Annotated in this window: 30 protein-coding genes; 21 read left to right on the top strand and 9 right to left on the bottom strand. The window is 39.6% G+C overall.

What is annotated here, in order from left to right:
* Positions 1–304 precede the first annotated feature (304 nt).
* The 4 genes from mtnN (at position 305) to PVK62_RS14195 (ending at position 4,165) form a co-directional block, all read left to right on the top strand.
* The gene (gene mtnN, locus PVK62_RS14210) at positions 305–1,000 is read left to right on the top strand and encodes a 5'-methylthioadenosine/S-adenosylhomocysteine nucleosidase (RefSeq protein ID WP_274445465.1); all 696 of its coding nucleotides are present in this window, start codon (positions 305–307) and stop codon (positions 998–1,000) included.
* A gap of 65 nt (positions 1,001–1,065) precedes the next feature.
* Positions 1,066–2,019 carry a cobalamin biosynthesis family protein gene (locus PVK62_RS14205; RefSeq protein ID WP_274445466.1) on the top strand — a complete coding sequence of 318 codons (954 nt, stop codon included), beginning with the start codon at positions 1,066–1,068 and terminating at the stop codon, positions 2,017–2,019.
* A 43-nt stretch (positions 2,020–2,062) separates the two neighbouring features.
* Positions 2,063–2,674: a TRIC cation channel family protein gene (locus PVK62_RS14200; protein ID WP_274445467.1), complete on the top strand. Its 612-nt coding sequence runs from the start codon at positions 2,063–2,065 to the stop codon at positions 2,672–2,674.
* A 180-nt stretch (positions 2,675–2,854) separates the two neighbouring features.
* Positions 2,855–4,165, top strand: a complete 1,311-nt coding sequence (locus PVK62_RS14195; RefSeq protein WP_274445475.1) for a peptidoglycan DD-metalloendopeptidase family protein — start codon at positions 2,855–2,857, stop codon at positions 4,163–4,165.
* A gap of 342 nt (positions 4,166–4,507) precedes the next feature.
* Here the strand turns inward: PVK62_RS14195 and erpA are convergent, their stop codons facing one another.
* Positions 4,508–4,849: an iron-sulfur cluster insertion protein ErpA gene (erpA, locus tag PVK62_RS14190; RefSeq protein ID WP_274445468.1), complete on the bottom strand. Its 342-nt coding sequence runs from the start codon at positions 4,847–4,849 to the stop codon at positions 4,508–4,510.
* A 233-nt stretch (positions 4,850–5,082) separates the two neighbouring features.
* Between erpA and hemL the strand changes: the two genes are divergently transcribed.
* From hemL to PVK62_RS14120, 14 genes are all read left to right on the top strand, one after another.
* Positions 5,083–6,378 (top strand): glutamate-1-semialdehyde 2,1-aminomutase, encoded by a 1,296-nt coding sequence (gene hemL / locus PVK62_RS14185; protein WP_274445470.1) that lies wholly within the window; start codon positions 5,083–5,085, stop codon positions 6,376–6,378.
* 266 nt (positions 6,379–6,644) lie between these two features.
* Positions 6,645–7,730: an AI-2E family transporter gene (locus tag PVK62_RS14180; RefSeq protein WP_274445471.1), complete on the top strand. Its 1,086-nt coding sequence runs from the start codon at positions 6,645–6,647 to the stop codon at positions 7,728–7,730.
* Between the two features lie 125 nt (positions 7,731–7,855).
* On the top strand, positions 7,856–8,875 hold the full coding sequence (rsmC, locus tag PVK62_RS14175; protein WP_274445472.1) for a 16S rRNA (guanine(1207)-N(2))-methyltransferase RsmC: 1,020 nt from the start codon (positions 7,856–7,858) through the stop codon (positions 8,873–8,875).
* 163 nt (positions 8,876–9,038) lie between these two features.
* Positions 9,039–12,416, top strand: a complete 3,378-nt coding sequence (locus tag PVK62_RS14170) for a response regulator (protein WP_274445473.1) — start codon at positions 9,039–9,041, stop codon at positions 12,414–12,416.
* 614 nt (positions 12,417–13,030) lie between these two features.
* Complete coding sequence (locus PVK62_RS14165; protein ID WP_274449461.1) at positions 13,031–14,704, top strand: ABC transporter substrate-binding protein; 1,674 nt, start codon at positions 13,031–13,033, stop codon at positions 14,702–14,704.
* A 147-nt stretch (positions 14,705–14,851) separates the two neighbouring features.
* The gene (locus PVK62_RS14160; protein ID WP_274445324.1) at positions 14,852–15,838 is read left to right on the top strand and encodes an ABC transporter permease; all 987 of its coding nucleotides are present in this window, start codon (positions 14,852–14,854) and stop codon (positions 15,836–15,838) included.
* Positions 15,839–15,840: 2 nt separating this feature from the next.
* Positions 15,841–16,866: an ABC transporter permease gene (locus PVK62_RS14155; protein ID WP_274445322.1), complete on the top strand. Its 1,026-nt coding sequence runs from the start codon at positions 15,841–15,843 to the stop codon at positions 16,864–16,866.
* Between the two features lies 1 nt (position 16,867).
* Positions 16,868–17,851, top strand: a complete 984-nt coding sequence (locus PVK62_RS14150; RefSeq protein ID WP_130046211.1) for an ABC transporter ATP-binding protein — start codon at positions 16,868–16,870, stop codon at positions 17,849–17,851.
* Positions 17,852–17,873: 22 nt separating this feature from the next.
* Positions 17,874–18,869, top strand: coding sequence for an ABC transporter ATP-binding protein (locus PVK62_RS14145; protein WP_274445321.1), 996 nt, complete (start codon positions 17,874–17,876; stop codon positions 18,867–18,869).
* A 48-nt stretch (positions 18,870–18,917) separates the two neighbouring features.
* Positions 18,918–20,636, top strand: a complete 1,719-nt coding sequence (locus PVK62_RS14140; protein WP_274445320.1) for a glycoside hydrolase family 9 protein — start codon at positions 18,918–18,920, stop codon at positions 20,634–20,636.
* Between the two features lie 2 nt (positions 20,637–20,638).
* A complete protein-coding gene (locus PVK62_RS14135) occupies positions 20,639–21,514 on the top strand; it encodes an N-acetylglucosamine kinase (protein WP_274445319.1) in 876 nt (291 codons plus the stop codon).
* A gap of 20 nt (positions 21,515–21,534) precedes the next feature.
* Positions 21,535–23,436, top strand: coding sequence for a beta-N-acetylhexosaminidase (locus PVK62_RS14130; protein ID WP_274445318.1), 1,902 nt, complete (start codon positions 21,535–21,537; stop codon positions 23,434–23,436).
* A 38-nt stretch (positions 23,437–23,474) separates the two neighbouring features.
* Positions 23,475–25,880: a GH36-type glycosyl hydrolase domain-containing protein gene (locus PVK62_RS14125; protein ID WP_151656428.1), complete on the top strand. Its 2,406-nt coding sequence runs from the start codon at positions 23,475–23,477 to the stop codon at positions 25,878–25,880.
* A 79-nt stretch (positions 25,881–25,959) separates the two neighbouring features.
* Positions 25,960–27,372 (top strand): phosphoglucomutase/phosphomannomutase family protein, encoded by a 1,413-nt coding sequence (locus tag PVK62_RS14120; RefSeq protein WP_274445317.1) that lies wholly within the window; start codon positions 25,960–25,962, stop codon positions 27,370–27,372.
* A 91-nt stretch (positions 27,373–27,463) separates the two neighbouring features.
* Here the strand turns inward: PVK62_RS14120 and PVK62_RS14115 are convergent, their stop codons facing one another.
* The 6 genes from PVK62_RS14115 to PVK62_RS14090 form a co-directional block, all read right to left on the bottom strand.
* Positions 27,464–28,504, bottom strand: coding sequence for an ABC transporter ATP-binding protein (locus PVK62_RS14115; protein WP_274445316.1), 1,041 nt, complete (start codon positions 28,502–28,504; stop codon positions 27,464–27,466).
* The gene (locus PVK62_RS14110) at positions 28,504–30,135 is read right to left on the bottom strand and encodes an ABC transporter permease (RefSeq protein WP_274445315.1); all 1,632 of its coding nucleotides are present in this window, start codon (positions 30,133–30,135) and stop codon (positions 28,504–28,506) included. The genes PVK62_RS14115 and PVK62_RS14110 overlap by 1 nt, the downstream gene beginning before the upstream one ends.
* A gap of 67 nt (positions 30,136–30,202) precedes the next feature.
* A complete protein-coding gene (locus PVK62_RS14105; protein WP_274445314.1) occupies positions 30,203–31,216 on the bottom strand; it encodes a Fe(3+) ABC transporter substrate-binding protein in 1,014 nt (337 codons plus the stop codon).
* 173 nt (positions 31,217–31,389) lie between these two features.
* Positions 31,390–32,619: an ammonium transporter gene (locus tag PVK62_RS14100; RefSeq protein WP_274445313.1), complete on the bottom strand. Its 1,230-nt coding sequence runs from the start codon at positions 32,617–32,619 to the stop codon at positions 31,390–31,392.
* A gap of 17 nt (positions 32,620–32,636) precedes the next feature.
* On the bottom strand, positions 32,637–32,975 hold the full coding sequence (gene glnK / locus PVK62_RS14095; protein WP_060994159.1) for a P-II family nitrogen regulator: 339 nt from the start codon (positions 32,973–32,975) through the stop codon (positions 32,637–32,639).
* A 169-nt stretch (positions 32,976–33,144) separates the two neighbouring features.
* Positions 33,145–33,513, bottom strand: coding sequence for a YacL family protein (locus tag PVK62_RS14090; RefSeq protein ID WP_274445312.1), 369 nt, complete (start codon positions 33,511–33,513; stop codon positions 33,145–33,147).
* Positions 33,514–33,648: 135 nt separating this feature from the next.
* Between PVK62_RS14090 and PVK62_RS14085 the strand changes: the two genes are divergently transcribed.
* The 3 genes from PVK62_RS14085 (at position 33,649) to PVK62_RS14075 (ending at position 37,339) form a co-directional block, all read left to right on the top strand.
* Positions 33,649–34,794, top strand: coding sequence for a sugar diacid recognition domain-containing protein (locus PVK62_RS14085; RefSeq protein WP_274445311.1), 1,146 nt, complete (start codon positions 33,649–33,651; stop codon positions 34,792–34,794).
* Between the two features lie 127 nt (positions 34,795–34,921).
* Entirely contained in the window at positions 34,922–36,187 is a 1,266-nt protein-coding gene (locus tag PVK62_RS14080) for a GntP family permease (protein WP_045101232.1), read from the top strand.
* 12 nt (positions 36,188–36,199) lie between these two features.
* Positions 36,200–37,339 (top strand): glycerate kinase, encoded by a 1,140-nt coding sequence (locus PVK62_RS14075; protein ID WP_274445309.1) that lies wholly within the window; start codon positions 36,200–36,202, stop codon positions 37,337–37,339.
* Positions 37,340–37,431: 92 nt separating this feature from the next.
* Here the strand turns inward: PVK62_RS14075 and acnB are convergent, their stop codons facing one another.
* Both acnB and PVK62_RS14065 read right to left on the bottom strand, forming a co-directional pair.
* Positions 37,432–40,020: a bifunctional aconitate hydratase 2/2-methylisocitrate dehydratase gene (gene acnB / locus PVK62_RS14070; protein ID WP_274445308.1), complete on the bottom strand. Its 2,589-nt coding sequence runs from the start codon at positions 40,018–40,020 to the stop codon at positions 37,432–37,434.
* A gap of 220 nt (positions 40,021–40,240) precedes the next feature.
* A complete protein-coding gene (locus PVK62_RS14065) occupies positions 40,241–42,508 on the bottom strand; it encodes a patatin-like phospholipase family protein (protein ID WP_274445307.1) in 2,268 nt (755 codons plus the stop codon).
* Positions 42,509–42,617: the final 109 nt, after the last annotated feature.

The following is a 42,617-nucleotide window of genomic DNA, read 5'->3' as shown; positions in this document are numbered from 1 at the left end:
TTATCAACTCACAAGTGCCCACACAGATTAATAGGTTTCAAATTTTTAAAGAGCAAACTAACAAGAAATACTGTGATTTGAATCACTCGCTCCGTGTCAGTGGATGCGCAGTATAGGCAATTCAGATTTTCGTGCAAGGCTTTTTATTAAAAAAAATACCGTTCGAACAACAATCAAACAATGCGAACAAATATCAACCTAAAAAGACCGTTTTATGCGTGATTAACCTCATTACTCTTAGCTCCTCACTCTTTAATAGCTATGTTACAATTATCATCTATTCAAACTTTATTGAGATATACACATGAAAATCGGCATTATTGGTGCAATGGAACAAGAAGTTGCCATTCTAAAAGAACAGATTGAAGGCTTAACGACAACAACAAAAGCAGGATGTACTTTTCATACAGGTACATTATCTGGTGCTGATGTTGTATTGCTACAATCTGGTATTGGTAAAGTTGCTGCTGCAGTAGGTACAACATTACTTATTTCAGATCATAATGTAGATCTTGTGCTAAACACAGGTTCAGCTGGTGGATTTGATTCATCACTAAATCTTGGTGATGTCGTTATTTCAACAGAAGTACGCCACCATGATGCAGACGTAACTGCTTTTGGTTACGAAATGGGTCAAATGGCACAGCAACCAGCCGCTTTCAAAGCCGACGAGAAATTAATGTCTGTGGCAGAGCAAGCATTAACACAAATGGAAAATAAACACGCTGTACGTGGCTTAATCTGTACTGGTGATGCTTTTGTATGCACTCCAGAGCGTCAAGCATTCATCCGCACTCACTTCCCATCAGTTATCGCTGTTGAAATGGAAGCATCTGCAATTGCTCAAACTTGCCACCAGTTTGAAATTCCATTTGTTGTTGTTCGTGCAATTTCAGATGTCGCTGATAAAGAATCACCAATGAGCTTTGAGGAGTTTTTGCCTCTTGCTGCGCAAAGCTCATCAGAAATGGTGACTAAAATTGTCGCATTGCTAAAATAATTGCAACCTAATTGAGCTGGCAAAATTCGTTAGCTCAATTCTTTCCCTCTATACAGTAAACATATATGTCTGAAAAACTATCTCTACTCATTGCTGATTACTCTCTATTGGTTTTATGGGGAGCATTATTATTTCATCTACTTCTTCCTATTCCCGTACATGCACACCCAATGACTATCTGGCGAAAATTCGCAGAGTTACTCTCCACAAAGGTAAATACTACTCGCTCTTATCAACAACGTTTAATTTCTGGTTCGCTTGCTTGGGCGTTAATGATTACCCCTGTCATTATTGTGTATATTGCTGCATTACCTCTCATCTGGAATCTACCATTATTTAATCTAGGGTTACTTTTAATTTCCTTGGAATGGCGAGGTGTTGAAAAACTTTGTAAAAATACGATAAAAGCAATCAACCAAGAAGATAAAAAAGAAGCAAAAACAATTTTAATGCCTTGGTTAAATAGAGATATTGAACCACTTTCCCTTTTAGGCTTAGGTAAAGCAAGTGCAGAGACAATGGTTTTAGGTTATGCACGAACCGTCATTGGCGTGCTGTTCTGGTATGGTATTGCAGGAGGGATCGGAGCTTTTATTTATCGTTTATCTTTAGAATTAGCTCGTGCCTGGTCACCTTCAAGAGATACATTTAGACCATTTGGTATTCCAGCATTAACCATTCAAACTATTCTAGATTTTATTCCTTTAAAGATGTTTAGCCTTTTATGCCTTATAGGAAAACATTTTCAAATTGTTCTTCATGTACTTAAACAACAGAAAAAAAGCTGGCCAAATAAAAATAATGCATGGTTACTTATCATTATTGGCAAAAAATTTGAGCTTTCTATGGGCGGTCCTGTTATTTATCAGGGCAAGAAAATCAGTAGACCAAAACTTGGAGGAAAAATCGCACCTTCTGCGATTCATTTAGCACAAATACATCGTTTTTTAAGTTGGAGAATAGCTATCTGGCTAATCCTTCAAAGCACTCTAATGGTTATAATCAAACATGGATTATAACTGTACTCTCAACAACATCATGCTGTAAGTCATAGAGGACAAGATGTTAATCTATATAATTGATATGTTCGGTACTGCCATCTTTGCTATTTCGGGAGTGTTATTAGCCGGACGGTTAAAAATGGACCCTTTTGGCGTCACAGTACTTGCGAGTGTTACCGCTATCGGTGGTGGTACGATTCGAGATATGGCACTTGGTGCTACCCCTGTTTTCTGGATTACTGATACAAACTATTTATTAGTCATTTTTGTTACCTGCATTTTAACCATGTTAATCATCAGAAAACCCAAACGCCTTCCTTGGTATGTTTTACCAGTATCCGATGCTATTGGATTAGCCGTTTTCGTCGGGATCGGTGTTGAAAAAGCACTAAAATACAATGCCGACCCTATGGTGGCAGTCATTATGGGGGTTATTACAGGTTGTGGCGGTGGAATAATCCGAGATGTACTTGCTCGTGAAATTCCTATGGTATTAAGAAGTGAAGTTTATGCTACGGCTTGTATTTTAGGAGGTATTGTTCACACCTTTGCTCTCGAATTTAATATTCAGAGTTCAACCGCTATGCTAATGGGGGTAGCTACCACATTAGCAATTAGACTTGCGGCTATTCGCTGGCACTTGTCCTTACCTACTTTCGCTCTTAATAAATAAAACGTTAAGCCAACTCTTTTCCATTATGGGTTGGCTTTTTCTTGTTTATTTTAAATTTACTGAACTTTTTTTTATTAAAAGGTGACAAAACGATAACCTCATTACATAGCAGTTAGTCTAAAAACAGGCTAAACTCCTATGTCGTTATTTTTATGAATTCTTTACCTAATTAGTCGAATGATATTATCTAAATTAACTCGCATTCCTGTTATCCATCGCATTCTTATTGGTATTTGCAGTGCTGGAATAGTTGCTGCTGTAGCGACAATTCCAGATTCTGTCGCACCAGATTCCGGTTTTTATAAATTATCCGTTGGACAAACATACCCTATTGAAATTCGTCAAGAGTCCCTTATTTCTCATGAGCAAACCTCTAAAAATAAACAACTCTCTTGGGAAACTTATACCGTAAAGTCTGGTGAAAGTGCTTCTGTACTATTCAGTCGCGTTGGTTTAACTGCTCGCCAACTTTATAACTTAACCAGTAGTGATAAAGAGATAGAAAATCAGCTAACTCGGTTGAGTCCAGGAGACAAATTAAAATTTGGCTTCAACAAAAACCAAGAAATAATTCAACTTATTCGTCCTATCAGTAAATTTGAAACCTATAGGATTAGTAAAGTCGGCGATAGCTACCTTGGCTTATTTGAAAAGCAAGATATCGAAACACAGCTTAACTATACCAAAGCAACGATTACATCTAACTTCTGGAATGCCTCTATTAGTGCTGGTTTAAATGCAAACCAAATAATGGAACTGGCGGGCATTTTTGGTTGGGATATTGATTTTGCTTTAGATATTCGTGAAGGCGACAGTTTTAACGTTCTTTATGAGGAGCGTTATGTTGAGGGGGAATACGCAGGCAAAGGGAATATTATTGCAGCATCTTTTACCAATCGTGGTGATAACTTTACCGCTATTCGTAATGATAAAAATGGCAATTTCTATGAGCCAAATGGCCGAGCAATGAAAAAGGCTTTTTTACGTTCCCCAATTAACTTCCGTTATGTGAGTTCTAACTTTAACCCTCGTCGCTTACACCCTGTAACAGGCCAAAGAAAAGCACATAGAGGCACTGATTATGTCGCACCGGTTGGTACCCCTATTTGGGCAGCAGGTGATGGTGTGGTTGATAAGTCAGGTTACAATCAATTCAATGGTAATTATGTCTTTATTCGCCATAGTAATACCTACATTACTAAGTATTTACATATGACTAAGCGTTATGTCAACGCGGGACAACGAGTAAAGCAAGGAGATACGGTTGGTACCTTAGGTGGTACAGGACGAGTTACAGGCCCTCACTTACATTATGAATTCTTAGTTAACGGTGTTCATAAAGATGCAAGAACGGTCTCGTTACCACAATCAAAATCATTAACAGGTAACGATAAGAAAGAGTTTGAACTTGTAGCCAAAGAACGCCTAAAACAACTTGAGCAGTACAGCCAATTTATCGTTGGCAATCACCCGGTACTAACTCACGAGTAAGTTAACGTACGATAATGCTCTATGATGTCATGATCTGATGACACCGTAGGGCATTATTTTTATCTCTCGTTCGCGTATTCTTTATCTCTGCCTAACCTCAATAAACAAGGCGCGTTAATAGCTCTGGGCGTAAACATTGAACACCTGTTTGTAATTTCGCATCTACTTTTCAAGCCCTTCAATAGAACGTAACTCGCTCCATTGGCCGAACCAATAAACGTTCTGAATCTTCAGCTGAAATGCCTTGGTGGCTCATCAACATAGTTCGAGCACGACTTAATGCTGTACATTTATAAAAAAAGGTAAGAAGAGAGTACTCAACTTACCTTTCTGCCTCAGTGGTTACACACTAAACGATGCGCCACAGCCACATGTTGTTGTCGCATTTGGGTTATTAATAAAGAAGCGAGAACCCTCTAGACCTTCTGTATAATCAACAACACCACCAATCAAGTACTGTAAACTCATTGGGTCGACAACTAAAGTTACGCCATCATTTACTAGCGTCATATCGCCATCATTTACGTCTTCATCAAAAGTAAATCCGTATTGGAAACCGCTACAGCCACCACCTGTAATGTATACACGTAGTTTTAGATTTGGGTTTTCTTCTTCTGCTATTAACGTTTTTACTTTTGCCGCAGCAACATCAGAAAACGTTAACGGCACAGATACATCACTCATTTCAACCTCTCAGATTGGTTTCCAATTCTATTTTAATTCTGATTATCTAATACCTGACTGTTTCATTCAAGTATTCAATACATCCATCACGCGTAACAGAGCTAGTTAGCTCTCATTCAGTATATTTATTTACTTATTAGATGGGGATTAATACGATCAACTCAAGCATTCTGATTCAATTTAGGTACAATAACTGCCAACTGGTCCAATTGATTACTACGAGGATATAAGTAATGACCAAATCAGCAGAACTATTTGCAAAAGCGCAAGAGAAAATCCCTGGTGGCGTTAATTCACCTGTTCGTGCTTTTGCTGGTGTTGGTGGCTCACCAATTTTCATTGAGCGTGCCGATGGCCCATTAATTTTTGATGCCGATGGAAAAGCTTATATTGATTACGTTGGCTCTTGGGGTCCAATGATCCTTGGCCATAACCATGCTGCTATTCGTGAAGCCGTAATATCTGCTGCACAACGTGGTTTAAGTTTTGGTGCACCAACTGAAACTGAAATCAATATGGCTGAGCTTGTTTCTGAATTAGTCCCATCAATGGAACAAGTTCGTATGGTAAGTTCAGGCACAGAAGCAACAATGAGTGCCATTCGTCTTGCTCGTGGTTACACAGGCCGTGATAAGATCATGAAGTTTGAAGGCTGTTACCACGGTCATGCCGATAGCTTACTGGTAAAAGCAGGTTCAGGTGCATTAACACTTGGCCAACCTAGCTCTCCTGGCGTACCGGCTGATTTTGCTAAGTACACACTAACAGCAACGTTTAATGACTTAGCGTCTGTTCGTGAACTATTTGCTGCAAATAAAGGTGAGATCGCTTGTATTATTGTTGAGCCTGTTGCTGGCAACATGAACTGCATTCCACCAGTAGAAGGTTTCCATGAAGGTCTTCGTCAGATCTGTGATGAAGAAGGCGCGTTATTGATTTTTGATGAAGTAATGACAGGGTTCCGTGTTGCAGAAAACTGTGCACAAGGTTACTACAACATCAAACCTGACCTAACTTGTCTTGGTAAAGTTATTGGTGGCGGCATGCCTGTTGGTGCGTTTGGTGGCAGCAAAGAAGTAATGCAGTATATTGCTCCGACAGGGCCTGTATATCAAGCGGGTACCCTTTCTGGTAATCCTGTTGCAATGGCTGCTGGTTTTGCTTGTTTGAAAGTATTAACAGAAGAAGGCAATGAAAAGCGCCTTGCTAGTACGACCAAACAATTAGCGCTAGGCTTAAAAGAGCTAGCAAATAAGCATGGTATCTCAATGGTAGTTAATTACGTTGGCGGTATGTTTGGTTTCTTCTTTACTGATCAAGAAACAGTAACAACCTACGAAGACGTAACTAAGTGCGACATCGAACAATTCAAACGTTTTTTCAATCTAATGCTAAAACACGGTGTTTACCTTGCTCCTTCTGCATTTGAAGCTGGATTTACTTCTTTAGCTCATGGTCCAAAAGAGATTGAAGCAACACTAGAAGCCGCTGATCGTTGTTTTGCTACAATGGCTTCAGAAGCAAAATAAATCTAAAACGATAAGAAATTAATCAATGGTCGACTCTGTATTGAGAAGGCCATTTTTATTGCCAGAAATACACCACCATCACTATTAGTCCAATCATAATTACAGGAACAACTGGTAATTTTCTTTTTTTATTACTATTGCACGTCTCTTTATCACAACAGCCCATCGTTACTCTCCATTATTCTTGCTAAGCTAACTAAGTACCTATATAACTTAACTAACTGTCAGTATTTATTAAATAGCTAACCGCATCATAAGGGAATAATGTGTCTCATTTCAATAAACTAAATTCTAGCCATTGGGTTTTAATTGCTGCTTTACTTGCCGCGGGTTATGCGTGTTTTCTATTAATTCAGCCTTATTTAAACCCTATTATCCTCGCCTTTATTATGTCTCTGTTATTTGCACCTCTACATAATAAAATCAGCGAAAAACTACCAAATAGCCCCAATAGTGCGGCTATTTTGTCTTGTACTGCACTGACCTTTATTATTGCCATCCCCCTATTTTTTGTCTTTGTTGCCATTGTTCAGCAAGGCGTAACCTTTTCTAAAGACGCTTATCACTGGGTCACAGAAGGTGGAATTCAGACTTTATTTGAACACCCTATTGTTGCGAAAATATTAGCGTTTATTAATAAGCACCTCCCTTTTGATGTTATTGACCCTGCTGAAATTACTCAAAAAGTGGCTCAACTTGCTTCTCAAGTAGGAACAAAAGTGGTTGGCGTCAGTGCTCAAATATTGGGTGATGTGACAAATGTACTGGTGAATTTCTTCTTAATGCTGTTTGTTCTCTTCTTCTTATTGCGAGATCAGGACAAAATCATCTCAGCATTTCGCCATGTATTGCCTCTTTCAAGAAGTCAAGAAGATCGCTTATTGAATGAAATTGAAGTGGTTTCAAAATCAGCGATTCTTGGTTCTTTCTTAACTGCTATAGCCCAAGGCCTAGCCGGTGGTTTTGCTATGTGGTTAGCTGGTTTTCCTGGCTTATTCTGGGGAACAATGATGGGATTTGCCTCTTTTATTCCTGTTGTTGGTACTGCTCTTATTTGGGTACCTGCAACGATTTATCTACTTTTAACGAACCAATGGGAATGGGCTATTTTCTTAACCGCGTGGGGAGTTCTGGTTGTAGGTTCGATTGATAACATCGTACGACCATTATTGATGCAAGGTAACTCAGGAATGAATACGTTACTCATTTTCTTCTCTTTATTAGGCGGAATTCACTTATATGGCTTAATTGGTTTAATTTATGGCCCTATTATTTTCGCTTTAACTTTAGTTCTTTTTAATATGTATGAGACTGAATTTAAAACATTTTTAGACCAACAAGATAAGAATTAACTCAATAAACTTTATCAGATAGAGGCTGGATTTCTTTACTCACGTAAACAGCCTCTTACTTTTCTTTTCCTTCCCCTTTCTTTGTGGGACAATCTCGTCAGTTTTTGTATTCTTTCGAGGCCATTATGTCTTACTCAGCTCCAAGTCAAATCACTCAACGTCAACTTGCTTATTTTGAAGGCAAACACGTTCTCATTGCTGGTGAACTTACTGATGATTTTCCACTTGAGTTAGTCAAACATTGTGCTTCAACATCAATTTTTACGACTAACTATGGCTACTATAAGCAGTTTGAAAACAATGACAGTATTGACTGCCATTTTGGTTCTGAGTTAACTGAAGATATCAATGCAGATATGATCCTACTGTATTGGCCAAAAGCAAAAGCTGAAGCTGAGTATCTACTGACCATGCTTCTAGCCAAGCTAGGTAAAGATACCGAAATCGCTGTCATTGGTGAAAACAGAAGTGGTGTAAAAAGCATTGAAAAAATGTTTGCCGATTTTGGACCAATCACTAAATTTGATTCTGCTCGTCGTTGCAGTTTTTACTGGGGCCAATGCACTGAATCAGTACCAAGCTTCAATCTACAAGATTGGTTTAAAGAGTATCAAGTTCAATTTGAAGAGCACACCATTGAAGTAAGAAGCCTACCAGGCGTATTTAGTCATGGTGAATTTGATAAAGGTTCTGAATTACTACTACAAACACTGCCATCATTACGTGGGCACGTACTTGATTTTGGTTGTGGTGCCGGTGTTTTAGGTTCAGTCATGAAAACATTAAACCCTAAAATTCATTTAGATATGGTTGATATCAGCGCTCTAGCTATTGCCTCATCAATTGAGACTTTAAAAGCAAACGGTCTTGAAGGTAATGTCTTCGCTAGTGATGTTTATTCTGATACTAAAGAAAATTACCAATTTATCGTGAGCAATCCTCCGTTTCATGCGGGTTTAAAAACGCACTATTCTTCAACAGAAGAGCTACTTGCAAAAGCACCACAAAATTTAACTCATCAAGGGCAATTAATTTTAGTGGCAAATAGCTTCTTACAATATCCTCCAATTATTGAAAAAGCCTTTGGGGAATGTGCAACATTAGCTAAAAATAATAAATTTAAGATCTACTCCGCACAAAAATAATCTAGCACTCCGCCGCAACTTACCATTCTGCTGCTTGATTTTTAACGTAAATTACGTATAAGAAGCAGCAGAGTTTCTCGTTAAAACTTCATTACCATATACTTACTGACACGTTAATTGTGTCAATTCCGCTGAATGGACAACAGTGTAAATCAGGCTTAACATGGATAAAAAACAACACTTTAAACGTCTTCAACATACGTTAATGATTGCATTTCTTGCATTGAGTATTACCCCCCTATCAATTATCGCGATCTTCTTTCTTCAATCGCACAGTCAAGATCTAGCTACTCAAAGTACAGCTCACCTTGTTTCTTTAAGAGATAATAAAGAGCAGCAAGTAACAAACTATTTTAAAGCACGAAGATCCGAAGTTTTAGGCTTTGCACGTTCAGAATTAGCCAATGCGAGTGGTGGCCGATTTTATGGTTTAATCAGTGCGTTTCCGCATTTAGGCTCATCGATTGAAAATGCGAGAAAAAATGCACAATTAAGGTATATAGAAGGTTCTGGTAATAAAATTCGCACCAGTGTCTTGCCTGAATCTGATTCCTATATTGGTAGTGAACGCTATCGTCTTTTACATAAGCGATATCACTGGGCCTACCAAGAGCTACTAAAGCGTTCTGATTTCACCGATATCCTATTAGTGGATATTGATGGCAATGTTGTCTACTCAACTAAAAAAGAAGACAACTACGGTACTAATCTACTCACAGGTAAATATAAAGACACTTTGCTTGAAAAAACATACAGCAAAGTACGTGAAATAATGGATAAACCAAATAACCAAGACAATATCCCGGTTATATTTTCTGATTTCTCTTACATTAATGATGAAAGTACTGCGTGGTTTGCCGCACCTATCGTTCAACAAGGGTACTTACATAGTTTTGCTTTATTTAAATTACCAAACACCGGGTTATCTAAGCTTTTGAATAAGAAGGAAAATAGCTCAACTAAAACCTATTTTGTTGGTGAAGACTCTTATTCTCGAATTAACAATAACAACACCAACAAAAATTTATCTCAAAATATAATAGCGGCACTATCAGGAAAAACAGACGTCGGTAGTTTTGTAGATAAAAATGGCCAGAAAGTGCTGGCAGCATTTGCTCCAATCAATATTGATAATCATGTTTGGGGGTTGTCTGTTGAGCTTCCTGAAAATGAAGCCTTTGCACAAATCCAACAATTAGAGCACATCTTTATTATTGCTATGATCATCGCTATCGCCAGTGTAGTCATAGCCTCTCATTTCCTATCTAACTCAATTACCGCTCCTTTACTACGTCTAACTTGGGCAGCAGAACGAGTATCCGCAGGGGATTTAGATCAAGAGATGATTAGTACCGATAGAAAAGATGAGATTGGTCGTCTTGCGGTAAGTTTTGCACGAATGCAACGATCAATAAGAGAAAAAATTCAACTGATCAAAGCTCAAAATAAAGAGTTAGAAGCAAACCTTGCTATTATCAAAAATAAAAATAGCGAGTTAGAAGCCGCGGATAAATTAAAAGATGAATTCTTAGCAACAACCTCTCATGAGCTAAGAACCCCACTGCATGGTATGGTTGGTATTGCAGAAGCTCTTTATACTGGTGAAAATGGCCCTATATCAGCTTCTCATCGACATCAATTAGAAATCATAATTAATAGCGGACAACGACTAACAAACCTAGTTAATGATTTATTGGATTACCATAAAATGCGTCATGGTAATTTAGATATTCACCGTCATGTCGCTGATCTTTCTTCTGCAACAAGTCTTGTTCTTGAGTTATCGCAGCATTTACTTGGTAATAAATCCATTCGTATTATTAACCAAGTTGATAAATCATTACCTTCTGTTTATGCCGATGAACAACGCCTTGAGCAAGTTCTGTATAACTTAATTGGTAATGCGATTAAATATACTTCAGAAGGGAAAATTGTTATTTCGGCCAGCGTTGTTGACCAATTCCTACGTGTGCAAGTAGTTGATACTGGCCATGGGATCCCTGCCGATGAATTAGAACATATTTTTGAACCTCTGATCCAAGCTGGTCATGATTCTAATCGCTACAGACAAGGGTCTGGCCTAGGTTTATCTATTAGTCGTCAACTCATTGAATTAATGGGCGGTTCTTTATATGTAAGTAGCCAGCCAATGGTTGGGGCTACTTTTAGCTTTACCGTACCTTTAGCAAGTAAAGAACAGATACAACAGCATAAATTACTAACGAAGGAAGATATCGCTCATTTCCAAAAACCTGAAAATTTGGAATACAATTTAGATGATCTGACAGAAGAGATCCCAGAGAACCCAGACGGTCCTCTGCTATTAGTTGCTGATGATGAACCTATCAATCTACAAGTATTAAGTAGCTTCCTCAAAGTTGAAGGTTATCGCGTAAAAGCCGTTAATGATGGCCCTGAAACATTAAAAGCCTTAAAAGAAGAAATACCAGAATTACTTCTCTTAGATGTAATGATGCCAGGTATGAGTGGCTATGAAGTTTGTCAATCAATTAGGCAAACATATAGCCACTCCGAGCTGCCTATTATTATGTTAACCGCATTAAATCAAACCCAAGATAGAGTGCGAGGCTTTGAATCAGGAGCCAATGACTACTTAACTAAACCATTCAATAAGCAAGAACTGGCCGCTAGAATTAAAGCTCATTTACAAGCAAGTCAAGCAGAGGGAAGACTGACTGAAAATGACAGACTGCAACAAGAAATCCGTCATAGAGAGAAAGTAGAAACCAGCTTACTTGAAACCCAAGGCCATATATTAGGGCAATTAACTCACGCACAAGAAGCCATTATTTGTGCTAAATCTGATGGCAAAATTCAATATGTGAACCAAGCGGCTGCAAAACTTTTCTTACGAACAGAAGAGCAATTGTCTCGCTATTCTATTGATGAGTTAATCGCTAAACGCAGCTTAATTGAAAGTGAACAAAATTATAGAGGTAATATTGACGTCTATATAGATGGTGCGATAAAGCAAATCAATGCTGATCTATTACACCTTCCAGCCGCTTCAGGTTTATCTGTCATGCTTGTAGTTAGCCATAAAAATGAAGCTAGTGAGCAACGTATTCATGACTTAGAAAATGCCGTAGAAGCTCTCTCTGCGTTTGCTTTTGATGGAGATAAACAGAAACTCGATTCTTTATCTATCATGGGGGGCGATATTGCTCAGTTAGCAGTTAAAGCTAATGAGAATAAAGAGGATAAAGGGATGATTATGCGAGAACTCATTGTTGATGGCATGATTTCTGCTCTTCAATATTGGGAAGACTCCACAGGACAAACTAAATTTACTCTCGCAGAAGAAAGCGGTTTATGGCGCGTTTATCTTGATAGAAGCACGCTGCAAACTCGAACTTTAGATAAGTACTTACGAGTAGAGTCTTTGCCTAAAACACCGCGATGGCGAACTGTCGTGAGTACATTAGAGTATATCCTTACGCACTGTAATACACATAACCAAGAAAGGGAAAGACTGATAAGGATAAAGGATAAACTTCAGTCTTTAATCTCATCGAGTTAATCATTAAAGTAATTAAATTCAACCCGTATTTTGGTACGGGTTTTTTTATATCCACACTATTTTACGGCATAAATTAACTGCTTTTAGATTCGTTAAAAACAACAAAAAAAACAATAAATAAGTGCATTTCACTCAGTAAAATCTATATTTGTCGTAAGAATGAGAAGCGAATCACAACAAACTCACGCTGATAATTTTAGCGATAAACTTACGGACTTAGATCACACGTGATCGCTATCACTGTCTATAAGGCAGAAAGTAAACCATATATATACAAAGATACACCAGGTAAGTAAACACTAACTTTTACCTTTACAGTTCAGTATACATTGAACATGCATCACACTCGTTTTAATATTCGAAATATGGCAAAAATATAGAAAAATGACGATTTTAACGTAACGAAACCCAACTTTGACGTTTTTAACGGAAATCTAAATTGACGTTTTCAGCAGAAAACGTTTTCCTATACATGCCCAAGGCCTACAGACCACTCAAAAACCATTAGTAAAGGTAAGTTAAAAAATGGATTTGAGGTAAGCCTAAAATGTGTTTTTATCAAGTTGATAAAGACGTATATATCGTGAAACTAAAGCAAAGAGTAAGGAACAGCTATGCTTGCCAATATTAAAAAAACTACACTAGCTGCTGCAGTATTAGCAGCAACAACTGGTTTTGCTGCTACAGATGCAGCAGCTCGCAGTGAGCTAACAGTAGTACCTGATTTCTACCCTACAATGATTCAAAACTTTAACCCATACTTAGCAACTAATCTTCGTACAACAACTGATTTTGTTTACGAACCATTAGTTATCTTTAATGAGATGCATGGCAATAAACCAGTTATGCGTCTTGCTGAAGATTTCCGTATGTCTGATGATCTAATGAGTGTAACTTTTGACATTCGTAAAGGCGTTAAATGGTCTGATGGTGAAAAATTCACAGCTGACGATGTTATCTACTCTTATCAACTATTAAAGGACAAGCCAGAGCTTGACCAACGTGGTATCAATAAGTGGGTTACAAAAGTTGAACGTTTGAATGAATACCAAGTTAAATTCAGCCTATCTGAAGCTAACTCAAACGTACCTTATGAAATTTCATTAGTGCCAGTTGTTGCAGAACATATTTGGTCTAAAGTTAAAAACCCGACAACATTTACCAATGAAAATCCGGTTGGTACTGGTCCTTTCACTGAAATCGATACGTTTACACCACAACTTTACATTCAGTGTCGTAACCCGAATTACTGGGACAACGATAACCTAGATGTTGACTGTTTGCGTGTTCCTCAAATTGCAAACAACGACCAACTACTTGGTAAAATCGTAAACTCTGAACTGGATTGGACTTCATCTTTCATTCCTGATATCGATCGTACTTACGCTTCAGCAAATCCTAATCACCAATACTGGTACCCGCCATCAGGTACACAAGCATTGATGGTTAACTTTAAAAACCCTGATGCAGCCAAAAATGAAGCGTTAACAAACGTTGAATTCCGTCGCGCTATGGGTATGGCACTTGACCGTCAAACTATCATCGACATCGCATTCTACGGTGGCGGTACTGTCAATGATTTCGCATCTGGCCTAGGCTATGCATTTGAAGCTTGGTCTGATGAAGAAACTCATAACAAATACAAGAAATTCAATACTTACAACGTTGAAGCAGCTAAGAAGCAATTAGCTAAAGCTGGCTTTAAAGATGTGAATGGCGATGGTTATGTTGATACTCCATCTGGTAAATCATTTGAACTTCTAATTCAATCACCAAATGGCTGGACTGATTTCAATAACACAGTACAACTTGCTGTTGAGCAATTAGATGAAGTGGGTATTAAAACAAAAGCTCGTACTCCTGAATTTGCGGTTTATAACCAAGCAATGCTAGAAGGTACATACGACTTAGCTTATACCAACTACTTCCACGGTGCAGATCCACACCTATACTGGAACAGTGCCTATAACTCAGCACTACAAGAAGGCGATGGTATGCCTCGTTTCGCAATGCATTACTTCAAAGATGCGAAACTAGATGCGCTACTTGATAGCTTCTACAAGACTGCAGATAAAGATGAGCAAATCGAAATCGCTCACGGTATTCAGAAAATCATCGCTGAAAACCAAGTAACTCTGCCTATTATGTCTGGTGCTTACATGTACCAATATAATACACAACGCTTCACTGGTTGGTGGAATGAGAAGAATCCTAAGGGCCGTCCAAACATCTGGGCTGGTATTCCTGAGCGTCTTCTACACGTTCTTGACCTAAAACCTGTTAAGTAATATGTAACAACTTTTGCGGTGCATATCTTGTGCACCGCCTATTCTCCCCTTCCCTACTAGCTAAAGGATTGGCGCTTGTCGTCAGGGGATTTTGCGTCCTGATTTCCAGGTCAGGCAAATAATATCTGGATGAGTAAGGTGTGAGTTATGGGATTTTTTCTAAGACGTTTATCGTTCTATTTTATTGCGTTGGTCGTTGCTGCAACGATTAACTTTATCATTCCGCGAGCAATGCCAGGTGACCCTGTTGTCATGATGTTTGCGAATGCCACCACTCAGGTAACTCCTGAGCGTATCGAAGCTATGAAACAACTGCTAGGTTTTGTTGATGGCCCTCTTTATCAACAATACTTTATCTACATCAAAAACATTCTAACTTGGGAACTAGGTACTTCTATCAAATTCTATCCTCTAAGTGTAAACACACTATTAGGTGGCGCATTTGGTTGGTCTCTTTTCCTAGCTGGTACAGCAGTTATTCTGTCTTTCTCTCTAGGTTCAATCTTAGGTATTTTTGCTGCTTGGAAACGCGGCAGTGCATACGACACATTTATCTCTCCAGGGATGCTGGTTATTCAAGCGGTGCCACAAGTGGTTATCGCGATGCTTGCCATGTTTACCTTTGCCGTCGGATTAAAATGGTTCCCTACTGGGTATGCATATACTCCCGGAGTTGTTCCAGACTGGACTAGCTGGGTATTCATAAAAGATGTCGCTTATCATGCCATTCTTCCATTGATCTGTGCTTCAATTGTTCAAATTGGTGGTTTCTTAATCAACATGCGTAACAACATGATTAACCTTTTAGGTGAAGATTACATCACCATGGCAAAAGGAAAGGGATTAAGCGAAAACCGAGTTGTATTTAACTACGCAGCACGTAACGCAATGCTTCCAAGTGTTACCGCTCTATCTATGTCTCTTGGTATGGCTATTGGTGGTCAACTTATCGTTGAAATTATCTTTAACTACCCAGGTCTTGGTTCTGTATTGTTTAATGCAATTACGTCTCGTGACTACCAAGTTCTTCAAGGTCAGCTACTTATCATGACTCTGTTCATGTTGTTCTTTAACCTTCTTGCTGACATGTTATACGTTGTTCTAGACCCTCGCCTACGCAAGGGAGGAAAATAATAATGAAAGGCTTAATTAAACTTCTTTCTGGTAACCCTAAGTCACTGTTTGGTTTAGGTATCCTATTCATGTTTATCTTTGTTGCTGTGTTCGCTCCATTTCTTAGTGACCACGCTCCAGATAAACGTACAGGTAAACCACATGAATACCCAAGTTTTGTTGTAACGTCTGCACAAAATAACCCAGATGGGTGGGTTTCTGAAAACTTAGCAACCGACCGTCGTACATTGTTGATGTCTAAAAAGGCAGATCACGTAATGGGAACGACACGTATGGGTCGTGATGTTTGGTCTCAACTTGCTCATGGTGCTCGTGTATCACTAGCGGTTGGCTTTAGTGCAGGTTTAGTGGTGTGTTTTTTAGCAACGGTTATCGGGATCTCTGCGGGTTACTTCGGTGGCAAGGTTGATGACATCTTAACGGCTGCAATGAACATCATGCTGGTTATTCCTCAGTATCCATTATTGTTCGTGCTTGCTGCCTTTATTGGTGAAGCTGGCCCTATGACCATTGCCCTCATAATAGGGTGTACGTCCTGGGCATGGGGCGCACGTGTAATACGCTCTCAGACCTTAGCCTTACGTGAAAAAGAGTTTGTAAGAGCTGCTGAAGTATTAGGTGAATCATCATGGCGTATTATCTTTGTTGAGATTCTGCCAAACCTTATCTCAATCGTAGGGGCAAGTTTCATTGGCTCTGTAATGTATGCAATCATGATGGAAGCAACGATTTCATTCTTAGGTCTAGGTGACCCAAGTACGATTAGCTGGGGCATCATGCTGTACAACGTACAAACATCTTCATCTATCTTAATTGGCGCATGGTGGGAACTCATAGCTCCTTGTATGGCACTGACTCTTCTCGCTGTCGGCCTTGCAATGCTTAACTTCGCTGTGGATGAAATTGCTAACCCACAACTTCGTTCTCACAAAGGAATGAAGCGTTGGAAGAAATTAGCCGCTCAAGATACGAATGAACGTAAACCAGATTTAGCTAAACCAGTATTAAATTGGAACAGGGAAGATTGATATGACTGACCCACAAATTTCTATCCGCAATCTATGTGTGGATTACATTACTGAATCAGGTGATGTGCGTGCTGTAAACAATGTGAGTTTTGACATCGGTAAAGGTGAAGTCTTTGGTCTGGCTGGTGAATCGGGTTGTGGTAAATCAACTATTGCATTCTCTTTAATGCGCCTACATAAGCCGCCAGCATTCATCACCGGTGGTGAGGTTATATTTGATGGTCAAGACATCTTAAAATATAGCGATCCAAAAATGCAGGCTTTCCGTTGGAGTGAAATGTCCATGGTGTTCCAAAGTGCCATGAACGCATTAAACCCAGTACTTCCGATGGAAGAGCAGTTTTGTGATGTGATCATGCGCCATACCACAATGACTCGTGAGCAAGCGATTACTCGCGCGCAAGGTTTATTGGAAATTGTTGATATTCACCCGAGTCGTTTAAGTGATTATCCTCACCAATTTTCTGGTGGTATGCGTCAACGTTTGGTTATTGCAATTGCATTAGCACTAAACCCTAAAATGATCATCATGGATGAACCAACAACGGCACTAGATGTTGTTGTTCAACGTGAAATTTTACAGAAAATTTATGCGTTAAAAGAAGAGTTTGGTTTCTCTATTCTATTCATTACGCATGATTTATCACTAATGGTTGAGTTCTCAGATCGCATTGGGATCATGTACTCAGGTGAATTAATTGAGGTTGCTTCTTCAAAAGAGATCTTAACCTCTCCTTACCATCCGTATACAAAAGGGCTAGGGAGTTCATTTCCACCACTAACGGGACCAAAAACCAAATTAACAGGTATCCCTGGAAACCCTCTTAATTTATTAGAGATCCCACAAGGTTGTCGCTTCCAGTCTCGTTGTGATCGTGTACACGAAGCATGTCGTACGATTCCTACGCAGCTTCGTCAGATTGAGCCTGGTCACTTGTCAAATTGCCACCTTTACGGTGAAACAATTGCACAAGCAAAAGCATAAAACGGATTTTCTGGAGTAAATTATGAGCAAAGCATTTGGCGAACTACTGGTTGAAGGCAAAAATCTAGTCAAAGATTTCCCTGTAAGCAGTAACGCACTTAAAAACCCAATGATGCGAGCAATCAACGACGTATCATTCAAAATGTACAAAAGTCGTGGTCTTTCTGTTGTAGGTGAATCAGGTTCTGGTAAATCGACTACAGCAAAGATGATCGCAAAAATGTACGCACCAACAGACGGCGTTATTGAATACAAAGGCCGTGATATTCAAGATATCGTTAAGAAAAATGATCTCATGAAATATCGTGAAGGCGTACAAATGGTATGGCAAGACCCATTCGGCTCTTTAAACCCTACCCATAACATCTTTCACCATATTGCTCGACCACTTCTTATTCATAAGAAAGTCACATCTGGCAATCAAAAAGAGCTTGAAGATCGTGTGTATGATCTTCTAGAGCAAGTTGGTTTGATCCCACCAAAAGAAACAGCGGCTAAGTTCCCGCATCAGCTTTCAGGCGGCCAACGTCAACGTGTCAACCTTGCTCGAAATATTGCGGTAGGTGCTGAAGTAGTACTTGCTGATGAACCGACATCTATGCTTGATGTTTCTATCCGTGCCGGTGTTCTAAACCTGATGGAAGAGATGAAGTTTGAGAAAGAAATGTCTCTACTTTACATCACGCACGATATCGCAACCGCTCGTTATATCGCAGAAGATCTCGCGGTAATGTACGTAGGTCACATGGTTGAATGGGGTGACACTGATGAAATCATTCATGACCCTCAGCATCCATATACTCAACTATTAGTATCAGCAGTGCCAGATCCAAGCAAATCGATCCACACCAAGCTGAAAGGTAACAAAGGTGAAATTCCTCTTTGGACACCAGAATCAGTTGGTTGTCCATTTGCTGGCCGTTGTACTCACGTAACAGAAAAATGTAAAGAACGTATGCCTGGCGTAACAAAACTGTCAGACAACCATTTTGTTCGTTGTTACCTATACGAAAATTAATTTCATTAGTAATAACGAATAGCAGTAATTGGTATTTTGGAGAAATAGATGCAACTGTTAACTAACCATATTGGATATGAGACAAACGGACCGAAATCAGCGGTATTATTGGCTACCACTGCCTTAACACAGCCAATATCAGGTCAAATTGTTTGTACTCAAACACAAGAGGTAAAACACCGTTTTTCTATTTCTTCATCAAACCAAGTTGCTCACTGGCATCAAGGTTACTTTGCTGAGATCTCATTTAATGAATTCTCAGAGCAGGGAGAATTCATTCTAGTTATCGAAGGCGCGATTTCTCACCCTTTTATTATCAAAAGCAACCTATTAATGAGTCATACATTTTCTGATGTTATGCACTACTTTAAATCACAACGTTGTGGTGGGATTTTTGATAAGCACGATAAAAAAGCCCCTGTATTAAACAGTAATGAAACCGTCGATGTTCATGGTGGTTGGTACGATGCGTCTGGTGACGTAAGTAAATACCTCAGTCATTTGTCTTATGCAAATTATCTTAACCCTCAGCAAATTCCGATGGTTGTTTGGAATATGCTAAAAGGATTAGAACTAACACAAAACCTATCGGATTTTGCCGCGTTTTCTCGCACCCGTCTTACGGAAGAGGCGTTATTTGGTGCTGACTTCCTAGTTAGAATGCAAAATCCGGCAGGTTTCTTTTACATGACGGTATTTGACAAGTGGAGCAAGGATATCAATCAACGTGATATCTGTGCTTATGCGACCCAAAATGGTCTTAAATCTGATGACTATCAAGCAGGATTTCGCCAAGGTGGTGGCGTTTCTATCGCCGCGTTAGCCGCCGTATCTCGCTTAGCAATAGATGGTGAGTATACTCAAGAAGAATATCTCGCAGCAGCAGTAAAAGGTTATTGGCATTTAAAAGAACATAACCTTAGTTATTTAAATAATGGTGAAGAGAATATTATTGATGAATATTGTGCTCTTCTTGCCGTTATTGAGCTTTTCAAAACAACTCAAGATAACACTTTCTTAATTGAAGCACGTACTTGGGCAGATAAACTATCAGCTCGTCAACAAAGTGATGATAATTTCTCACACTTCTGGTCAGCGACTGATAATGGCGAACGTCCATATTTTCATGCAGCAGAAGCTGGCCTTCCAGTTATTGCACTATCTCAATACTTAGACGTAGAAACGGATAATAGCCGTAAAGCTCACACTCAATTAATTATCAACCAAGCTGTTGAATTTGAATTAACTATCTCTTCAGAAACATTCAATCCATTTGGTTACCCAAGGCAATACGTTAAGCCTGTTAATGGCGAAAAACGCAGTGCCTTTTTTGTCGCTCATGACAATGAGTCTGGTTATTGGTGGCAAGGAGAGAATGCTCGCCTAGGTTCTTTGGCAAGTATGAGCTATTTAGTCTTACCTCATATTACCTCTAATGATATTAAGCAGAAGTTAGAGAGCTTTGCTCAGAATAATTTGAACTGGCTATTAGGGTTAAATCCTTATGATATGTGTATGTTAGATGGTCATGGTCATAACAACCCCGATTATCTTCCTCATCTTGGTTTTTTTAATGCTAAAGGTGGTGTTTGTAATGGCATTACTGGTGGTTTTGACGATGAAGAAGATATCGCTTTCAATCCTGCACCACACGGTGAAGATATGCTACAAAACTGGCGTTGGGGTGAACAATGGATCCCTCACGGCGCATGGTATTTATTAGCAATTATGACTCAATCATCTTACCAAGCGAAACTAGGAGAATAGTCATGAGCTATTTATATGTTGGCATTGATGGTGGTGGTACTTCTTGTCGCGCTCGTATTCGTAATGCACAAGGTGAATTATTAGGTGAAGCGAAAAGCGGCAGTGCAAATATCTTATTAGGCATTGAAGTTGCAATGGATTCAATCATTACAGCGATTACCCAAGCGGCAGCACAAAGTAAATTATCACAAAATGATTTTGCCACAATGCACGTTGGTCTCGCCCTTGCTGGTGCAGAGCAAAAGTCAGCTTGGCATAAATTTATGCAATTGAAACACCCTTTTGCCTCAATGACATTAAACACAGATGCTTACGGCGCATGTTTAGGGGCTCATAAAGGAAAAAATGGAGCAATCATGATAGCTGGTACTGGCTCTTGTGGTATCTACATTCAAGATGCTCAGCAATATGTTGTTGGCGGTCGAGAATTCCCAATATCTGACCAAGGTGGCGGCGCAATTATGGGGCTTCATCTAATTCAACATACGCTTTTGGCTTCTGATGGTATAAAACCTACTACTGCTCTAACCGAGCATGTGTTAGCGCACTTTAATCATGACATCGATAGTATCGTTGATTGGTCTAAAACGGCTCGCCCATGTGATTACGGACAGTTTTCTCCAACCATTTTCGCTCTTGCGTTAAAAGGGGATGATCTTGCTATTGAGCTGTTACAACAAACAGCCAGCGATATTGAAATGTTCTTAACGGCTTTAAATAAGAAAGGCGCAACACAAATTGCGTTAATGGGAAGTATTGGCGAGCGCATTGTGGAGTGGTTATCCCCTTCTATTCGCCAGTATTTAGTACAACCACAATGTGATGCGATTGAAGGTGGCATCATGATGGCAGGAAAAGCAGAACATAACCTGTTCTAGCATTTTATAAGGAAAAGATGATGGATTATCGTGTAGATCTTGTTGTTTTGTCAGAAAAAGACAACCTAAGCCGCTTTGGCTTAACGTTACACAATTTAAGCGATGTGGATCTTCATCATTGGCAGTTTCATTTTACGATTGATCGCTTCATAGCTCCTAACAGTAATACTCAAGGTACTTTAGAGCAAGTTGGTAGCTTCTGTAAGCTACTTCCAAATGCCAATCAAGTACTAAAAGCAAACAACCATTACTACGTAGAATTCAGCATTGGAACGGCCCCTTTTCGTTTTATTTCTGATGGTCTTGATGATGCCGCGATATTCATTGCCGATAGCGAAAAACCTCAATTTTTAGAGGTTTCAATCTCTCCAATAGTATTAGCATCACCACATACTAAACGAACTCAAATACTAAGAGTGGCTCCCGCTGAATTATCGCTAATTCCAAAACCAGAATCAGTGCAGCGTCTTGATGGATTATTTAATTTAAATGACGTTTCACTAGAAATTCAAACTCAATTAGCAGAAGGACCTGCAACATGGTTAAGTGAAGAGTTAGAGATAATTACATCAAAAAATCATCCTCTTAGTGATAATGGACAGATCCAATTTATTGCTAATCCAACACTCGATAGAGGGGCTTATCAAGTCTCAGTGGTGGAAGATAAAATCACACTCCATGCAGGTTCAAGTGAAGGTTTTGCTCATGCTTGCGCTACATTACTGCAATTAATTAATGAAGACACACAACTAGTACCATGTGTAAAAATTAAAGATCAACCACGCTTTCATTACCGTGGCATGATGCTAGATTGCGCACGACACTTCCACCCACTTGAACGAGTAAAGCGTTTAATCAATCAATTAGCACAATACAAATTTAATGTCTTTCATTGGCATCTAACAGATGATGAAGGATGGCGTGTTGAGATCAAAGCATTCCCAGAGTTAACTCAAGTTGGTGCTTGGCGTGGTTCTAACCATCTTTTAGAGCCTCAATATACGCATATTGCTGGCTCTCATGGTGGCTTTTACTCACAAGAAGAAATTAAAGAAGTGATCGCTTACGCTGAAGTTCGTGGCATTACTGTGATCCCAGAAATCGATATTCCTGGGCACTGCCGCGCTGCTATTAAAGCATTACCTCATTTATTAGTTGATACTGACGACCACTCAAATTATCGCAGTATCCAACATTACACAGACAATGTTCTTTCACCTGCATTAGACGGGACTTACACCTTTATTGATACTGTATTAGAAGAAATTGCTGAGCTATTTCCTGCTCCCTTTATTCATATTGGCGCAGATGAAGTACCAAAAGGCGTTTGGACAGACAGCTCAAAATGCCAAGAACTAATGGAACAACAAGGCTATAGCGATCCCGTAGAACTTCAAGGCCACCTACTTCGTCATGCAGAAACTAAATTAAAGCAGCTTGGTAAAAGAATGCTTGGATGGGAAGAAGCTCAACATGGTAATAAAGTCAGTAAAGACACAGTGATTTACTCTTGGTTAAGCGAAGAAGCGGCACTGAATTGCGCTAAACAAGGCTTTGATGTGGTACTTCAACCAGGACAAACGACTTATCTAGATATGGCTCAAGATTATGCTCCTGAAGAACCGGGAGTTGATTGGGCTAATGTACTTCCTCTTGAAGATGCATATAACTATGAACCATTAGCAGAACTTGCTGATAACGACCCTATTCGTAAACGAATTCTTGGCATTCAATGCGCGCTTTGGTGTGAAATCATCAATAACCAAGAGCGTATGGACTACATGATTTTCCCACGCCTTTTAGCAATGTCTGAAGGCATGTGGGCACAAAAACAACACAGAAACTGGACAGACTTTTTATCAAGGTTAAATGGACGATTACCAACCCTAACACGTCAGGGTATTAATTTCCGTCAACCATAAGTCACCCAATTATTAGTATTTTAGTTAAGGATAAAACAATGAAATACGGCTTTTTTGATAACGATAACCGTGAATATGTAATCACTCGCCCTGACGTACCAGCACCATGGACTAACTATTTAGGTACAGAGAAATTCTGTACGGTTATTTCTCACAATGCTGGCGGTTACTCTTTCTATAACTCTCCAGAGTACAACCGTGTTACTAAATTCCGTCCAAACGGCACATTTGATCGCCCTGGACACTATGTTTACTTACGTGATGATGAAACAGGTGATTATTGGTCAATCTCATGGCAACCTGTAGCAAAAAGCTTAGATGAAGCAAGCTACGAAGTTCGTCACGGCCTGTCTTACTCTAAATTTAAATGTGATTACAACGGCATTGAAGCGACTAAAACCTTATTTGTTCCAAAAGGTGAAGACGCTGAAGTGTGGGATGTGGTTATTAAGAATACCAGCGATAAGCCTCGTGTTATCTCTGCATTCTCTTTTGTTGAATTCTCATTCAGCCATATCCAATCAGATAACCAAAACCACCAGATGTCATTGTACTCTGCAGGTACCTCTTACAATGAAGGCGTGATTGAATACGATCTTTACTACAACACCAATGATTTTGAAGGTTTCTACTACTTAGCATCTACGTTTGATCCTGATTCATATGATGGCCAACGTGATAGCTTCTTAGGCGCATACCGTGATGAAGCAAACCCAATTGCAGTTGAAAAAGGTCAATGCTCTAACTCAGCACAAACCTGTTACAACCATTGTGGTTCTCTTCATAAGCAATTTACTATTCAACCGGGTGAAGAAGTACGCTTTGCTTACGTTCTTGGTCTAGGTAAAGGCAACGGCGAACGTCTACGTCAAAAATACCAAGATGTTGCTAATGTTGATGCGGCTTTCCAAGAGATCAAAGATCACTGGAGCGAGCGTTGCGATAAATTCCAAGTTAAATCACCAAACGAAGGTTTGGATACAATGATCAACACGTGGACACTGTATCAAGCTGAAACTTGTGTGGTTTGGTCTCGTTTTGCTTCATTCATCGAAGTGGGTGGACGTACTGGTCTTGGTTACCGTGATACCGCTCAAGATGCGATTTCTGTACCTCACGCTAACCCAAAAATGACTCGTAAACGTATCGTAGACTTATTACGTGGCCAAGTAAAAGCCGGTTACGGTCTGCACTTATTTGATCCTGACTGGTTCGATCCTGAAAAAGCAGACGTTGTTCCATCAAAATCACCAACAGTGGTTCCTACTCCATCGGATGACGATAAGATCCACGGCATTGAAGATACCTGTTCTGATGACCATTTATGGATCGTTCCGACGATCATTAAATATGTAATGGAAACAGGTGAACACTCTTTCTTTGACGAAGTGATCCCATACGCTGATGGTGGTAACGCAACCGTTTATGAACACATGAAAGCGGCGTTAGATTTCTCTGCAGAATACGTTGGCCGTACTGGTATTTGTAAAGGGTTGCGTGCTGACTGGAATGACTGTCTGAACTTAGGTGGTGGCGAATCATCAATGGTTTCATTCTTACATTTCTGGGCATTAGAAGAATTCTTAGATTTAGCTAAATTCCGTAACAATGATGCTGACATAGCTAAATACTCTGAAATGGCAGCGAACGTACGCGAAGCGTGTGAAACTCACCTTTGGGATGAAGAAGGTGGTTGGTACATTCGTGGCCTAACCAAGGATGGCGACAAAATTGGTACAGCTCAACAAACTGAAGGTCGAGTTCACCTTGAATCAAACACCTTAGCGGTTTTATCTGGTGCAGTATCTCAAGAGCGTGGTGAGAAAGCGATGGATGCAGTTGATGAGAACTTATTCTCTGAATACGGCTTACACCTAAATTCACCTTCATTCTCAACACCAAATGATGACATTGGTTTTGTGACTCGTGTTTACCAAGGTGTAAAAGAGAATGGCGCGATCTTCTCTCATCCAAACCCATGGGCTTGGGTAGCCGAAGCAAAATTAGGTCGTGGTGACCGTGCAATGAAATTCTATGATGCACTAAATCCATATAACCAAAATGACATGATTGAAAAGCGTGTTGCAGAACCATACTCATACGTACAGTTTATTATGGGTAAAGATCATCAAGATCATGGCCGTGCTAACCACCCTTGGTTAACAGGTACTTCTGGTTGGGCTTACTTCGCGGTAACTAATTTTATTCTTGGTGTTCGTGCTGGCTTTGAAGGCTTAACGATTGACCCTTGTATTCCAACTGATTGGCCTGAGTTCTCAGTGACTCGTCAATGGCGTGGTGCGACATACAACATTCAAGTTAAGAACCCTAACTCAGTAAGTAAAGGCGTTCAATCAATCACGATTAATGGCAAAGAAGTTAATGGCGCAGTCCCTGTTCAAGCAGAAGGCAGTGTGAACGACGTTATCGTAATCATGGGTTAAGTACGTTTAATTAACGCTTAATTTAAATGATAAAAGTAAGGAGCTTATTGCAAGCTCCTTACTCTAAAAGGAATTTACAATGATTCAATTTGGTACTGGCGGATGGCGTGCTTTCATTGGTGAAGAGTTCACTAAAGACAATGTACGTCTTGTCGCACAAGCGTTATCTAATATTATGATCAATGAACAAGCGCAAGAAAAAGGCTTTGTTATTGGCTATGACCGCCGCTTTCTTTCAGATAAAGCAGGAAAATGGTTTGCTGAAGTCGTCGCGGCAAACGGTATTAAAGTCAGCTTTATTGACCGATTCGTTCCAACCCCGATTGTTATGTTTCAAGCAAAAGAGATGGGATGTATTTACTCAGCTTGTATTACTGCCTCTCACAACCCTGCAGATTACAACGGCGTTAAAGTCTTCATTGAAGGCGGACGCGATGCTGATGAAATAATCACTCAAAAAATTGAACAACAAATTGCTCATTTAACGCAGCAAGATGTCAGCAGTGTTGATTTTGAAGAAGCGCTAAACGATGGTTGTATTGAAATCATTAATCCAATGAACGCATTCGTTGATTCCATCGTTAACTTTATCGATATGGAAGCGATTAAAAAAGCGAATTTACGTGTACTGATCGACCCTATGTTTGGCGTGGCAAAAAATGCCCTACAAACCGTATTAATCAGTGCTCGTTGTGATGTTGATGTTATCAATGACGGTGAAAACCCTTCGTTTGGTGGTCTAATGCCATCGCCTAACGCAGCAACACTTTATCGTTTAAAACACCTAGTTGCTCATGATGGTTATGACATTGGTATTGGCACAGATGGTGATGCTGACCGTCTAGGCATCATTGATGAGAAAGGTAACTTTATTCATCCAAATGAAGTGTTATTGCTGCTTTATTATTACCTACTTGAGTACAAAGGCTGGAAAGGCTCTGTTGTGCGTAATATCGCAACGACTCATTTATTAGATAAAGTTGCCGCGGATCATGGTGAAAAGAGCTTTGAGGTTCCAGTAGGCTTTAAGCACATCAGTTCACAAATGGAAGCGGATGATTCTTTACTTGGTGGCGAAAGCTCAGGTGGCTTAACTATTCGTGGCCATATTAAAGGTAAAGATGGCGTATTCGCTTCCAGTTTACTCGTTGAAATGATCAGTGTAACGGGTAAAAAACTCTCTGAAATGCTTGATGAAATTTATGCTAAATATGGTTATGCCTACACTGCCGAAGGCGACTGTACATTCAAAGCAAGTGAAAAAGAAGCGCTGTACAATAAAATTTATATTGAAAAACAACTCCCTAAATTTGAACATGACATTGAAAAAGTGAGCTATGAAGATGGCGCTAAAGTTTATTTCAAAAATGGTGGCTGGGTAATTGCTCGATTCTCAGGAACAGAGCCGTTACTACGTATTTTTGCTGAAATGGAAGACCAACTAACAGCAGAAAAAGTGTTGAATGAAATGAAAGCTTTCCTTTCTCTTTAGTTTCCCGCGTATTTTAAATAAAAATACGCCTCTAAAGACTTAACCCAGCTAATACTTGAGTCGATTAGCTGGGTTCTTTTTATCTCAAGGTTTAATTATTTTCTTGAAGAAATACAATTGGACAATGAGGCTTAATCTCAACTCTTACTTTTTCGCCATTAGATAAAGAATCATTAGATACACCAATCAATTGCGTCTCATCATCTTCGATCACATATCGACACGTATCGCCCATAAATTGTAATTCTTTAACAATAGCACTGCCTGATGCGTCTCTATATAACGTAATATTTTGCGGACGAAGTAAAACATCGGCTTTCTTATTTGCATCTTCAGTACTGCGACCACAAGAGATCAATCCAACCGCAGTTTCAATGTTTCCATCATTGCCAATCATACCGGAAACATAAGAGCCACCACCTAAGAAATCAGCAACAAAGCGACTGTTTGGTGAATAATATAAGTCATTCGCACTGCCAAATTGCTCTATCACACCATGATTCATTACTGCTAATTTATCAGAGAAAGCAAAGGCTTCTTCACGGCTGTGAGTCACGAAAATAGCCGTCACACCTTGCGCTTTAAAGATACGGCGGATTTCTTTAATTAGATCATGGCGTACTTGAGTATCAATGTTAGAGAATGGTTCATCTAATAACAGAAGGTCAGGCTCACTGGCTAGTGCTCTTGCAATCGCGACACGCTGCTGCTGACCACCCGATAGTTGATGAGGATAACGATCACCAAAGCCACTTAAGTGCACAAGATGAAGCATGGATTCTACTTTATCTATTGCTCGTTGCTTTTCCCATTTTTTTAAGCCAAATCCGATATTTTCACTTACCGTAAGATGTGGAAACAACGCATAATCTTGAAAGATCATACCTATATTTCGCTGCTCTGGTGGCAACCATGTATTACTGTCGGTAATCACCTTACCATTAAGGTTCATCTCACCTTCAGACAGAGGTAATAGACCTGCAATCGCTTTTAGAAGAGTGGTTTTTCCGCAGCCACTCGCACCTAGTAAACAGACAATTTCGCCCGATTCAACAGCTAAAGAGAGCTGAGATAAAATATTCTGATCATGATAGCGGCAAGTTAAATTAGATATAGATAATGCAGAATTCATTAATGCTGTTGCTCCAAAGAACGGTTAACAATGATCAATGGGATCAATCCAACCAATACCAATAATACCGCAGGCATTGCTGCAATCTCTAATTGCTCATCAGAAGCAAAATTAAATACATAAGTGGCTAGTGTTTCAAAGTTAAATGGGCGTAATAATAAGGCTGCATTTAGCTCTTTCATGGTTTCAATAAAGACTAATAACCCAGCAATCAAGCAACCACGACGAATTAATGGAAAATGAACTCGACGTAACATCTCCCACGTTCCACAGCCTAATGTGCGAGACGCCATATCCAATGAAGGGGGAATTTTATTAAGGTTACTTTCAATAGATCCAATAGCTACTGCTGAGAAACGCGTTACAGAAGCAAAGATTAACGCAAAAATTGAACCCGAAAAAATTAAGCCAACCATTCCAAAGCCTAATTGTTTTGAAATATCATTCACAAGATGATCCAACCCAATCATTGGTAGCATGACCCCAATAGCAAGTACGGTTCCTGGAACTGCATAGCCAAGAGATGCCAAACGCATTGGCATTACACTCCATTTATTATTTGGTTGTAAACGGTGTAAAAAATTCACCACCAAAGCAATAATGACAGCGATAACGGCAGCAATAGAAGATACGTATAAGCTGTTTATTGCGTACTCTTGAAACTCAGCGGTCCAACTCTCTTCAAAGTAATGAAAAGAATAACTAATCAATTGTAACAACGGAAAAATAAATGCGATGGAAACCAATCCCCAACACCAAGTAAATGCGCCCCACTTTTTCCAGCCATGAAGTTCATATTGAAATTCTTCATTGGTATTAAACTTCTCTTGGAACATTTTTTGTTTACGACGGCTATAACGTTCACCACTGATAAGTAAAAGAATTCCCATCAGCATAAATGCAGACACTTTCGCAGCAGCATTCAAATTCGAATAGCCTAACCACGTATCATAGACTGCCGTTGTTAATGTATTTACTGCAAAATAGCTAACCGTACCAAAGTCCCCCAACGCTTCCATCGCAACTAAAGATAAAGCAACCGCAATCGAAGGTCTTGCTAGAGGTAACGATATTCGTTTAAAACTCTCCCAAGGAGTACATTTTAATAATCGCGCCGACTGTAGCAAACTGATGTTTTGCTCCATAAATGCAGCACGAGCAAGTAAATATACGTAGGGGTATAGCACCAAAGACATGACAAGAATAGCACCCGTTAAGGTACGAATATCAGGGAACCAATAATCACCGTAAGATTGCCACCCGGTAATATCTCGAAGTAATACTTGGATTGGTCCTGCAAAATCAAGCCAATCGGTGTAGATATATCCCACAATATAAGCAGGCATTGCTAAAGGAAGAACTAAAGCCCATTGTAAAACTGATGAGGAGGGTACACGGCACATGGCCATAAACCATGCAGAAGGGACACCTAAAATTAAGGAAAAGAACATCGCACCAAAGACTAATAACACCGTATTTAGCGTATAGGTTGGTAACACGGTATTAAACAGATGAGTAAAAATATCATCGGTATTACCCAGTGCGGTATATAGGATCGCTAAGATCGGTAAAACCAGTAGTAAAGATACACTCCAACTACTGGTTTTCCAGAAGAATAATTTTTCTTTCATTGCCTAAACTGCAAGGCTCTTTTTAAAATGGTGAGGTATTGTTACCTCACCAATAGGAAATATCAAATTAAAGATCAAACTTCACTTCATCTAAAAGTTTAATTGCTTTGGTGTGGTTATCTGCAATCGAATCTAAAGATAGCGTATCAGCTTTGAAATCACCCCAAGATGCAACTAACTCAGAACGCTTAACACCTGGTTTTACTGGGTATTCATAATTCACGTCAGCGTACATACCTTGTGCAACATCACCTGTTAAAAATTCCATTAATTTCAAGGCATTGTCTTTATTAGGTGCGTATTTAGCCATCGCCATACCACTGACATTTACGTGAGTACCCTCTGTGTTTTGGTTAGGGAAGTTAATGTATACCGATTCAGCCCATGCAACTTGCTTAGGATCATTAACCATTTTACCTAGGTAGTAGCTATTACCTAAAGCGACATCACAAAGACCTTCTTTAATTGCTTTAACTTGTGCGCGGTCATTACCTTGAGGCTTACGAGCTAGATTTGCTTTTACACCTTCTAACCATGTTTTTGCTTCTGCTTCACCATGATGAGCAATCATAGAGGACACCAGAGAGACATTGTAAGGGTGCTTACCACTACGAGTACAAATTTTACCTTTCCACTCTGGGTTTGCTAAATCCGCATAATCAAAATCAGCACCTAGCTTACCAACACGATCACGAGATGAATATACGTTACGAGCACGTAATGTTAATGCGAACCACTCGTCATCTGAATCACGGTATTGAGCTGGAACGTTAGCATCAATCGTTTTGCTATCTACTGGTTGAACTAGATTTTTATTTGTTAACTCAGCAAGACGGCTAATATCCGTTGTTAAGATAACATCTGCTGGGCTTAATTCACCTTCTTGAGCTAGCTTTTCAGCCAAGCCTTTTTTAGCAAATTTCACGTTAACTTTAATACCAGTCTCTTTGGTAAACTCTTTAAACATTGGTTCAACCAAGAAAGGCTGACGGTAAGAGTAAACATTAACTTCTTCAGCAGCCATAACACTTGGTGCAAACATACCTGCGATTAGTGCAGAAACTGATAATAACTTTTTCATGATATTCCTTTAAATTTTTCTAGTTACAAATGGTAATAAGAATACTTATCAATAGCGATATTATACAAAGCAATTCTTAAATGGCAATGATCTCTCGCATTATTTATCAAAAAAGCCTCAACACTATCGGTGTTGAGGCTTCATATTTTGTAAAAGAATATTAATAATGCTATTTATTTCACACTAACAAACTCTGGATAAGCATCTATTCCACAATCGTGAACATCCATCCCTTCAAGCTCTTCATCCTCTGTAACTCGGATCCCTATGGTTGCTTTTAATATTGCCCAAACCACAAGACTTGCACCAAATACCCAAGCAAAGATAACAACAGCTCCAAACAGTTGAGCGCCAAACGTTGCATCAGCATTATTTAATGGAACGATCATCAAACCAAATAACCCACATACACCATGAACTGAAATAGCCCCCACAGGATCATCAATCTTAATTTTATCAAATCCAACAATACTAAAGACAACCAATGCACCAGCCACAGCACCAACACTCACAGCGGCCAATGGAGACGGGGATAAAGGATCCGCGGTAATTGCTACAAGCCCAGCTAATGCACCATTTAATACCATGGTTAAATCCGCTTTGCCCCACGTAGTTTTACACACGAATAACGCTGTGATTGCACCAGCTGCAGCTGCTGCATTGGTATTCAAAAAGATTTGGCCAACTGCCGTTGCATTCTCAAAGTCTGAAATCATTAATTGAGAACCGCCGTTAAATCCGAACCAACCAAACCATAAAATAAAGGTACCTAATGTTGCCAGTGGCATATTAGAACCAGGAATTGGGTAAATTTGACCTTTCTTACCGTACTTACCTTTACGAGCACCAAGTAATAATACGCCAGCTAATGCGGCTGAAGCACCAGCCATATGAACAATACCAGAACCGGCAAAGTCACTGAACCCTGCTTCAGATAAGAAGCCACCACCCCATGTCCAATACCCTTCCATTGGATAAATAAAGGCCGTTAAAATGGCAGAGAACACAAGAAAAGACCAAAGTTTCATACGCTCAGCCACGGCACCAGATACTACTGACATTGCGGTTGCAACAAAAACCACTTGGAAAAAGAAATCCGATTCTAATGAATGATCAGCCCCTTCTGATTGAGTACCAATTAAAGCACCAATAGAAGGCATGATCCCACCCGCTGCATTATCGACATACATGATGTTATAACCGACAACTAAATAAGTTGTACAAGCAATCGCATACAAGCATAAGTTCTTAGTTAAAATTTCAGTGGTGTTTTTTGAGCGAACTAAACCGGCCTCTAACATGGCAAAACCTGCTGCCATCCACATAACCAAAGCACCTGACATTAAGAAGAAAAAGGTATCTAGGGCATAACGAAGTTCTGATACTGTTGTTGAAAGTTCCATAATATTGTCCTCTATCCTTAAAGTGCTTCTGTATCAGTTTCACCAGTACGAATACGCACTGCTTGCTGAAGGTCATAAACAAAAATCTTTCCGTCACCAATTTTTCCGGTATGTGCTGCTTTTGTAATCGCTTCAATAATATTGTCTACATGTTCTGCTTGAACTGCTATTTCAAGTTTTACTTTAGGTAGAAAGTCGACTTGATACTCTGCACCTCGATACAATTCAGTGTGACCTTTTTGACGCCCGAATCCTTTGACTTCTGATACTGTCATTCCATCGACGCCAGCATCAGCAAGAGCTTCACGAACGTCGTCTAATTTAAATGGCTTTATAATGGCATTGATTATTTTCATGCTTCAGTCCTTGAATTATTTGTAACTTACACTTAACAATCCAATTCGTGTGCCAACTTTAAAAACACAATAAATTCAACATTTTATCATTATTAATTTCCAACAACCAAAAAAGGCTGCACTAAATAAGTGCAGCCTTTCCCTAGTATTGAGCAATAACAACTACATATCAGAAGCGTCGAATAAACGCCTCCCAACTTTGGAGCATGGTTTCAAAATCTTCTAATCCGCATACAGAAATACATTCATCGTCATACATATGTATATCTTCTTCAAATTCTTCTTCTGAATTTTCAAATAATGCGTTTTCTTGGACAATAACTTCTTGATCGGTCAAAATTAGAGTCATTACCTGACCTGAGCGTTTCCATTCGTCTTGAGTATTTTTTACTGCTGCTATTTGCAAATACAGCTCCGCCAATAGTTCGGTATCTTTTGCGACATCTTCCACCAACCAACGTCCCATGGCTTCATGACCCATAGAAAAGTTTGCATGATAAGTGCCATCGAGTGTATTTTTCTTAAATTCGTAATCCATCGGAACCCTTACGATAATTGACGTTAGCTCACACGCTTTTAACCAAAGACAATGCTGAGCTATTTTCCTTAAGTATAATCCTATCCCTAGTATTTTTATAGTTAAGCCCTTATTCATGATGAAAGAGATCCAACCATGCAATTAACCACCATGATCGCAAAGCAAATTGTTGTGCGTTCGATGAAAATCATCAAGCATTCTGTTAATGTCATGGATGAATATGGCGTCATTATTGGCTCTGGCGATCCATCTCGCCTTAATTGCCGTCATGAAGGGGCTATTTTAGCCATTAATGAAAATCGTATTGTCGAGATTGATCACGCAACCGCCCAGCAATTACGAGGGGTAAAAGCTGGGATCAACCTACCTATTATCTTTCAAAATCACATTATTGGTGTGGTCGGTATTTCAGGTCAACCTGCTGAAATTCACCAATATGGAGAATTAGTTAAGATGACGGCAGAGTTGATCATTGAACAAGCTGCATTGATGACAGAGATACAGTGGTCAAAACGACACAAAGAGGAGTTGGTTTTACAGCTTATTCAACCTTCGGATCTCAACACTCAACAACTGTATTCGATTGCTGAACGCTTAGAGCTCGATCTTCATCAACCTCGGATCGCTACCATCATTAAGGTTGATTCATTTAACGGAGAGAACCTGTCTCTTACTCACCTACAAAAGCTCGTTCATTTACTTGAATACCCTGAGCGCGATAATTTGGTGGCGATCAGTTCAGTGACATTAAATGAAGTTGTGGTGTTAAAACCAATTACACTGACGGATACAGGGTGGAATAGATCTCACGAAGAAAAACGTATTCGCCAACTTTTCCAACGAATATCCCATGATGAGAAATTCACGATAAAAATAGCACTTGGTGATTACTTTCCGGATTTAGAAGGTCTTGCACAATCTTATATGACGGCAAAGGCCACCATGAATACCGCAGACTCCAAAAGCCGTATTCTTTTTTACCAAGATAATGTCTTGCCTGTTTTAATCGATGGCTTACGACCTGATGCATGGCGATCGGAACAATTAGCGCTTCCGATTAAAAAGCTGATGGCCAGTGATACAAAACATATTTTAATTAAAACACTACGTGCCTTTTTTAATCATAATTGTGATTCAGCTCAAACCTGTAATGCGCTTCATATACATCGTAATACTCTCCGCTATCGACTAGACAAGATACAACAAGAAACCAACTTAAATATCAATAAGATAAGCGATCGCACTTATTTATATTTAGCAATACTATCAAGCAACAAGTAAATGTGAATTTGTGCAGCGGCACAATCAAAGTTACACCCCGGCGATAAAATTTGTTCATTCGTCTAAAGCTTATTTCTACTCTTAAAGATAGATTACTGACATCTTAATTATTAAATGGAACATTAATATGATCGAAGTATCGACTTTAGGTGCACTCGCCGCCTTGACCGTTGCAATTACACTCATTTTGAAAAAAGTACCACCGGCTTATGGCATGATCATTGGTGCTTTAATCGGTGGTATTGTTGGTGGCGTATCACTTACAGATACCGTGAACTTAATGATAGGAGGTGCACAAGGTATCGTTACTGCTGTGCTTCGTATTCTAGCCGCTGGTGTTCTTGCTGGTGTTCTAATCGAATCAGGCGCGGCAACCTCTATTGCAGAAACCATTGTAAAGAAAGTCGGTGAAACTCGTGCTTTATTTGCTTTAGCCGTCGCGACAATGATCTTAACCGCCGTTGGGGTTTTTGTGGATGTTGCTGTTATCACCGTAGCTCCTATTGCACTTGCCATTGCTCGTCGTGCTGACCTTTCAAAAATGGCGATTCTATTAGCTATGGTTGGTGGCGGTAAAGCGGGTAACGTTATGTCTCCGAACCCAAACGCCATTGCAGCTGCTGATGCCTTTAATGTTCCTTTAACTTCGGTAATGGCTGCAGGTGTGATCCCTGGCTTATTCGGTCTAGTCTTTGCCTATTTCATCGCTAAGAAATTAGTCAATAAAGGCAGTAAAGTTCAAGAGCACGAAGTCGTGGCAGTTGATCACTCTCGTTTACCAAGTTTCGTTACTTCAATCGTCGCTCCTCTTGTTGCTATTAGCCTTCTTGCGTTACGCCCTATCGCAGGGATTAACGTTGACCCACTCATCGCACTTCCACTTGGTGGTTTATTAGGTGCTGTTGCTATGGGACGCTTTAGAGATACCAATCACTTTGCAGTATCTGGCCTTTCTCGTATGGCTCCAGTGGCGGTAATGCTACTTGGTACTGGTACTCTTGCAGGAATTATTGCGAACTCCGGACTTAAATCAGGCTTAATTGAAGTATTAACCGCATCAGGTCTTCCTTCTTATTTATTAGCGCCTATTTCAGGAGCAATGATGTCACTCGCAACGGCATCAACGACTGCGGGTACAGCAGTTGCAGCCAGTGTCTTTAGTCATACTATTTTAGAGCTTGGTGTTCCCGCTCTTGCTGGTGCTGCAATGATCCACGCAGGTGCGACAGTATTAGATCACATGCCACACGGCAGCTTCTTTCATGCAACAGGTGGCGCAGTTCACATGGACATGAAAGAACGTTTAAAACTTATTCCATATGAATCAGCGGTTGGTCTTATGATCGCAACTGTTTCAACTCTCATCTTTGGTGTCTTCGGTTTATTTGTTTAATAAGGCTTTATTATGAAAATTGTTATTGCTCCTGATTCTTACAAAGAAAGTTTAACAGCGATGGAAGTCGCTACGGCAATTGAAGCTGGATTTAAACAGGTATTACCTAATGCTGAATATATTAAATTACCGATGGCCGATGGCGGTGAAGGGACAGTTCAATCTCTAATTGACGCTACTGGTGGATCTATCATTGAACATACAGTTACAGCACCTCTTGGTGAGAAAGTAACTGGATTTTATGGATTACTTGGCGATGGCCAAACCGCAATTATAGAAATGGCTGCTGCCTCAGGCTTACATCTTGTTGAGCCAAGTTTTCGTAACCCTTTACATACCACAACCTATGGTACTGGCGAGTTAATTAAAGCAGCTCTCGATAAAGGGGTAAAACATATTATTGTCGGAATTGGTGGCAGTGCAACTAACGACGGTGGCATTGGTATGGCTCAGGCGCTTGGTATCAAACTTCTAGATAAAGAGGGGAATGATCTTGCTTTTGGTGGTGGTTCATTAGCACAGCTTGCAACGATCGATACTTCAAATAAAGATCCTCGTCTTGATGATATTACACTTGAAGTCGCGTGCGATGTTGATAACCCATTATGTGGCCCCAAAGGTGCATCTTTCGTGTTTGGCCCACAAAAAGGGGCGACACCAGAAATGGTCAAAACATTAGATTCAAACCTAAGTCATTACGCTGATGTGATGAAATCACAATTGAACAAAGACGTAAAAGATACAGAAGGCGCAGGTGCTGCAGGTGGTCTTGGTGCTGCGTTACTTGGTTTATTTGATGCAACGCTTCGACCTGGTATCGAAATTGTAATGGATGCTGTTAATTTAAGTGATGTGCTCTCTAAAGCTGATTTAGTGATTACAGGTGAAGGCCGAATTGATAGTCAAACCATCCATGGTAAAACGCCTATTGGTGTAGCAAGAACTGCGAAAAAGTTTGATTTACCCGTTATTGGCATTGCTGGTTGTCTATCTGATGATTGCGCTGTTGTTCATGATTACGGTATTGATGCGGTATTTAGTGTCGTACCTCGCTCTGTATCTTTAGAAATAGCGCTAAAAGAAGCTGCGATCAATGTTGAAAATACAGCAAGAAATGTCGCTGCAATTTATTCGATGCATATTAAAAAATAGCGTATTTCTTTTGTTGAGTACGTGATTAATATAAAGTTATACGCAATAAAAAAGCAGCCGATTTGGCTGCTTTTTTCATTTATAAACAAAGATTAAGCGGGTTCTTGGAAAATAACTGTATCTGCTTTATCTGTATACTGACCCATTTTATGGAAGTTCAGGTAACGGTATGTATCTGCAGCTGTTGCATTTATCTTCTCTGCGTACTCTAAGTACTCTTCTTTCGTTGGAATGCGGCCAAGAATCGCACCAACAGCAGAAAGTTCAGCAGAAGCCAGATAAACGTTCGCACCTGTACCCAAACGGTTCGGGAAGTTACGAGTAGAGGTAGACATTACTGTCGACTTGTCAGCAACACGGGCTTGGTTACCCATACATAGTGAACAGCCAGGAGTTTCGATACGTACCCCAGCGCGACCGAAGATGCCGTAGTAGCCTTCTTCTGTCAGTTGGTCTTTATCCATTTTAGTTGGCGGAGCCACCCATAGGCGAGTATTCAAAGAGCCATTAAACTCTTCAAGCATCTTACCTGCTGCACGGAAATGACCAATGTTGGTCATACATGAACCGATAAACACTTCTTGAATTTCAGTACCTTGAACATCAGAAAGAAGACGAGCATCATCAGGATCATTTGGTGCACATAGGATTGGTTGATCGATGTCAGCAAGATCAATCTCAATAACGTGCGCGTATTCCGCATCTGAATCAGCAGATAGCAACTCAGGGTTCGCTAGCCACTCTTCCATGGCCGTCACACGACGCTCTATCGTACGAACATCACCGTAGCCTTCAGCAATCATCCACTTAAGCATAACGATGTTTGAGTTCAAGTACTCAGAGATAGACTCTTGAGAAAGCTTAACGGTACAACCTGCAGCAGAACGCTCAGCTGATGCATCTGAAAGCTCAAACGCTTGCTCTACTGATAGGTGGTCAACACCTTCAATTTCTAGTACTCGACCAGAGAATTCATTGATCTTACCGGCTTTTTCAACGGTCAGTAGGCCTTGCTTGATACCGTAAAGAGGAATTGCATGCACTAGATCACGTAGTGTGATACCCGGCTGCATTTCGCCTTTAAAGCGAACCAAGATTGATTCAGGCATATCAAGAGGCATAACACCTGTTGCTGCAGCAAATGCTACTAAGCCAGAACCCGCTGGGAATGAAATACCTAGAGGGAAACGTGTATGTGAGTCACCACCTGTACCTACAGTATCTGGTAATAACATACGGTTTAGCCATGAGTGGATAACACCATCACCCGGACGCAGTGAAACACCCGCACGGTTCATGATGAAATCAGGTAGCGTATGGTGAGTGTTTACATCAACTGGTTTTGGGTATGCCGATGTGTGACAGAAAGATTGCATCACTAGGTCTGCAGAGAAGCCAAGACATGCAAGATCTTTAAGTTCATCACGCGTCATAGGACCTGTCGTATCTTGAGAGCCTACCGTTGTCATTTTAGGTTCGCAGTACTGACCAGCACGCACACCTTCAACACCACATGCTTTACCAACCATCTTCTGAGCTAGCGTGTAGCCTTTATCTGATTCAGATGGATCAACTGGTTTAGCAAACAGGTCCGTTTCAGCTAAGCCTAAAGCATCGCGTGCCCGGCTTGTTAACCCACGACCAATGATCAGTGGAATACGGCCTCCTGCTCGAACTTCATCTAAAAGTACTTTGCCCAACTTAAAACTTGAGATCTCAGCACCGTCTTTACGAACAATACCTTCATAAGGGTAGATATCAATGACATCACCCATATTCATATCTTGTACGTTGAGCTCAATTGGTAACGCACCTGAATCTTCCATTGTGTTGTAGAAGATTGGAGCAATTTTACCACCAAGACAAACACCACCAGTACGCTTGTTTGGTACAAATGGGATATCTTCACCCATAAACCAAAGTACTGAGTTTGTTGCTGATTTTCGTGAAGAACCGGTACCAACAACATCACCAACGTAAGCCAGTGGAATACCGTCTTTTTGCATTTCTTCAATTTGAGTAATTGGACCAACGTTACCTTGCTCATCAGGAGTGATACCATCACGTTCCATTTTCAGCATCGCTTTGGCGTGTACAGGAATATCAGGACGTGACCATGCATCTGGCGCTGGAGATAGATCATCGGTGTTGGTTTCACCAGTGACTTTAAATACTTTAACGGTGATTTTTTCTGCTACTTTGTCTTTAGCTGTAAACCATTCTGCATCAGCCCAAGATTGAAGTACTTGTTGTGCTGAAGCATTACCTGATTTTGCTTTCTCTTCTACGTCGTAAAACGCATCAAACATCAGCAGAGTATGAGATAGTGCTTTTACAGCGATAGGAGCAAGCTCAGTATCATCGAGTAGAGATACTAAAGATTCAATGTTGTAACCACCTTGCATAGTACCAAGCAGTTCAGTCGCTTTTGCTTTGCTAACTAATGGAGACGCCACTTCACCTTTTGTAATTGCGGTTAAAAAACCAGCTTTAACATAAGCGGCTTCATCAACACCAGGGGGAATGCGATTTTCTAGTAAATCAAGAATGACTTCTTCTTCACCTTGTGGTGGATTTTTTACCAGTTCAACTAATGCTGCTACTTGTTCAGCATTTAATGGTCTTGGGACCACACCTTCAGAAGCACGTTCTTCGACGTGTTTACGATAAGCTTCAAGCACGACTTAATTCCTCACTTTCTGGTCTACTCTTAATGAGTAAACATCCTTGGAAACGATTCAGTTTATATCCATTAACTTTTTAATTCTGTTATAAATCTCAATAAAACAAGAGAATATGTATCGGTACAGACTTAAATGTGGCCAGATGATAGCAAATTTAACTTAAAATTAAAATCTCATCACATCAAACAACATAGGACTTATAGCGCACTTTTAAACATTATAATGTTGCACCAATGCTTAAATATATTGATTCATGATTTTGCTCCGTACGACCATAAGCTAAAATAATTGGTCCTAATGGAGAGTCTATCCCTGCAAAAATAGAACCTGCGGCATAGATAGGTGCATCATCAAAATGCTCATCATTCCATAATCCTCCATTTTCGACTGAGGCCCCTAAATATATAGGGGATTGAAATAATCCAAAATCGTTATCCATTAAACGATATCGATATACAAGACTACCAAACACCAAGTTTTGCCCTGTTAAACTGTCTTTTGGTGTGCCAGACAAGCGTAAAAATCCACCGAGAGATTTGGGTTCTAACTGTAAATCTCCATTTTTATTTTCGACAACGCCATACTCAAAATTACCGACGAAAGTATGACGAGAATAAGTCCAGGCAGCCCTTGTGTTCACTGTAAACTCTATAACTGAATCTTTAGTTCCATTAATATCAATAACGCTGTCATTTACATTGTCATGAGAATAAAGATACTCTGAACGAACATAGAAACCTTTCGTTGGAAAGGTATAGTTATCTAAGGTATCAAGTCGATACTGAGCAAAAACACCTTCTCGAGTATAACTTGCATCAATACTTGAGATACTACTAAAAGCAACATCACCTTTAGTGTATCGTCCACCTACTCTAAAGTCACTCCATAAGCGCCCCTGCAGGCCAAACGCAGCTTCAAACACTAAGTCACTGTATTCCAATGGAAAATTATTATCAATTGAACTTAATTTATTACCTGACAACGAGAATTTTTTCTGCTCTACGCTGTAAGTCGACTTTAATGATGTAAATAATAGTTGGTTAATTAAAAATGGGGTATATAACTCAGCAGAGATCAACTTATCGGTTCCCAACTCAAAATTAACTCTCAATTCTGAACGATTATCTCTAAGGCCCGTTAACTCAATATCAGTAAAATTAATCGACATTCCTAGAGAATATTTACTCTGATTATCAAAGTCATCTTCAAGAGCAAAGCGAAAATCTAAATAGTTCGGACCCCAACTTTTTTCCTTAACTTCAACAATAAGATCATGGGTTCCTTCACTTGTTTCTTTATAGTAATAATCAACTCGTTCGAATCTATCAATGACATATAAATCTCTTATATGTGCTTCTAATTCATCAGCGGTATATGTCCGACCTTCTTCAATATTAAGACGGTCTAGCAACATTTTTTCTGTATATAAACTTTTATTCTCTAATTGAAGTTTATTTATTGATAGTGAATTACCACGTATAAGTTGCTCTGTTTTTTTATTTTTATTATCGCTATAAGCTTGATAAGCTTTCTCTGATATAACTAATTTATCGAATACTTTATGTTTTTCATAAGCAATGTCATAACCCTTATTATAAGCAAAAGACATTCGATCGAATTCAGCCGTTTCCATTTTCCCTACATGGGGAGAAAGCAATATATCTTTTTCATCTAATAATTTTTCTTGCTGAAGGGTACTATTTTTTACAATATAATTTGTTAATTGTCCCATTACAGATAGATAACTAGAGATATCCTTTGCTTCTAAGTAATCAGAGCCTATATCTACAGCGATGATAATATCTGCACCCATCTCCCTTGCTATATCAACAGGCATATTATTTACACTACCGCCGTCAACCAACAAACGCCCTTCGTATTCAACAGGTGGAAGCGCCCCAGGAACTGACATACTTGCCATCATTGCTTCTGCTAAATTGCCATGATCTAATATCACAGGCTCTAGCTTTTCTATATCGGTGGCAACAGCTCTGAATGGGATAGGAAGATCATCAAATGACTCTAAATAAGAAACATTTCCAGAGGTTGTTCTCAGAATTCTGGCCATATTCTGGCCTTGAACAAATCCTTTTGGTGCTTTTAGTTCTGTGAATGAGAAGCCAATATCAGTTCCTATTTGATAACGATCTTCATATTCTTTATCTCTAATTTGTCTTTCACTTCGCTCAACTTTATCTACAAATCCGCTATTCCAATCAATAGAATCAATAAATACTTCAATTTCATCCGCACTTAATCCTGATGCATACAAGCCTCCAATATAAGCTCCCATACTAGTGCCTGTAATATAATCAATTGGAATATTCATTTCTTCTAATGCTTTAAGTACACCAATATGGGCGGCACCTTTTGCTCCCCCTCCCGCTAGTACAAGGCCGATTTTAGGACGAGTGTCAGCAGCCAGCGATGCTGATGAAAATAGATATAGAGCAATAGAAGAGAATAAGAGAGGTTTGAAGCGCATTATGTCATCCTTGAAAGAGCAATATTAAAAGAATACAGGATGAAAGGTAATAGAGAAAGATAAGTAGCTAAGTTTTGTTTTCATTGATTCTGTTAATACATAATTTTAT

This window comes from Aliivibrio sp. S3MY1, from assembly GCF_028765575.1.
Classification (GTDB): domain Bacteria; phylum Pseudomonadota; class Gammaproteobacteria; order Enterobacterales; family Vibrionaceae; genus Aliivibrio.
Note: the sequence above shows the minus strand (reverse complement) of the source record. Positions and strands in the feature narration are given on the sequence as shown.

What these genes read in the sequence shown, in the direction of transcription:
- PVK62_RS14125 (WP_151656428.1), top strand. Translation starts at nt 23,475, where the DNA reads ATGAAATACGGCTTTTTTGATAACGATAACCGTGAATATGTAATCACT.
- PVK62_RS14090 (WP_274445312.1), bottom strand. Translation starts at nt 33,513, where the DNA reads ATGGATTACGAATTTAAGAAAAATACACTCGATGGCACTTATCATGCA.
- PVK62_RS14120 (WP_274445317.1), top strand. Translation starts at nt 25,960, where the DNA reads ATGATTCAATTTGGTACTGGCGGATGGCGTGCTTTCATTGGTGAAGAG.
- erpA (WP_274445468.1), bottom strand. Translation starts at nt 4,849, where the DNA reads ATGAGTGATGTATCTGTGCCGTTAACGTTTTCTGATGTTGCTGCGGCA.
- PVK62_RS14205 (WP_274445466.1), top strand. Translation starts at nt 1,066, where the DNA reads ATGTCTGAAAAACTATCTCTACTCATTGCTGATTACTCTCTATTGGTT.
- PVK62_RS14065 (WP_274445307.1), bottom strand. Translation starts at nt 42,508, where the DNA reads ATGCGCTTCAAACCTCTCTTATTCTCTTCTATTGCTCTATATCTATTT.
- PVK62_RS14155 (WP_274445322.1), top strand. Translation starts at nt 15,841, where the DNA reads ATGAAAGGCTTAATTAAACTTCTTTCTGGTAACCCTAAGTCACTGTTT.
- PVK62_RS14150 (WP_130046211.1), top strand. Translation starts at nt 16,868, where the DNA reads ATGACTGACCCACAAATTTCTATCCGCAATCTATGTGTGGATTACATT.
- PVK62_RS14200 (WP_274445467.1), top strand. Translation starts at nt 2,063, where the DNA reads ATGTTAATCTATATAATTGATATGTTCGGTACTGCCATCTTTGCTATT.
- PVK62_RS14110 (WP_274445315.1), bottom strand. Translation starts at nt 30,135, where the DNA reads ATGAAAGAAAAATTATTCTTCTGGAAAACCAGTAGTTGGAGTGTATCT.
- PVK62_RS14130 (WP_274445318.1), top strand. Translation starts at nt 21,535, where the DNA reads ATGGATTATCGTGTAGATCTTGTTGTTTTGTCAGAAAAAGACAACCTA.
- PVK62_RS14135 (WP_274445319.1), top strand. Translation starts at nt 20,639, where the DNA reads ATGAGCTATTTATATGTTGGCATTGATGGTGGTGGTACTTCTTGTCGC.
- PVK62_RS14080 (WP_045101232.1), top strand. Translation starts at nt 34,922, where the DNA reads ATGATCGAAGTATCGACTTTAGGTGCACTCGCCGCCTTGACCGTTGCA.
- PVK62_RS14100 (WP_274445313.1), bottom strand. Translation starts at nt 32,619, where the DNA reads ATGGAACTTTCAACAACAGTATCAGAACTTCGTTATGCCCTAGATACC.
- PVK62_RS14140 (WP_274445320.1), top strand. Translation starts at nt 18,918, where the DNA reads ATGCAACTGTTAACTAACCATATTGGATATGAGACAAACGGACCGAAA.
- PVK62_RS14085 (WP_274445311.1), top strand. Translation starts at nt 33,649, where the DNA reads ATGCAATTAACCACCATGATCGCAAAGCAAATTGTTGTGCGTTCGATG.
- PVK62_RS14105 (WP_274445314.1), bottom strand. Translation starts at nt 31,216, where the DNA reads ATGAAAAAGTTATTATCAGTTTCTGCACTAATCGCAGGTATGTTTGCA.
- PVK62_RS14115 (WP_274445316.1), bottom strand. Translation starts at nt 28,504, where the DNA reads ATGAATTCTGCATTATCTATATCTAATTTAACTTGCCGCTATCATGAT.
- PVK62_RS14075 (WP_274445309.1), top strand. Translation starts at nt 36,200, where the DNA reads ATGAAAATTGTTATTGCTCCTGATTCTTACAAAGAAAGTTTAACAGCG.
- hemL (WP_274445470.1), top strand. Translation starts at nt 5,083, where the DNA reads ATGACCAAATCAGCAGAACTATTTGCAAAAGCGCAAGAGAAAATCCCT.
- PVK62_RS14145 (WP_274445321.1), top strand. Translation starts at nt 17,874, where the DNA reads ATGAGCAAAGCATTTGGCGAACTACTGGTTGAAGGCAAAAATCTAGTC.
- PVK62_RS14160 (WP_274445324.1), top strand. Translation starts at nt 14,852, where the DNA reads ATGGGATTTTTTCTAAGACGTTTATCGTTCTATTTTATTGCGTTGGTC.
- glnK (WP_060994159.1), bottom strand. Translation starts at nt 32,975, where the DNA reads ATGAAAATAATCAATGCCATTATAAAGCCATTTAAATTAGACGACGTT.
- mtnN (WP_274445465.1), top strand. Translation starts at nt 305, where the DNA reads ATGAAAATCGGCATTATTGGTGCAATGGAACAAGAAGTTGCCATTCTA.
- PVK62_RS14170 (WP_274445473.1), top strand. Translation starts at nt 9,039, where the DNA reads ATGGATAAAAAACAACACTTTAAACGTCTTCAACATACGTTAATGATT.
- PVK62_RS14165 (WP_274449461.1), top strand. Translation starts at nt 13,031, where the DNA reads ATGCTTGCCAATATTAAAAAAACTACACTAGCTGCTGCAGTATTAGCA.
- rsmC (WP_274445472.1), top strand. Translation starts at nt 7,856, where the DNA reads ATGTCTTACTCAGCTCCAAGTCAAATCACTCAACGTCAACTTGCTTAT.